Consider the following 54,337-nt stretch of genomic DNA (forward strand, 5'->3'; position numbering starts at 1 on the left):
CTTAAATGTTTCATCATATGTTCTTCTAATTTTCCCCATAAAAAAATCCCCCTTATAGTAGACAGGATATAAAGCTTTCTTTTTTCTGTCTACTATAGGGGGAGCATATCAGTTAAACAGGCTTCTTTTTATCCCCTTATAATTCCATAACTTGTCCCAACTAGTACAGTCTTCTCATGCTGATTGCGATAAACTGACTCGATTGAAACTTTTTTATAGCCTTCCATTTGCTCAACATTTGTTAAAGTTAGTTCACAAGTGATCGTATCTCCTGTGAAAACTGGTCTAATAAACTCACTTACTAATTCTCTTGCTATGTAATGTAACTCTTCTCCCACTTTCGTCCCAATGCTAGCAGTCAATAAACCATGAACCATTAATCTTCCATTTTCATCGTATTCCACATGGTGTCTACCTTTATCACCGGTAATATTTGCAAATTCAAAAACTTCTTCCTCAGTAAATCTTCTTTCATATTTAAATACATCCCCAGCTTTTACACTCATTTTTATCCCCCTAATAATAAACAGAATTTTCTTTTATTTTATCATAAAACGAGCCTCAATCCATTCTCTATTATCAAAAGTCTCAAAATTACCTCGCTATACTTTTTTACTTTCCATTCATTTATCGGTGACCATCTCTTTTTGCGACTTGATATCCATAATACGCACATGTTCCATTTCTCGATAGCTCTCTAACTTCAAATCCACAGCTTCTATAAAAATCAAAATTGTTCGCTGATGTATGCGCAAACCAATCACCGTGGGGAAGTTTTTGCAGGCAAAGAGCTACAAGCTTCTTACCTAATCCCTTCCCTCTATATTCACACTTCACAACTAAATTTACTATGTTCGCAATCATAATTCCATCAGAAATGACTCTAACCATCGCAATCATCTCTTCCTCATCCCAAATTGTGAAAGCCCATGTTGAATTTTCGAATGCTATCGTAAATTTTTCAATTTGCCAAGAAGGGATATTATCATTACTCCAACCGGCATCTTCAAATAAAGCTTTAATTGCATATGCTGGTACACTACTCGTTCCCTCACGAATAATAAGTCCATTATGATAAATGTACATGTAACCCCTCCCTTTATTTTCATATACCATTCTTCAAAAAATGCAATTTACCTTTAAAAAAGTAATTTTTTCATCCAACACGCTTAATAGAATAAACTAGAGCATCGATTCCATGAAATGACGTTGTTTTCTCGTAGCTGAGCCCAGTTTTTCTAGCAACAAATATTGAGGCGGGATGATTCGGATTAATAAGAGAAATTAATTTATTCATTCGTAATGCTTGGAAACCATAGTCACGAAATGCTGCCGCCGCTTCTTTTGCATACCCTTTTCCCCAATACTGAGGAAGTAACCAATAACCAATTTCAATTTCCTCTTTTCCATCTATTTTCTGCTTTACCAGCCCTGCATGACCAATTCTTGTTCCCGTTTCCTTTTCAATCAATACAAATAAACCGAGACCGTTTTTATAGCTAGGAATCACCCATTCCTCCAGACTTTTTTTACACTGTATATATGTTTTTAATGTCCCATTTCCAATATAACGCATTACCTTCTCGTTCCCCCATAGTGAAGCGTAGAACTGTAAATCATCCATTGTATATTTGCGAATTTGTAAACGTTCTGTATGAAACATGCTGGCACTCCTTTCCACTAATTTATTCTTCATTTCACGATCATGTTTTGTATGTATACGGTATGTTACTATTTATTATAAAGGAAACTTTAATCAGTGGGGAATTTTGTTCACCCCACTGATTATTAGCCTTTACCAATCCGACGTTTACAGGCAGTGGATCTCCCGTCTAACTTCTTTTCTTTAACTGAATTTTTAGGCGAGAGTCTTACTGCCTGGAAAATAGCGGGATAAATGAACCAATGATAAAATACAGAATATTCATTCTAAATAACTAAAAAAAGCAGTAGACAAATATTGTCCACTGCATCCATATCATAACTAGCATAAAGAAAACTACAATTGAGGGGGGTGTAGGATTTTCAAATATACTAGATACTTATCCCGTTCTAACGGGCGGTAAACTTTCCAATTGTTTCAAGTGAAAAGTTTACCGCACATAAGAACTTCCTTCGTTCATTAAGATAGTATTGCTAAATAATCATATACACGCTTAGATTTCTCTCCACCCATTCGTGCATGTTGAAGAAGAGAAATACCATGAGGGCCAGATGCACGCAATGCTTCTGGTTGAGCTACTAAAATAGCTTGTACAACTTCTAATTCACCAAGCATAGCTGCTGCAAAAATATCCATCCGAGCACCCTTTTCTAGTAAATAAAGAGCAATATCTTTACGACCTACATGTGCCGATGCGCCTAACGCACTTTCCCAATCTGATCCACCCCAATTATAAGAGGCGTGAAGTAAGCTTGGTGATTCAACCAATAGCTCTTGTACTTTCTCTAAATTCCCGTGAGCTGCCATAACAAATTCTCTTACTAATTCCGTGGTAATACGCTCTTCTGTTTGCATCGCTCTTCTCCCCTTTTAGAAATTCGTTTCGGTGTAAAAAAAGGCTTGTCACTTCCTTGAAAAATATCTACATCTATGCCAAATACATGTTGAAACATTTCATGGCATAGTACTTCTTCTGGTATACCATCATACTGAATCTTTCCTCGCTTTAATACAAGTAAACGATCGCTATATTGAGCAGCTTGGTTAATGTCATGTAAAACCATTATAATTGTCATTCCAAACTCCTCATTTAATCGTTTCACAAGTTCCATTACTTCCAACTGGTGAACGATATCTAAAAAGGTTGTTGGTTCATCCAATAATAAGACATTTGTACGTTGCGCTAACGTCATCGCAATCCAAGCACGTTGCCGTTCCCCTCCTGATAAAGAATGTAAAAGACGATATTCATACCCTTCAAGATTTGTAACAGACAATGCCCAATCAACAATTTCTTCATCTTCTTTATTTAAGCGGCTACTCCATGATTTATGTGGACCTCTTCCGAACTCAATTAGTTCTTTCACTGTTAAATCTAATTGATGATCATGCATTTGCGGTAACATTGCTAATTGCTTCGCTACATCAGCACTCTTCATCATATGAATATTTTTCCCATCTAAAATGATGTCCCCTTCGCTTTGTTTCAGTAGCCTTGCTATTAAACGAAGCAAAGTAGATTTTCCCGATCCATTCGGACCAATTAAACTAACGATTTCTCCAGCCTTAATATGTACATTCATATTTTGCATTTGAAATCTTTCAGAGTGTGCGTAAAACACTTTGTTAACGGAAATCACTTTGTTTTCCTCCTCTATGAATTAAATATAAGAAGAACGGACCACCTAAGAAGGACAGTAAAATACCAACAGGCAATTCGATTGGGTCAAACCAACTTCGAGCTATTGCATCCGCAAAAACAAGTAATACCCCGCCGCCAAGGCATGATAAAGGTAGCAAATATCTATAATCATTTCCAACTAATAAACGTAGCATATGTGGTACGACAAGACCGACAAATCCAATAAGACCAGACACACTTACTGCAATTCCAGCTAATAATGTACTTACTACGATTAAATAAAACCGACTTTTTTCCACATTATGTCCTAATAACTTTGCCATTTCATCTCCAAGCATTAACACTCGAATATGCTTAATACCAAAGAAAGCTAATATAATGGCGAATATTGCATAATAAATAATCATGTTTAAATGTGCCCAACTTACACCACCAATACCGCCCGCTAACCACGGTAACACCGATTGTACTTTGTCACTATGTAATAACATTAATGCTGACGTTGCTGCACCAATTAATGCATTGATCGACACCCCTACTAAGACGATTCTTGAAGGTGGTGCCCCTTTTTGCCATGATAAAGCATAAATAACCATCGCTGTTATGAAAGCTCCTAAAAACGCCCCTAGTGGTAAAAAAGCTAGATGCTGTGGGAATAAAATCATGATGACAATTGCTACAAGGCCTGCTCCAGATGAAACTCCGATAATACCAGGATCTGCAAGAGGGTTTCTCATAACCCCTTGTAGCAGTGTACCAGATGCAGCTAAACATGTTCCTACTATAAACCCAATAAGCACTCTCGGTATGCGAAGATCCCATACAATTCGATGAACTGTCGAACCTTCCTCTTGTATACCTGTTAAAATATCTCGTATAGAAAAGGATAAACTTCCTGCGAAAAGACCGTACAAGAGACCTAGGATTGTTAATATAACTAAAGTAACTGCTATTATCCATCTTTTTTTCGCAAAAGGATGTTCCTTTTCTCTTACTACTTCACTACTTTCCATACGTATCATTTCCTTACATCTTGTATACTTTTATACATAAAATCCATTGCTTCTGTAACTTTTGTACCAGGATTAGATCCAAATAAATCAGGTGGCAAAATAACTACGCGGTTTTGTTTTACTGCCTCTAAATTTTTCCACGCTTCATTTTTCATCATTTCGCCTTCGAATGCTTTTTTCACACTTTTTGGATCTCCGTGTGTAATTAAATAAATCACATCTGGATTCGCCTCAATAATACGTTCTACACTTAGCTGTGCATATTGCGGATATTCTTTCGTTTCTGGAAAATCAGAAGCAATATTTTTTCCGCCTGTTTTTTCTAAAATATCACCTGATAAAGATGTTGGTAATGCCGCTAAATAAGTACCTGGTGCGCCATACACTAGCAATGCTTTCACATCGCTCTTTTTCTCATATTTCTTCATTTGATCATTCATTTTTTGATTAATTTCTTTTGCTTTATCTTCTTTCTTCATTACCGTTCCATATAATTCAATATTCTTTTGAATATCTTGTACAGAATTCGCAGAAGAAATGATAACTTGCGTTCCTTGTCCTTCAACCGTTGGCACATTCTTTTGGAATCCATTGTTAGCAACAAGTACATCGGGCTTTAAACTAGCAATTTGCTCAAAATTCGGTTGATGTGCATTCCCAATTACTTGTGCTTTCTTTAACTCCTCTGGAAGAGTTAATTTCGTATCCGGGCGACCTACTATTTTTCCACCTAAAGCATGAATAATATCCATGTCCCCCATACTTAATGTTGCAAAATTTTCTGGCACTTTATCGAATGTTACCTTTCTTCCTGATAGGTCGGTAATTTCGATTTTCTCTTTTCCTTTTTCTGTTTTGGTTGCAGACGCTTTTTCGTCCCCTTTGGCACTGCAACCTATTAACAAGAAAAAAATAGATAAAATCGCTGTAAATAGCGTAATAGATTTTTTCATTCCTTCACCTCTAATTGATAATGATAATCATTAACCACTATTCTACTTTAATTGATAAGGATTATCATTGTCAACACGAAACGCATACATTTTTCTACAAAAAACAAAAAGCGTGACAAAAAGATTTTTTCTTTTCGCCGCGCTCTAGTTAACAATATTATTCACATTCATTTTCCTCTAGCTGGTCACGCATCACTTTCACTCGCTGAAAGAAAAAGAACGATAAACTTAAAAATATAACGATGCTCCCCATCATAACAAAAAATTGGATTGTCTCTTTTGCTCCATTCGGAATCAACAAGCCAACCATTAACAATGTACTTACAGCGAGAAGAATTTGTCCGAACCGAGTATAGTCTTCTATTTTTCCTTTTAATTCTTTCATTATATTCTCACTCCTCCATTTCACTGTATCATATTCTATGAAACTGAAAGACCAGTAAATACAGCCATTCTGGGAGATGTTTTCCAATAAAAAAAGAGCCGCTTTACTGCGGCTCTTTTGTAATCATTATTCACCTTTATATGCTTCCATATAAATTTCTTTCAGTTCTGAAATAAGCGGCAACTTTGGATTAGCAGTTGTACATTGATCTTCAAAAGCTCTTTCTGCTAATACTCCAACAACCTCTTCAAATTGCTCTTTATCTACTCCTTGTCCTGCAATACTCATATTAATATTTAAGCTTTTTCCAAGCTCAATAATTGCTTTGACGAGTGATTCCACCCCTTCTGCTGCCGAGCTTGCTGGAAGCCCGAGCATTCTCGCTATATGTGCATATCTTTCATCTGCCACAAAGTGCTCATATTTTGGGAACAATGCGTGTTTTCTTGGCTTAATAGCATTATAGCGGACTACATGCGGCATTAGAATGGCATTTGCGCGTCCGTGCGGAATATGGAATTCTGGTCCAATTTTATGTGCTAAGCTGTGATTAATACCGAGGAAAGCATTTGCAAATGCCATACCTGCAATTGCAGAAGCGTTATGCATTTTTTCTCTTGCTTCTTCATCATTTCCATCTTTATATGCTCTCGGTAAATATTTGAATACGAGATCAATAGCTTTTAATGCTAATCCATCTGTATAGTCATTTGCCATAACAGACACATACGCCTCAATTGCATGTGTTAAAACATCCATACCAGTATCTGCTGTTACATGTGGTGGTACTGTCATTACAAATTGCGGATCAACAATTGCTACATCTGGTGTTAATTCATAATCTGCAAGCGGATACTTTATATTATTTTTCTTATCTGTAATAACCGCAAATGGTGTCACTTCTGATCCCGTTCCTGATGTCGTTGGAATCGCAACAAACTGCGCCTTATTTCCTAATTCCGGATATTTACATGTACGTTTTCTTATATCTAAAAACTTCTGTTTAATGCCATAGAATGTCGTTTCTGGATGCTCATAGAATAACCACATTCCTTTTGCTGCATCCATAGCTGAACCACCACCAAGTGCGATAATTACATCTGGCTTAAAGCTTCTCATCATTTCCGCACCTTTAAAAACAGTTTCATCTGATGGATCTGGTTCGACCTCAAAGAAAACTTCAACTTTCACATCATTTGCATGCTTGTTTAAATAGTGCGCGACTGTATCGACATAGCCATGTTCAACCATTCCAGGGTCCGTTACAATAAATGCACGTGAAATGTTAGGTATATTTGCTAAATAAGCTGTAGCATGTTTTTCAAAATAAATTTTTGGTGGCAATTTGAACCACTGCATATTCTTTTTTCTATTTGCCAGCCTTTTTATATTTAATAAATGAGTGGCTGTTACATTTTGGGAAACTGAATTCTTTCCGTATGAACCACAACCAAGTGTAAGTGATGGAATAAATCCATTATATATATCACCTATTCCACCTTGTGATGAAGGTGCATTTACAATGAGACGGCAAGCTTTCATACGTAATCCAAATTGCTTTTGCACATCTTTATTTGTAGAATGGATAACTGCTGAATGTCCTAAACCACCGAGGTTCAACATTTCTTCGCAATATGTAAATCCTTCTTCTAATGAATTCGCCTTCACACAAGCTAATACTGGACTCAGTTTCTCACGAGATAACGGATATGCTGCTCCGATACCTTGAATTTCAGCTACAAGCATTTTTGTATGTTCAGGAACAGTAATCCCAACTAAATCGGCAATATACTGTGCTGATTTCCCTACAATATCACTATTTACTGCACATGTATTTTCATTTATAACAAGCTTTTCTAATTTTTTTCTTTCTTCTTCTGTTACAAAGTAACAATTGTTTTCAATCATTTCTGTTTTAACATCATCATAGATTTCTTTATCGACAATGATTGCTTGTTCCGATGCACAAATCATACCGTTATCAAATGTTTTCGATAAAATTAAATCATTAACAGCTCGTTTTACATGTGCTGATTTTTCTATATAACACGGTACATTACCAGGCCCAACGCCTAACGCTGGTTTTCCAGTAGAGTAAGCTGATTTCACCATACCAGCGCCTCCAGTTGCTAGAACGAGTGCTACACCATCATGGTTCATTAATTGTTTCGTCGCTTCAACAGACGGTCTTTCAATCCATTGAATACAGTGTTTTGGTGCACCAGCTTTCATCGCTGCATCATATACTGTTTTCGCCGCTGCCACAGAACATTTTTGTGCGGAAGGATGAAACGCGAAAATAATTGGATTTCTTGTTTTTATCGCAATTAACGCTTTAAACATTGTTGTCGACGTTGGATTCGTTACTGGCGTTACCCCAGCTACTACACCGACAGGTTCCGCGATTTCTATTATTTCTTCATGAGAATCTTCGTGAATAATTCCTACCGTTTTATCTTGCTTTATACTATGCCAAATATATTCAGTGGCAAAAATATTTTTAATGCATTTGTCTTCATATACACCACGGCCAGTTTCTTCAACTGCTAATTTTGCTAGCGGCATATGTTGATCAACACCTGCTAATGCCATTTCATGAACAATGTTGTCAATTTCCTCTTGTGTAAAACTTTCTAATGCTTGTAAAGCTTGTTGACCATTATTTACTAGTGTATCAATCATCTTTTTTACTTCCTGCATTTCATTTACAACTTTCTCTTTGACTACCATGTAAATTTCCTCCTATTCTACTATCACGGTCCCTATATGTCCCTATAGGTCAAAATAAGTCCCAATTAACATAAAAAAATAGAGATGCTTTCCTACATGAATTTCATTGTTTGTGAAATGTTTCACAAGTTTGTTCGTGAGTAACATTTCCTGAATTCAATATACATGAAATCATTTCGTTTGTGTATGTCTATTTTGTGAAATGTTTCACAAAATAATGTAATAAAAAAACGCACTGCTCTATATTAGCAGTGCGTTTTTTTATTATGCTAGCGCTTGTGCTAAATCTTCAATTAAATCTTCACCATCTTCAATACCGACAGAAATACGAATTAATGTATCTGTAATTCCTAATTCTTTGCGGCGATCAGCTGGGATTGATGCATGTGTCATTTGAGATGGAATAGAAATTAAACTTTCTACTGCTCCTAAACTTTCAGCCAGTGTAAAATACTGCAATTTCTCAAGTACTTTATTTAATGTCTCTTCACTATCTACATCAAATGAGATAATAGCACCAAAACCATTTGCTTGTTCTGTTGCTAATTCGTGGTTTTGATGTGATTCAAGACCTGGGTAATATACTTTATTTACTTTTGGATGATTATTTAAGAACTCAGCAATAGCGCGTGAATTCGTTTCATGTTCTTCCATACGAATTCCTAATGTTTTTAAACCACGAAGTAGTAAGAAGCTATCTTGCGGCCCAAGAATACCTCCTGTTGAGTTTTGTACAAAGTGAAGATCTTCTGCTAGTTGTGGGCTATTTACAACTACTAGACCTGCAACTACGTCACTATGACCTCCTAAATATTTCGTTGCACTATGAAGCACAATATCTGCTCCTAAAGAAATCGGCGACTGCCAATATGGCGTCATGAATGTGTTATCAATAATTGTTAATAAGTCTTTTTCTTTAGCAAGAGTAGATATTTTCTTAATATCAGTAATTTTTAGTAGTGGGTTCGTTGGTGTTTCCACATAAATTGCTTTCGTATTTGGACGAATCGCTTCTTTAACTTCCTCTAAGTTTGTTGTATCTACAAATGTATGCTCAATACCGAAACGGTTTAATACTTTTGTAATAACGCGGTATGTTCCGCCATAAACATCATCTGTTAAAATAACGTGGTCACCTTTTGAGAACAACATAATTGTCGCTGTAATAGCAGCCATTCCTGAACCAAATGCAAATCCAGCATGCCCATTTTCTAATACAGCAATCATTTCTTCTAAAGCTGCACGTGTTGGGTTACCTGTACGTGAATATTCATATCCTTGATGCTTACCAACTGCTTCTTGTTTGTACGTACTTGTTTGATAAATCGGTACGTTTACAGATCCAGTTGAAGGTTCTCCTATGCGAATACCATGAATTAACTTTGTCTTTGCTCTCATTTTTTATTCCCATCCTTTGTATATGTCTTTACTTAAATAGCGCTCACTGCTATCAGGAAAAATGGTTACAATATTTGTACCTGGTGCTGCCTTCTCTGCCTCAAGTAAGCTCGCATGAAATGCTGCTCCTGAAGAGCTCCCAACGAGAAGTCCTTCTTTTTGCGCTAATTCTTTCACTCGTAAAAATGCATTTCGATCAGAAATCGTATGAATTTCATCAAAATAAGATGTCTTCAAAAATGGCGGGATAAATTCCAGTCCAATTCCTTCGGTCTCATGTGAACCAGCCTTACCACCATTTAAAATAGATCCTTCTGGCTCTACGATAACTGTTTTAATACCTATATTTTTTTCTTTCAAATAAGATGCAGTCCCCATAAATGTACCGCCAGTTCCTGCTCCAGCAACAAATATGTTAATCTCTCCATTCAATGCGTCCCACAGTTCAGGTCCTAATGTTTTAAAATATGCACGAGGATTTGCCTCATTTGCGAACTGACTTGGAGAGTATGAATTCGGTATTTCATTTACTAACTCTTTTGCTTTAGCAATTGCACCGGTCATTCCTTGCTCAGTCGGTGTATGCACTACCGTTGCACCTAGTGCTTTCATTAATTCTTGTTTTTCAATACTAAATTTCTCTGGTACACAAACAATAACACGTAAATCATGCTCTAATGCTGCAAGTGTCAGTCCAATACCAGTATTCCCAGCAGTCGGTTCAATAATTGTTCCACCCTGGGTAACAAGCCCTTTTTCTAGCGCATCTTCGATTAATTCTCTTCCTAAACGATCCTTAACGCTTCCGCCTGGGTTATAAAATTCAAGCTTTGCAAATAAACGGACCCCTTTCGGAAGTGAAAAACGAGTAAATTCTACAATTGGTGTATGACCAATTAACTCATGAACTCCACGATATACATTCATCGTGTTCTCCCCCTTGTTTGCCAATAAAGAAAAGGCAACTGTATGTATTTTCTTTATATGAGACAGTTGCCTTTTTGTTACATTACTTTAACTCTTCTAACACTTTTACGATAAAGTTTGTAGAATGAAGAGCTGCTTGATCTAAAAACTGATCAAATGAAACATTTGATTCTTTACCAGCAATATCAGAAAGTGCGCGAATGATAACAAACGGAATTTCATATTGGTGGCATACTTGTGCAACAGCTGCTGCTTCCATTTCTACCGCATAAAGATTTTCAAATTTATCACGAATTGCTGCAACACGGTTCGGATCACTCATAAATGAATCACCTGTTGCAATCATACCTTTTACAACTTGAATATTTTCTTCAGCCTGCATACATTTCTCAGCTAATGCAACTAACGCCTCATCAGCTTTAAATCCAGGCGGCATTCCTGGTACTTGACCATATTCATAGTTAAATGCTGTTACATCTACGTCATGGTGACGAACTTCAGTGGAAATAACTACATCACCAACGTTTAGAGAATGATGGAATCCACCAGCTGAGCCAGTATTAATTACTTTTTCAGGCTTATATTTTTCTAATAAAATTGTCGTTGACATCGCTGCGTTTACTTTACCAATACCAGACTTTAACAAGATTACTTCATGCCCTGCTAATAGCCCTTTCGTAAATTCACAACCTGCAACCGTTTCTGTCTCTGCTTGTTCTAATTTGTCACGTAAAATACGTACTTCTTCTTCCATTGCTCCAATTACAGCAATTCTCAATCTAATCCCTCTTTCTATTGCTTAGTTGCCTCCATTACCCAAACGAAATGATTTAATCTCGTGAACGTTACATGGAAGCCATTGTTTTCAAAAATAGTCTGCATAACTGGAATACGTGTATAGTATTCCGTTTGCAAATCGTTTGCTAACTGGTGGAAACCTCTTTCTTTTGCTGTTTCAACAGTTTTATCATATGCATCTTGATCTGCAAATATCGTATCAGCAAACACTATTTTACCACCTTTGTTTAGCAATTGACTATACTTCGCAATTGCTACATTTTTTTCATCATCTGTTAAATGATGAAATGCATAGGTGCTTACAATGGTATCAATTGAATTTGGAACTTCAAACGAAAGAAAATCACCCTCTGTAATTGAAAATTCTTTTGGCAATTTCTCTTTTGCAATCATGCGCATTTCACGCGACGGTTCTATACCGTAAACTGTGCGGCCAGCAAGTAATAATTTATTTGTTAAATTACCTGTACCGACACCAAATTCTAATACATTACCAAATGACTTGTTAACTACATCCTCTAGAATGTCCTCATAATGGGCGAAAACTTCTTTATATTGTATATCTTCGCCTTGTACAAATGAGTCGTACGTATGAGCCCACTCATCAAATAAACCATTAAATTCTGTACCCATAAAAATTCCCCTTTTTCTTATCGGTTTTATCAGTATGATATTCCCTCTTTCTAAAAATGTCAATTGAAATGTACATGGTATTTCCTTCTTTTCTTTGTTACACTATAGTTGATTACATAGGAGAGGGGCCGTCTTCATGTCATTTACCTTTGAAATGTTAGAAGATAAAGTAGAGTTTTTTGAAGCGGGAGACTTAGCTTCTTTAGAACGAAAAATTAGTGAACAAATTGATAATAATAAAGCACTTATGCTTGAAGTTCATCACATCTCTCATCAAATGGTTATGGATCCTGAAAGCAAAAGACCGTATTATAGCGCGGTTGTTCATTTTAAATTAAAGAAATTGCGTTAACAAAAAAGAGAAGCTCCTAAGGAGCTTCTCTTTTTTAGTTTAGAGTTTGAACAAGTACTGGTTTCCAGCCCTCATTGTCTACCCAATCAATATTTACGTAATATCTTTTCCCACTTTGCTTATCTTGAACATCACCATAAGCTTTGCTCTTTCCAGTTTTGTCTCTTCCAACAAAATGGAATACTAATTGCTCTTTCGGTATCTCAACACCTGCAGCAATTGCACTTTGCATCTCATTCCAATCTGATGACCCTTGTTTAAACGTCATCGCCGGTGATGAACCTTGTTCTGTTCCTACAGCTTTCCAAGAAGGTTTTGTGTAAGCCTCTTTTGCCTTAGATACAGTTTTTTCAGCTGATACTTTCTCGTTAGCTTTCGCTTCTTCTTCAGCTTTTTTCTGTTCTTCTTCAGCCTTTAGCTTCTCTTCTTCAGCTTTTTTCTTAGCTTCTGCTTGCTCTTGTTCTTTTTCTTTTTTCTTAGCAGATTCTTTATCTTCTGATTTTCCAGCTTTCTCATTCTTTGTTGTTTGTTGAGAGACTTTCTTATCAGTAGAAGATGCTTGCTCTTTCGTACTAGGAACGAACAATTGATATGCTACAATAGCTACTAATAGTAATACAATAGCGATTGCAATATTTAAAACACCGTTTTGACGACGTTTTTGTTGTTTCTGTTGGAATCTTGATCCTCCTGCCATTCTCCAAACCTCCATGCAGTTTTTCCTAATTGCTATTGTAACATTAAATCTAGAAAGGTTGAACATTTACAATGATATTTTCATGAAATGAAGACATTTCACTATAAATTGCAAGATTACTTTTCATTCTCCAATTGATAGATTGCTCCCACCATATCTTTAAAAATAGGTGTAACTTTATTCACTTTGCTATCAGTCTCTAGATCAACAACAACTAAAGCATATCTTGGATTCTCATACGGAAAATAACCTGCAAACCAGCGATTCACCCTCGTCCCTTTCCCCGTTTGCGCTGTCCCGGATTTTCCAGCGACACTTAGTGGCAACGAACGGAATGCCGTTCCTGTTCCTTTCTCCCTTGTTACAACGCCTCTTAATAACTCTTGTAATGTTTTCACTGTTTCATACGAAAGCTGTTTTCCATTTAACGTATGGCTCTCAAATGTAAAAAAATCCGCTCCATTTTTATATACTATTTTTTCAACAGCTTTCACTTCCATCTTTTCTCCATTCCTCGCAATCGTCGCCATCATATTGGCAATTGCTAGAGGTGATATACGTACATCTTTCTGTCCAATCGCTGTTTGTTCTACCGCTTTTTTATTACTTTTATTTTCTTCATTTCCCCAAATAGTAGTGCCTTTCTCTTCTGACATTTGCTCAAAATGAGGTGTATGAAATACAGAACCTTTCCATCCAACCTTTTCATTTGCTCCTAGAGCTGCTACGTATGTTTCTAACACCGTCCTATCCTTTTGTAATAGCTCGTTACCTAACTCGGAAAATGTCCTGTTACAGCTCCTAGCAAAGCTCTCTTTAAAGTTAAGCGTACCCATCCTAACTTGCGGGTCGTTTTCACCATATAAATCTTTATTACAGTTAAATGTCCGATTAAACAAATTTACTTTTTGATCAATGACTGCAGCTGCAACTACTGTTTTAAAAACAGAGCCTGGAAAATGTGGCGTTAACATTTGATTTTCAAGTGTAGTTTTATATAAATTCTCATCCCTTACTTGTAAAGACGGCTTACTAACCATCGCTAATATTTCATTTGTCTTTACATCAAGTAATACTAATCCCCCCTTCTTTATTTCGTTTGCTTCAATCACTTCTTCTGCTTTTTGCTGCAACTCTTTATGTAAAGTAGTTTGAACCCTAACTGGATAAAACGGATTTCCTGGTGAAGTGTATTTCGCTTGCTTTCCGAAAATTGGTTCTCCTTGCCGATCTACTTGATATAATACTTTTGCCTCTCCATCAGTCAATAGAAATTCATCAAATGATTGCTGTAATCCTGAAATACCTATCGGCGTTTGTTTTGAAATTTTTTTCAATTCTCCATATCGCTTTTGAAACTCCCTTTCGTTCTCCCCTACATCACCAATTAAATGACTGATTTCTCCAGTTTGTTTTAATCGCACTTCAGCTGCTACAATACCTAATACATGTAATTCATTTACCTTCTCCATCTGCTCTCGTGTCACTCGAAATGGAGCAGTTTCTCCTTGTAGGGTAAATGCATTTTTGTTATTTTTCATTTGTCTTCTAATCTCTTGTCTCGACACACCAATGATATGCGCGATTTTCTCTAACATGTCATTTTTTATTTGTAAAAATGGAAAAATAATTAAAACAGGATATTTTTCCTCACCTATTTCTTTACCATTACGATCTATAAACTGCCCACGTCCATCGTCTACTGTAATGGATTGTGTACGTTGCGTAACACTTTTTTCAATTAAATTTATTTTGCGATCAGTAAATGATTCTGTATCTATAATTTGAATTTGGATTAAACGACAAAGCAATACAAACATAACGCTCATAAAACAAATTAAAACAATTGTAATTCTCCGTTTTATTTTCATAAAAAAACACCTCGTCTATTGTAGTTTAGACGAGGTACTATTTTATTTATACAAGCTCCAAAACAAAAATAGATATTATATAAAGCTATTATTGTTTTTTTGGCTTCTCTAAAAATTTCGTAAGAAGCGATTTAAATTCAGTTTCATTCACTCCAGTGTTTTTAGCAACTTCAATTACAGTAGTTGTTACATTAGCCGCTATTTTTAAATAATCCTTACTAAGATTATCCATTTCATTTCTTTTTTCTTTTGCATTCTCAACTGTTACAGAATCAATACAAGTAATCATCTTATCTACAATATGTAAATAATTATTTTGTGCATCTATTATTTTTTGAATATCATCTTTATTACTTACTTTCGATTGTTTTAAATATATATATGCTTGATTCACTTCATCTTTTAAAATTTTATCATTATTCTTCGCCTGTTCTTGTAACATATTCTTCATATCATCTATTGTTTTTTGATCCATCGAATCTCGCAATAAATAATCTGGATTCCCAATTGCGTAATCATACTTAATCGTTACATCTTGAAATATTTTCATGACAATTGCTAATTGATACGCTACATCAAAATCATTAAATTCCTTTTTATCTTGTGGATTTTCTAAGGCTTTTGAACTCTCAGTTGCTTTAATATCCTTTTTTTCTTCTTGCTTTACTTTTTCTCCCTTTGATGATGTAGTTTCTTCATTCGTTCCGCATGCAGCAAGTCCTAATATGGAGATACTACAAACCAATCCTGTAAAGATTTTATGTTTCATAATTAGCCCCTTTTCCCTTTTAAAACCTATGGTCTCTAATTATGATATCAAAGCTTAAAGTGTTTTTTTGACATTTTTTGTCGAATCACTCTAAGGTTTACACAATTTTTTTCATTCTACAGAAAAAAAAGATTCTCCCGATAGGAGAATCTTTTTTTTATTTTACAGAGACAATCTCTACTTGCATTTCTCCACCTGGTGTTTGGATTGTTACTTTCTCACCAATTTGCTTACCTAATAAGCTTTTTGCGATTGGAGAATCGTTAGAAATTCTTCCTTCGAATGGATCAGCTTCCGCGCTACCTACGATTGTGTACGCTTCTTCATCTCCGTTTGGTAATTCTTTAAATGTTACTGTTTTACCTAATGTAACAACAGTTGATACTTCGCCAGTATCTTTAATGATAACAGCATTACGAATCATATTTTCTAATTGTGTAATACGTCCTTCTACGAACGCTTGCTCATCTTTCGCTGCATCGTACTCAGAGTTCTCAGAAAGGTCCCCGAAGCTACGTGCGATTTTAATACGTTCTACTACTTCTTTACGTCTTACTGTTTTTAATTGCTCAAGTTCGTTCTCTAGTTTTTGCTTACCCTCTTGCGTCATAGGGTATGTTTTTTCTGTTGACATATTTTCCACTCCTTTTATATACCAATCCCCCGAAAAAAAGAGGAGTTCCATATGAAAACTCCTCCGCTTCCATTGTTAGCGGAGGTTTCTAGTACCCTTGCACTAGCGGAGTTGTCACATACAACCCCGTATTTCCAATTCTTCTTTATATAAAGAAGATATGTATGGAAAGTTGATATAAATATGCCCTCACCTATATATAGATGAGGTTGCATGTTTCATTGTATTCGATAGGAAGGGAAAAAATCCCTTCCTACCGTATATCTTTTACTATGCTATTACAAATTTACTTTTTGTTCAAGAATTGTTGCAATTTTTGTCACCATAATATCAATTGCAACGTGGTTTTGTCCACCTTCAGGGATAATAATATCCGCAAATTTCTTAGAAGGCTCAATAAATTGATTGTGCATTGGACGTACAACATTTACGTACTGATCAATAACTGAATCCATCGTACGACCGCGCTCTTTAATATCACGCTGCATGCGGCGCAGAATACGAAGGTCAGCATCCGTATCAACGAATAATTTAATGTCCATTAACTCGCAAAGACGTGGGTCTTCTAAAATAAGAATTCCTTCTAAAATAATTACATCTTTCGGCTCAACTGGAATAATTTCTTCTGAACGCGTATGCAATGTATAGTCATATACAGGCTTATCAATTTGCTCATATGCAAGCAACTGCTGCAAATGTTCAATTAACAGATCATTATCAAACGCAAGCGGATGATCATAATTTGTTTTTAAACGCTCTTCCATTGGTAAATGGCTTTGATCTTTGTAATAATAATCTTGCTCTAAGATTAAAATAGAATGACCTTTAAAATGGTCAAAAATCGCTTTCGTTACACTCGTTTTACCTGATCCCGAACCACCAGCAATTCCAATTACAACAGGCTTATTCGTCCCCATTCGACTATCACTCTTTCTTATTGAAGTATGCTTTTGCGCATCATATTATTCACATACACTCGTTGATCCACTTTGAATTTCACGATTTGCAACGGATGTCTCGCTGCATCTAATTCGTTTCCATCCTCATCCCAAATTTTCTCCACCGTTTGCGTAAAGTTTTCTATTTCTGGTCCAAAGAACTCCACTTCATGTCCTGGTTTGAAATGATTACGTTGCTCAATCGATACGATGCCCGTTTCTTCATTATAATCTAACACTAAACCAGCAAAATCATACGTTGTTTTCTTACTATGATTTCCAAACATTTGCTCTTGATGTCCTGGAACCCCTTCAAAGAATGCAGGAGCTGTATCACGATTTGCACATTTATCAAGCTCATCTAACCATTCTTGTTTAAACTCAAAGTTATCTGGATCCGCACAATAAGCATCAATTACTTTACGATATACAGTTGCTACAGTCGCTACGTAATGGATTGATTTCATACGTCCTTCTACCTTTAAGCTATCGATTCCGATTTCAATCATTTTCGGAATTGATAAAATTAAATTTAAATCTTTTGGACTCATCGCAAAGTGAGCATCTCCTTCTTGGAATAGAGGAAGCTCTTTTGCATCTTTATGTTGTGATACTGTTTGAACTAAATCATAATCCCAGCGGCAAGATTGGCAACAACCACCACGATTAGAATCACGCGCTGTCATATGGTTACTTAATGTGCATCTTCCTGAATATGCGATACACATTGCACCATGTACGAATGCTTCAATTTCAATATCCACTTTTTCTTTAATTTCTTTCATTTCTTCATAGCTTGCTTCACGAGCTAATACAAGACGATGTAAACCTTCTTCTTTCCAATACTGTGCTGCTTTCCAGTTGGATAGTGATTGCTGTGTGCTTAAATGCACCTCAACAGAAGGCGCTACGCGTTTACAAGTCTCAATGATAAGCGGATCAGCAACGATAATTCCCGTTACGCCAGCTTTTTCAATCCCTTTTAAATATTCCTCTAGCCCGTCCATATTTTCATTATGTGCAAAGATATTTGTTGTTACGTATATTTTTGCTCCATACTTCTTTGCAAACTCAACGCCTTCTGCCATTTCTTCTAGCGTAAAGTTACCTGCATTCGAACGAAGACCAAATTCTTGTCCACCTAAATATACAGCATCTGCCCCGTAATGGATAGCTACTTTTAATTTTTCTAAGTTACCCGCAGGGATTAACAGTTCAGGTTTCTTCACAATAACACGTTTGCCATCGATCACTCGTGAAATTTCTTGTACAGTCATTTCCTACACCCTCCTCGTTTAGTAAACCGTTTCTTTAAAGAAGAATCCTGTATCTAACGGACGATTTACTGGTTGCATTTCTTCTATTTCTTTATATAGATCATCTTTCACGTCATAATATGCATCACGATCTTCTACGCATAAATCAATCGCTTGACGATATTTCTTCGTTACTTCAATAATGTATTCAGAGCATTTTAGTACACCGTCGATTTTTAAGCTATCAACTTCAGCTTCGATTAGTTCCTCTAATTCATCGATGAAACAAATATCGTTCGGACTCATAATGTGAGTACCATTTTCATCTTCATAAATTGGATATTTATTGTTACGCTCTGGGTCATATAAGAACATATTCTCTTCATATTTTTTCTTTTCAATGTCAAGATTACGTCCTTGATACTCAAAGTAGTTTCCTACTAATGAACGCTTCGATTGGAACATACAAGTCATACCGTGAATTTGTACTTCTAGTTCCACTTCAGCATTTTCTTTTAAATCAACAATTTCATCTAAGCTCAGCTCACGAGCTAATACAGCACGCTTCGCTCCTCTTTGTCCCCAGTAATTACAAGTGAACCAGTTTGTTGCTGTCGTTTCTGTATTCCAGTGCAACTGCATATTTGGTGCTACTTCGCGAACAGCCATTAATACCGCTGGATCTCCGAAAACAATTGCATCTACATTTACTTCGTTTAAAAATGAAACGTAATCTGTTAATTCTTCTACTTTATCGTTGTGGAACATAGCGTTCATGGCTACGTATACTTTCACACCATTTTCATGTGCAATCTTCACAGTTTGTTTTACATCTTCACGTGAAAACTCCCCTGCTAAACGTAAACCAAACTTTTGCTCACCGATCATTACCGCATCTGCTCCTGCTTTCGCAAGAGGTTCGATATCCGCCACCGCTCTTGGCGTTACTAACAATTCAGGTTTCTTCATACCTTGGTCACCCTCTCTTTTTACTAACAGCTACTCCATCACCAATTGGGAAAATCGTTGTATCATATCCTTCATGATTCATAAGCCACTCATTGTACGTCTTAATACGACGGATTAAACCACGTGTACGTCTGTTTTCAATTTTCTCTTTTGTCGTTACAAGACCGTGGTACATAACATTATCTGAAATAATTACTCCACCAGGATTTAATAACGGTTCATATAAGTCAAAAAAGCGACGATACTGTCCTTTTGCTGCATCAATAAAAATAACGTCAAATGTCCCGTGTTCTTTTACTTGTTCACCTGTCTCTAACGCATCACCGTAAATAACTGAAATACGATCTGTTACTGGGGAACGTTCTATATATTCAAGTGCTTTTTCATATCTCTCACGATTGCGCTCAACTGTCACAATACGTGAATTTGGAATAGCTTGCATCATACGAATACTAGAATAACCGATTGCTGTTCCAAGTTCTAAAATGCTTTTCGGTCCAATTAAACGTAAAAATTGCAGCATAAATTCCATTCCAAGTCGATCCATAATCGGCACATGATTTTCTGTTGCATATTCTTCCATTTCAAGAATTAATTTATCTTTCGGATCAATAAATGATAATAGGTACTCGTTAACTGCATCCTCCATAAATGGTCCTCCTTATTTACATGGAGAAGTGCCTCTATGACGTCTTTTCACACATAGAATGCAATAAAAATACAAGCCAGCTTTATCCTTAGCTTGTACGTCCCGTTTTGATATTAAAAACGATTCTTCTGCCAGTTTTTAACCCGATATATTTTACCACAAAAAAGAGGGATGTGCGACTTTTTTCGCTATCCCTCCCCATTTCACTGTTTTTTCGTAATGTATTTTTGCTTTAATGCATTATGCTCTTCTAATGTTTTCGCATAGTACACTTCACCACTTGGTGCAGCTAAGAAATAATAATAATCTGTTTGCGCAGGTTCTAACGCAGCTTCTACTGAATGTTTACCAGAGTTTGCGATCGGCCCTACCGGCAATCCTTTTACAACATACGTATTGTACGGTGAGTTGACCTTTAAATCTTCGTATAATACACGTTGTTTATGCTTTCCAAGTGCATATAATACCGTTGGATCCGTTTGAAGCGGCATACCTTTTGCTAAACGATTATAAAAGACACTAGAGATCTTTTGACGATCTGTAAAACCAGTTGCCTCTTCTTCAATAAGTGAAGATAATGTTAAAAGCTGATGAACATCCCAATTCTTCGCTTTCATTTTCGCCTCATTTTGAACAATGATTGCATTTGTTTTCTCAAGCATTGGAATTACAATTTCTTCTAACGTTGTATCTTTCTTATAAAACGAATACGTTGCAGGATATAAATAACCTTCTAATGGATATTTAATATTACTATCAAAGATTTTATCCGTTAATAACTTCGGATACTTTTGCTGCATTTTTTGAATAAATGCTTTATCGTTTAATTGACGCGTAACATCATCTTTATTCCACTTTAGTTCTGTCGCAATCGTTTCTGCAATTTCAGTTACTTGCGCCCCTTCTTTAATCGTCACTTTATAAAGAGCTGGACGATGCACGTTGCCAGCTGACATTTGTTCGATCACATCTTCAGCATTCATTGAAGGATTTAATAAATATGTACCTGCTTGTAAACTTTTCGATTTAGCCTTTGTATAAAAACTAAAAACTGTACCGTTTTTTACAGCGCCTTTTTCTTCTAAAATTTCTCCAATTTTACTTGTAGATGATCCTTTCGGAATTTCTACTTCAATCTCTTTTTTATTCCCGCTATCAACTGGTCCTAATGCGGATGAAATATACGCATAGACTGAACCACAAACTAAAAGCAGTGCAATAATCGAAAATAAAAAGATGCGTCTACGCTTCTTTTTCACTTGATTCTCTATCAAAACATTTCCTCCTTACTTAATTGTAGACCGTATGTACACCTTTCTATACAGCACGATGTAAAAACGCAACAAATTCACTTATCTTTTTTAATTGACACTTTATTTTTCTACAATCCGTCTCATTATACTACAAAGACTTACACAGTTTCGACAAAAAATCTTTCATTTTACATATAAATACAAAAAAAGATGGACTGTATGTCGTCCATCTTTTCAGTACTTATTATTCAGCTTCTTGCTCATCAGCAATAGTGTTAAACGTTTCTTGTACCATTTCCCACTCTTCTTCTGATTCGATTGGAAGTAAAACTCCGCCCTCTTCTTCATTTTGCTCATAAGCCATTGCATCATAAATTGGGTCTCCATCTTCATCTACTTCACCGATTGGAGAGAAGATTACGTATGATTTTTTACCAAATTTGTCAGCATCAAAAGTGAAAATAATTTCACATAAATGTTCGTTACCTTTTTCGTCTACAATTGTAATTTGACGTTCTTCCATTTTGGTCACCTCTTATTTTCTATCTAAAAATCCTTGTAAGATTACGACTGCAGCCATCTTATCGATTACTTGTTTTCGCTTCTTACGACTTACATCAGCTGAAATGAGTAGACGTTCCGCTGCCATTGTTGACAAACGCTCGTCCCACATTACAACGTCTAATTGTAACAGCTCTCGTAGGTTTTCTGCAAATTGTTGGCACGCTTCGCCACGTGGGCCAATTGTACCATTCATATTTTTAGGTAAACCTACTACTATTTTGTCCACATTGTACTGCTTTACTAACTCAGAAATACGATCAAAACCAAAGTGACCTCGTTCTTCGTTAATCTTAATTGTTTCTAATCCTTGTGCTGTCCAGCCCATTTCGTCGCTAATTGCAACTCCGACTGTTTTTGTACCTACATCTAAACCTAATATCCGCATAAACTACTCCTCACGATGATGTTTCAAGTAAGACTTCACAAGCTCTTCAATTAACTCATCACGTTCAAGCTTGCGAATGATGCTACGTGCATCTTTATGGCGAGGTATGTATGCTGGGTCTCCACTTAATAAATAACCGACGATTTGGTTAATCGGATTATAGCCTTTTTCTTGAAGTGCATCATACACAGTTAAAAGTACATCATTTACATGGACACTCTGTTTTTCATCTTGAATGCTAAACTTCATTGTTTTATCAAAACCGTCCATTTCAAGCACCTCACTTATATAGTAAGTATAGGGAGAAGAACTTCTCCTCTCCCTACCATTGTACACTACTATCTCTTTATTTTGAAACAGATTTAACGTACTCTTGTACAAATGCTAAAGCTTCTTCGACTTGAGCTGGGTTTTTACCGCCTGCTTGTGCCATATCAGGACGGCCGCCACCGCCACCGCCGCAACGAGAAGCTACTTCTTTCACAAGTTTACCAGCATGGTAACCTTGGCTAATTAAGTCTTTCGTTACACCTGCTAGGATGTTTACTTTATCGTCATTAACAGACGCTAATACAACAACTGCTGACTCTAATTTATTTTTCAGATCATCCATCATCGTACGTAAGTTATTCATATCTGCAACATTTACTTTCGCTGCTAATACATTCACACCATCAACTGTCATTACAGAATCAGTTAAGTTTCCAGCTTCGATATTGCTTAATTTCGCAGCAAGAGATTCATTTTCTTTTTGCAGTTGTTTCACTTCAGCAAATAGACCATCAACTCTTGTTAAAATATCTTTCGGATTTGTTTTCATTTTTCCTGCTGCTTCTTTTAATAAACCTACTTGATCGTTCATTAATTCGTATGCAGACTTACCAGTTACTGCTTCAATACGCCGAGTTCCTGCACCGATACCAGACTCAGCAACGATTTTGAAAATACCGATAGAAGCTGTATTATCAACGTGACAACCACCACAAAGCTCTAAGCTGTAATCGCCAACTTGTACAACGCGTACAACATCTCCGTATTTTTCACCGAATAATGCCATTGCGCCCATTTCTTTCGCTTCTTCGATTGCTTTTTGAGAAATCTCAACATCAATACTTTCCCAAATTTTTTCGTTTACCATACGCTCAATTTTTTCTAATTCGTCAGCTTGTACTTGACCGAAGTGAGAGAAGTCAAAACGTAGACGTTCAGAAGTTACAAGAGAACCTGCTTGGTTAACGTGTGTTCCAAGTACGTCTTTTAATGCTTGGTGTAGTAAGTGAGTTGCTGTATGATTTTTTACAACGCTACTACGGTTTTTCGTATCGATAATAGCTTTTACAGCCGCATCTTTCGTTAATGTACCTTCTTCAACAACAACTTTATGCAAGTTTTGGCCGTTTGGTGCTTTTTGTACGTCTTTTACAAGAACTTTCACACCATCTGCAAGAAGGTAACCACGGTCTGCAATTTGTCCACCGCTCTCAGCATAGAATGGTGTTACATCAAGCATTAATTGTCCTTCTTCACCAGCTTGTAAGCTGTCTGTGTATTCGCCGTTTTTCACAAGTGCAACAACGTTACTTTCTGTTGCAACTGTACCGTAACCAACGAATTCGCTCGCTACTTTAATTTCTCCAAGGACACCACCTTGAACTTGCATAGAATCAACGTCTTGACGAGCAGCACGTGCACGCTCACGTTGTTTTTCCATTTCATTTTCAAAACCTTCATGATCAACTGTCATGCCAGCTTCTTCTGCATATTCTTCTGTTAATTCAATTGGGAAACCGTATGTGTCATACAGACGGAACGCATCTACTCCAGAAATAACAGTTGTTTTTTCTTCTTTTGCTTTTGCAATTACTTCAGCTAAAATCGCTTCACCATCATGAAGTGTTTCATGGAAACGCTCTTCTTCGTTCTTCACAACTTTCGCAATGAAATCTTTCTTTTCAAGTACTTCTGGATAGAAGTCTTTCATTACTTCTCCAACAACCGGTACTAATTCAAACATAAATGGACGATTGATGTTTAATTTCTTCGAATAACGAACAGCGCGGCGTAATAAACGACGTAATACATAACCACGGCCTTCGTTAGATGGAAGAGCACCGTCACCAACAGCGAATGTTACTGTACGGATATGGTCAGCAATTACTTTGAATGCCATATCTTTTTCTAAATCGCCATTACGATATTTTTCACCAGAAATTGTTTCTGTTGCACCAATCATCGGCATGAATAGGTCTGTATCAAAGTTCGTAGGCACATCTTGAACGATAGATGTCATACGCTCTAGCCCCATCCCTGTATCAATGTTTTTCTTAGGAAGTGGTGTATATGAACCGTCTGGATTATGGTTAAATTGAGAGAATACAAGGTTCCATACTTCTAAGTAACGCTCGTTTTCTCCGCCTGGATATAATTCTGGGTCACTAAAGTCATTACCGTAAGCTTCTCCGCGGTCATAGAAAATCTCTGTATTCGGTCCACTTGGTCCTTCACCGATATCCCAGAAGTTTTCTTCTAAGCGAATAATACGCTCTTTGGGAACGCCCATTTTCTCATTCCAAATTGTGAATGCTTCTTCATCTTCTGGATGGATTGTAACTGATAGTAATTCTTTATCGAATCCGATCCATTTGTCGCTCGTTAAGAATTCCCAAGCCCATGTAATTGCTTCTTCTTTGAAGTAATCACCAATTGAGAAGTTTCCTAACATTTCAAAGAATGTATGGTGACGAGCTGTTTTCCCTACGTTTTCAATATCGTTTGTACGAATTGATTTTTGAGCATTTGTAATACGTGGATTTTGTGGGATTACACGTCCATCAAAATATTTTTTTAATGTAGCTACACCACTATTAATCCATAAAAGAGATGGATCTTCATGTGGAACTAGTGATGCACTAGGTTCTACTGCATGTCCTTTTTCTTGGAAAAAGTCTAAAAACATTTGACGAATTTGTGCGCCTGTTAGTTGTTTCATTGTATTTTCCTCCTTAAATATAAAAAACTCCCGTCCCTATAAAAGGGACGAGAGTTAACTCGCGATACCACCCTAATTATGAATTGATTACAATAACAATCAATTCATCACCTCATGGTGCCGTAACGTGGCAAGACGGCAGTGATTAGCTGCTCTCAGGATTAGCTTTCTGTTACCCTTCATCTAAAGCTTCTTTCAGCCATATGGAAGCTTCTCTCTATAAATGGACTGTAACGTACTTGTTCCGTCATTGATTTAATGTATTATATGACTAAATATAATAGAATTCTCTTAAGTTTGTCAATGTAGATAATCATTTATATTGTATTAATTGCTTATTAATCATAGGTATTCTACTATTCATTCTTAACAGCCTTTTCATATATTATGCGTTTATTAACAAATCGGAATCTCCTTACAAGAATGATTTATAAAAATTTCTAAATATTACTTTTTTTGCTATAATTAAATTATTGTTAATAAAATAAAGGAGCGATCACAATGACAACCTTACTTAGCAAAGCTAAAAACATATTAGCGACTGACGAAACGATATTATTTTACGCAGCATGTTCATTAGACATATTTATTTATCGTTCCGTCGCAAGGCCAGGATTGCTAATTTTAACGAACAAAAGACTATTCTTTTATGGGCCAGATGTAAGTAAGAATCCAATATTTGAAGAGTACTCTTTCGCAAAAATTTCTAATCTAAAAGAACAAAAGCGTCTTTTCAACAATCAAATTATATTTATGTATGATAACGAATGGAAAAAAATAAAACATATTCAAACAAATGATGTGAGCTCCCTCGTTCAAAAAATACACGAGCAACTTTCTAAATAAATATATGATTAGCCCTCTATTTCTTACATAGAGGGCTTCTATACTTACACATCTTCTTTTTTCAAGAGCGGTCTCACATGAACAATGACAGTGCGAATAACTGCTAAAATCGGAACCGATATTAGCAATCCTACAATCCCAGCTACCTCTCCCCCAACTAGTAAGGCAAGCATAATAATAACGGGATGCATACGAAGTGACTTACCAACGATGTAAGGCGATAAAATGTTACTCTCCACAAATTGCAAAATCGCAATCGTGATCCCCGCCTTAATAAGTAAACTCGTTGATACTGTTGCTGCAATCATTAACGTCGGGATCGCTCCTAAAATAGGACCGAAGTATGGGATTATATCCGTTACCCCAATAATAATGCCAAGCAATAATGGATATTTCATACCGATAAACCAAAAAGAAAGAGCTGATACTCCCCCTAATACTAAACAAACAAATAACTGTCCTCGAATATAGCTTCCAAGTGACTTATCAATTTCTTTCGCAAGCATTTGCCCCGTACCTCGCCATTTACTTGGGACTAGTTTCCAAAAGATATGATAAAACTCACCATAATCTTTTAATATGTAAAATACAATGAACGGTATTAAGAAAATAATGAGCAATGAATCGAGTACACCACGAGCTGTACTCATCACTTTATTTAAAAGCGCTTGAATCTTCGTTTCCACACCCACAAAAAGTTGTTTCACCTTTTCATGAATGAACGAAGGGAAATTCGCTGTTTGTTCTGTAACGCCATCCATCCACGAATCGTACATCTTTGTAAACTGGGGAAATTGTTCATTAATCTCTTGTAACTGTTTAATAACGACTGGTGTTCCTTTATAAATCCCATAACCAATTCCGCCAAAGAAAAGGATATAAATGAGCAAAATGGCAAGTGTACGAGGCATCCCTTCCTTATGAATTTTTTCAATTAAAGGGTGCAATAAATACGCAATAAAACACGCGATAAGAAACGGCGTGATTGCTACTTTAAATACAAAAATAATCGGTGCCCATAGCGGCTTAATTTTTAAAAAGACGAGCAGACAAAGAAAAACAAGTAACAATAATCCTAAACGATATATCCAAATGATTTTAAGATTCTTCACATGAAAAACCTCCTCCACCTTTATTTTGAAAATAAATGGGGTAGGTTATGTGCGAAACTTTTAAAATCTTTTCATACGGACCATACTGTTTTTTAAAGACGTACATATAAATAACATAACAAGGACAACCACCCCTGAGAATACAGCATGAATTAATATAATCAGGAGGGCTAATTATGGTTTTATTTATGCTTGGATTATCAGCACTTTTTATGATTCTTGAATGGATTTGTATCGGGTTCGGTATTTGGAAGGGGTTCTTTATTCATTCCTCACGTAAAGAAAAAGCGAAGCAATTATGGCAGTATGGAATACTTGGCGTTGGCTGCTACGGTCTATCTTATCTTTTCTCAGAGATCGGACTTTTTTATTTGCATATGGGTGCATAAAAAAACTCCCTTGTCTACAAGGGAGTTTTTCAATTTATCGAAATGATTATAAGTAAGACTTAATCATCTTACGTGCTTTTTTCATATTGCGTTTTGAAAATACATCTTGTTTACGAGCATATTGATATGCTGCAGCTCCAACACCTAATGCGATTAATGAATTGCGTAGATTCAAAGTAAATCCTCCTTTTCGTTATCCGATCGTTCTTTCATTCTCATCAAATAAATCATCAAGAGAGCTTAATGAACCATCTTCCTCAACTTGATGTGTATGGATTTTCCCCTTTGAAACCGATAATTCGATATAACAATTCCAGCAATAAAATTGGTTGACACCTATTTTTCCAATGTCTTTCCCTTTGCAATTTGGACAAATGAACATATGGCTTTCATCTCCTTACAGTCTCCCAGATTCTATTCGCCATTATGTCCAAACTGCATTCATTTATACATTACTGGAGCCTTTCAACGCTATGCGTTTGAAAGTTTCACTATATAATTTCACCTTGTTACATGAAATCATACGGTGAAATGTTTTCCACGTCCATTTCCTCGCCATTAACTGTGACCATCTGTACTTCTCCTTGTGATTCTTGCAAGCGACTAGCTAAAGTTGTTTGACGCATTGCATCATCAAGGCGATTTACACCAGATTGGAAAGCTGCTTCCTCCCCGCAAATAATAAGGAACTTCTTACTTCTTGTAATACCCGTGTAAATTAAATTACGACGTAACATACGGTTGTAACTTTTCACGATTGGCATAATAACAATCGGAAATTCACTACCTTGTGATTTATGAATGGAACAACAATATGCATGCGTAATTTGATTTAAATCGGGCTTCGTATACGTTACCTCAATTCCATCAAATGAAACGATAATCATATCTTGTTGCTCAACGTTCTCTTTCGCATAAAACACCGAAACAATTTCCCCAATATCACCATTAAACACTTGGCTCTCCGGCTGATTCACGAGTTGCAGTACTTTATCGCCTCTTCGGTACACAACATCACCGTAAGCAATTTCTTTACTCTTTTCCCTCTTCGGATTAAATACTTGTTGCAGCGCTTCGTTTAATACATTAATACCAGCAGGCCCGCGGTACATCGGTGCTAATACTTGAACATCCCTTGCACTAAAGCCTTTTGTTTTAGCATTTTCGCAAACTTTTTTCACAACCTCAACAATTTGAGCCCCTGTACAGCTGATAAACGAACGATCTTTTTTGTTTTGCGCTAAATCTGGTGGTAGAGTTCCATTTTTTATCGCATGGGCAAGTTGAATGACTGATGAGCCTTCCGCTTGACGATAAATTTCAGTAAGCTTCACTGTCGGAACTGCGCCTGCATTTAATAAATCTTTTAATACTTGTCCAGGTCCTACAGATGGCAACTGATCTTCATCACCTACAACGATAACTTGAATATTCGTCGGCAACGACTTAAATAGCTGATTTGCAAGCCAAATATCAACCATTGAAAATTCATCGATAATAAGGAGCTTACCTTGGACAGGATCCGTTTCATTACGCTGGAAAGATCCTTCTGGCGTCCAACCAAGTAAACGGTGAATTGTGCAAGCTGGAAGTCCTGTCGATTCACTCATCCGCTTCGCTGCTCTTCCTGTTGGAGCTGTTAATAGTATTGGAAATGGATTATCATCACTGTATTCATTCGGATTTAACGATAATCCGTGAAGTGACGCATACATTTCAACAATCCCTTTAATAACTGTTGTTTTCCCTGTTCCTGGTCCACCTGTCAATAACATCATCGGTTTATGAAGTGCCGTTTGAATTGCTTCTTGCTGAAACGGTGCATATTGTACGTTCAGTTGTTCTTCAATTTCACCTAACGTTTTTAACACTTCCGCTTCTGGAAATGAAGGTGTTTCTTCTTGATTCATAAGCCTGCGAATAGACTTTACAACACCTTTTTCAGAGTAGAATAACGTCGCTAAATACACTCGTTCTTCTTCTATGATGACTTTCCCTTCACTTTGCATCGTTTCAATACAACCTATAATATCTTCCTCAGTCACTCTTCCTTCTTGATTGTTTAAAAGTGACATCGTTTCTCTTACAAGTTGATCTTTCCTCATATAAACATGACCAAGTTGTAATGAGACATTCTCTAATGTGTAAAAACATCCCGCTCGTACACGGTCGTCATGATTACCCGATATCCCTAACGCACGCCCTATATCATCCGCTCTTCCAAAACCAATCCCGTCCACTTCTTCAATAAGTTGATACGGATTATTACGAATCACTTCTAATGTCATCTCTTTATATTGCTGGTAAATCTTAATAGAAAGTTTCGTTCCAAAACCGTAGCCATTTAAAAAGCTCATTACTTTCTCTAATCCTTGATGTTCAACAATTGTCTCATATATTTCCTGAGCCTTTTGTTTATTAACAACACCATTTAATGCCTCAGGGTCATCCATAATTTTAGAAATAGCATGTTCTCCGAGATGGTCCACAATTTTTTCAGCTGTACGCTTTCCTATCCCTTTAAATAAATCACTCGCTAAATATTGCACCATACCTGCTTTTGTTTGCGGCAATTCTTTTTTAAATGTTTCAACCATATATTGTTTTCCATACTTTGGATGGTCCTTAAAATGACCAGTCAATGTAAACACTTCATCTTCATGCATGCGGGGAAAATGACCGTTTATCATTACTTTCTTTTCGTCATACGTTTCATTCGTTTCAATGACTTTCATACTGACAACGGAATAGAGGTTTTCTTCGTTGTGGAAAATGGTATGAAGAACTTGCGCTTTTATAAACTTTTTCTCTTCCTCAAACAAATCCATTGCATGTTGATTTCCCATCTTTCCTCTCCTTTCCGATATTTTCACTTTAATGAGCAGTACATCCCCCACCTTTTTAGATGAGGGATAACTACCCAAACTATATTTTTATCTTATTCAGCTTCTTGCTCTAATAAACGAACGCCATTACCCGCTAAAAAGTGATCTGGCTGAATTTCAGTTGCTTTCTTAAATAAAGCGAGAGCCTTCTCATTATTTTCCTCAAATACGTACGCAACACCTAAATTGTAATACGCATCTGCATGCTCTTCATCCATTTCTAATACCTTTTCAAAATAAGGTTTCGCCTCTTGAACATGTTCTAATCGCGCGAAGCAAAGTCCGCACTGGAATACAGCTTCTACATCGTTTTCATCTAATTCTGTTGCTCTTTGTAAGAATGGTAGTGCAAGACGATCATTTCCAAGCTGTACATGTGTGATACCTAACATAAATGTTACATCAGCTGATTGTAATCCAGCTTGCATTGCTTGTTCAAATACAGCTTTCGCCTCAGTAAATTGCTCTTGGCCATAATATACATTTCCTAAACCATAATAGGCAGCTGCAGATTTATCATCTAACTCTAGTGCGCGTTTATAAAATAAAATCGCTCGCTCGCTATCACCTAATACGTCTAATAAATTTGCAAAATTAATGTATCCAAGCGCATCTTTCGGATTTTCTTCGATTGCTTCTGTAAAATTTTTAGCTGCTTCTTCCCAGTTTCCTTCTTGCATATATTGAATACCTGTTTCAAGTTTGTTTGACATGTCCTTCACCTCTACAACAAATTATAACAAAGAATGTATTTTCCAAGCGAACGAAAATTCGCTTTATGTAAAAGAAACCTCTAACCGCTAATCGGCAGAGGCTTCTCGTTTATCCTAAATAATCCAATTTCTTACCACTACGGTATACTTCATCAATTGTAGCACCGCCTAAGCACTCATCTCCATCATAGAAAACGACTGCTTGTCCTGGTGTAATTGCACGAATTGGCTCATCACAAAGAATACGAACTGTATTTTCATCAACGATTTGAACCGTTACTTTATTGTCTTCTTGACGATAACGGAATTTCGCCGTGCACTTAAATTCTGTTTCTTTTTCTTTGTTACTTACCCATCCTACATTCGTAGCAATAACTTCATCACCATATAGAAGTTCGTTATGGAATCCTTGATCAACATATAAAATGTTTTCTTTTAGATTTTTCCCAACAGCAAACCATGGATCACCATTACCACCAATTCCAAGGCCATGACGTTGTCCAATTGTATAATACATTAAACCGTCATGCTTCCCTTTCACTTCACCAGATAATGTTTGCATTACACCTGGTTGTGCCGGTAAGTAGTTACTTAAGAAATCTTTAAAGTTACGCTCACCAATGAAGCAAATACCTGTACTATCTTTTTTCGCCGCTGTCGCTAAGCCAGCTTCTTTCGCCATTTCACGAATTTGCGGTTTCTTTAATTCACCTAACGGGAACATTGTTTTTGATAATTGCTCTTGGCTTAATTGATTTAAGAAATATGTTTGATCTTTATTGTCATCAACGCCGCGAAGCATTTTATATTCGCCGTCCATATAAGCAACGCGTGCATAATGGCCTGTTGCCACATAATCCGCACCAAGCGCAATTGCATGCTCTAAAAATGCTTTAAATTTAATTTCTTTATTACACATTACATCTGGGTTTGGTGTACGACCAGCTCGATACTCATCTAAGAAGTACGTAAATACTTTATCCCAGTATTGTTTTTCAAAGTTTACTGCATAATACGGAATACCAATTTGGTTACACACTTCAATTACATCATTGTAATCTTCTGTTGCTGTGCAGACACCATTCTCATCTGTATCATCCCAGTTTTTCATAAAAATTCCGATTACATCATAACCTTGCTCTTTTAATAAAAGTGCTGCTACAGATGAATCGACGCCACCGGACATTCCGATGACAACGCGTGTTTCGTGAGGTAGTTTGTTCATCATGTCACCTCCCATGCTAATTTTGTGTTAATCGCTTCACGATTTTCACTGTTTCGTACGCCGCTTTTTCAATTTGCTCTTTCGTATTTCCAAGTCCAAAACTAAAGCGTACGGATGAACGTATTTGATCGGAGTCTTTTCCAAACATCGCTACTAATACATGTGATGGATCAATCGAACCAGCTGTACAAGCAGAACCGCTTGATACTGCAATGCCAGCAAGGTCTAAGTTCACAAGAAATGGTTCAATGTTCATTCCTGTAAAACTTACATTAAGTACATGCGGTAAGCGATGTTCTAAGTTTCCGTTTACCTCGAAAGTAATGCCTTCATTTTTGAAGACAGATACCATTATATCTTTAAACTCTTCATATTGGGCATTTTTTTGCTCACGAGTTTTTTCAGCTATAAGAATTGCATGCTGAAGCCCAGCAATACTAGGCACATTTTCCGTACCAGCACGGCGTTTTCTTTCTTGCTCTCCGCCTATTAATAACGGTTCAAATTTCACATTTGCACCAGCGTATAAGAACCCTACACCTTTTGGCCCATTAATTTTATGTGCTGAAATTGATAATAAATCAATTCCAAACTCTTTCACATTAATTTCTACTAAACCGTAAGCTTGTACCGCATCTGTATGGAAATAAGCTTGATGATCTTTTAGCAGCTTTCCTATTTCCACAATTGGTTGCATTGTCCCTACTTCATTATTCCCAAACATAACAGATACAAGAATCGTCTCTTCTGTTAATGCCTTTTGTATGTCAGAAACTTGAATGCGCCCTGTTTCATCGACAGGTAAATATGTCACTTCAAACCCTTCACGCTCTAACAATTCGCACGTATGCAAAATCGCATGATGTTCAATTTGCGTCGTTATTATGTGGTTACCTTTATGACGGTTCGCACGTGCTACACCTATAAGCGCTAAATTATCAGCTTCTGTACCACCGCTCGTAAATATAATTTCATTCGGATTCGCATGAATGCTGCGTGCACACACTCGTCTCGCCTCATCTACTGCATGGCGCGTTTGACGTCCATAAAAGTGAATACTAGACGGGTTCCCGAATATTTCTGTCATATATGGAATCATCTTTTCGACCACTTCTGGGTGAGTCGGAGATGTCGCAGCATGATCTAAGTAAATGCGTTCCATTAAATCTCCTTCTTTCCAAATCGTTTCACAAGGAATTAAATGTAAAACATATAGCCCCCGTGATTTTCTTCCTCATAACGTACTAAATCTTCTAACGTTGTACTATCTAACACTTCTTGTACCGCATCACGAACACGCATCCATAACTGGCGTTGTGCTGGTTCTTCTTCTTCTATCATTTCTACAACACTAATCGGCCCCTCTAATACACGGATTACATCCCCAGCTGTAATGTTAGCCGGTTGATCTGATAGTACATATCCGCCATATGCTCCGCGTGTACTCTTTACTAGACGCGCGTTACGAAGTGGTGAAATTAATTGCTCTAAGTAATGTTCCGATAAGTCATGTGCCTGCGCAATTGATTTTAATGAAATCGGACCTTCACCAAACTTTTTTGCAAGATCGATCATAATTGTTAAGCCGTAGCGGCCTTTCGTTGAAATCTTCATCTATTTTGCACCTCTTTTCAAATTTTCACTTCTATTGGTTATATCTTATTTATAAAAGAACACAATTTAAAATCCTATGAAATTATAGCATAATATAGTATTATAAGAAATTTCAACTTGTGTATCAAAATGATAACATAAAATCACATTGAAAAACTCGGAAATTATTACAATTGAAAGAAAAATGAAAATATTCGTATTCATTTTTCCCATAAAACAGCATCCTATTTCAAATTCCGTAGAAAAAAATGATACGATAGAACGAGATTATATATTAAGGGAGACGGTCCAAATGAAACAACCACTCGCACATCGAATGCGCCCTACAAATATTCAAGAAATTATTGGGCAACAACATTTAGTTGGTGAAGGAAAGATTTTATGGCGAATGGTCCAAGCCAATCATTTTCAATCTATGATTTTATACGGTCCTCCAGGTACAGGAAAAACATCCATTGCCAGTGCAATTGCAGGAAGTACCGGTACCCCGTTTCGTCTATTGAACGCTGTTACTCACAATAAAAAAGATATGGAAGTTGTCGTACAAGAAGCGAAGATGCATCGACACCTCGTTTTAATTTTAGATGAAGTTCACCGTCTAGATAAAGCAAAGCAAGACTTTCTATTACCTCACTTAGAAAGCGGACTTCTTACTTTAATTGGTGCTACGACAAGTAATCCATTCCATGCAATAAACTCCGCTATTCGAAGCAGGTGTCAAATTTTCGAATTACACGCACTAACAGAAAAAGATATTTTAATTGGGTTAAAAAGAGCTTTAGAAGATAAAGAAAAAGGCCTTGGAGAATATGCAGTAACGGTAACAGATGAAGCACTACATCACTTTGCAAACGCCTCTGGTGGTGATATGCGTTCCGCTTATAACGCACTTGAACTTGCTGTATTATCTAGCTTTACTACAGACGATCAAGCGGCTGAAATCACACTCGAGATTGCAGAAGAATGCTTACAAAAGAAGAGCTTCGTCCACGACAAAGGCGGCGATGCTCATTATGATGTATTATCAGCATTTCAAAAATCAGTGCGCGGAAGTGATGTAAATGCAGCACTCCATTATTTAGCACGCCTTATTGAAGCAGGTGATTTACAAAGCATTGGCAGACGCCTTCTTATTATGGCTTATGAAGATATTGGACTTGCTAGCCCACAAGCTGGACCACGTACACTAGCTGCAATTGAATCAGCTGAACGAGTTGGATTCCCAGAAGCACGCATCCCACTTGCAAATGCCGTTATCGAGCTATGCTTATCACCAAAATCAAATTCAGCTTATAAAGCACTTGATGCTGCATTACACGATTTACGCAACGGTCAAACAGGTGACATTCCAAGCCATTTAAAAGATAGTCATTACAAAGGCGCAGAATCACTTGGAAGAGGCATTGGATATTTATATCCGCACGACCATCCAAACGGCTGGGTAAGGCAACAATACTTACCTGATAAAATAAAAAGCAAGCAATATTATAAACCGAAAACGACAGGAAAATTTGAGCAAGCACTTTCTACTGTTTATGAAAGATTACAAACTTCGAATAAAACGAAAAATAAAGGGTAACATAAACGAAAACGTCACCATTATGGAGGCTTCGCTTATGAAAACACGTCAAGATGCATGGACAAAAGAAGATGATCTCCTTTTAGCAGAAACTGTTTTGCGACATATTCGCAGCGGAAGTACACAAATAAAAGCGTTTGATGAAGTTGGCGACGCTTTAAACCGCACTTCCGCAGCTTGTGGCTTTAGATGGAATGCTGAAGTAAGACCGAATTACGAAGATGCGGTGCAGCTTGCAAAAAAACAACGTAAAGAATTAAAACGTTCTGAAGCTAATATAGAAAAAGATCGGTTCACGAAAACGAAACAACTCGTAATTGACGCCGATTTTTCAGAAGATATTACGTCAAGTAAACAAGATCTTACAATGCAAAATGTCATTTCATTTTTACAAAATTTAGAACATAACAATCCTTCACTTGCAAAGTTGCAAACTGAAAATGATGTATTACACGCTCAACTCACCTCTCTGCAAAAAACGAATCATGAACTTGAAACGAAATTAGCAGTACTCACAAAAAAACAACAAGCAATCGAAGAAGATTACGCGATGCTTGTTCGAATTATGGATCGTGCTCGAAAACTTGTTTCAGTCGAAGAGCAAGAAGAGCAAATTGCCCCAATTTTCAAAACCGGTCAAAATGGGAATTTAGATATTATTTATTCTGCAGAGAATTAAAAACAGGGATGTCACTTTTTTAACCGAGTGACATCCCTGTTTGTTTTCGGTGAACCATATATAGATATCGGTAAATGAAATTATATTAACGGTTTTTCGAATATATCTATCACAACTTGCAATATATCAACGATTTTTCAAATTTATCTATCACAACTTGCAATATATCAACGATTTTTCAAATTTATCTATCACAACTTGCAATATATCAACGATTCAATAAAGGATATCGATTTAACGACAAAGATTGACAATAACATTCCTCCTTGTCATACAAGGAAACTCCTACAACAGATTAGATATTTTTTACTAAAATGTTATTATAAACATATACCTTTAAAGGGAGATGGTTGCTATTTCATTAATAATCTTCAAAATAACTCTTGGCCTTCTCGTCCTAACTTTAGCTCTTTTCACCATTAACAGTCTAAAAAAGACATCCGCCTATAAATCAGATAAATATGATTATTGCTTACTAACCTTACTTACATTTGAACTAGTAGTGATGCAAATATTCATATTTCTTTAATACATATAAAAAAGCATATATCCAAAATGGATATATGCTTTTCTTTTATTCTTGCCCTACACGTTTCACTTCTACGTTTTTAATGCGTTCACGTACAACGTGACTTGCCATAATTAAGCCTGCCACAGATGGTACGAATGCATTTGATGAAGGCGGTAGTTTCGCCTTACGAATTTTTGCATTCTCGTCTGGTACAATTTCTTTACGTACTTCTTCACGAATTACGATTGGGTTTTCGTCAGAGAAGACAACTTTTACACCTTTTTTAATACCCTCTTTACGAAGCTTCGTACGAATGACTTTCGCAATTGGATCTGTATGTGTTTTAGAGATGTCCGCAATACGGAAACGAGTTGGGTCCATTTTATTTGCTGCACCCATACTTGAGATAATTTTAATTTTACGACGTAAACATTGTTTAATTAAATGAATTTTGAACGTAATCGTATCAGATGCATCCACTACGAAGTCTAAACCGTACTTAAAGAACTCTTCATATGTTTCATCTGTATAAAACATTTCTAGTCCAATTACTTCACACTCTGGGTTAATGTCCGCGATACGCTCTTTCATTAATTCTACTTTTGAACGTCCTACAGTAGATACTAAAGCGTGAATTTGACGGTTTACGTTTGTAATATCTACAACGTCTTTATCAACTAATACGAGACGTCCTACGCCAGAACGTGCTAACGCTTCAGCTGCAAAAGAACCTACGCCGCCAATTCCTAAAATACCGACTGTACTATTTTTTAATATTTCAAGTCCTTCTTTACCAAAGGCTAATTCATTACGTGAAAATTGATGTAACATTCAGCTCTACACTCCTATTACAAAAATGGTCTACCATGTATTCTAGCGTTTTTCCGACTATTTGTATAGAAAAAGTTATAGAATTCCTAAAAATACATATTTCGAGAATGAAAACATAGACCAGAATTTTATTTCTTCCTAAATACACGTTTAAAAAGGAGGATTTAGATAACCGAGCAGATTGAGGCGCTGAAGCCAGGAGGAGCGCAGTGTAGAAATACTACTCGAGCACCGGACTGGCGAGGCAACGATGAGATGCGACAGTTATCTAAACCGGACTTTTTAAACAACCTCTCAAAAAAAATCTAGACGGTTATAGTATAACCATCTAGACCCTATTCTTACTTCTCTTCTTTCAAGCTTAATTTTAAGTTCAGTTCTTCAAGCTGCGCTTCTGCAACTGGGCTTGGAGCTTCTGTTAATAAGCAGCTTGCGCTTGCTGTTTTCGGGAATGCAATTGTATCACGAAGGTTCGTACGGCCTGCAAGTAACATAACAAGACGATCTAAACCTAATGCGATTCCGCCGTGTGGTGGTGTACCGTATTCGAATGCTTCTAATAAGAATCCGAATTGCTCTTGCGCTTCTTCTTGTGAGAATCCAAGTGCTTTGAACATTTTTTCTTGTACGTCACGCTCGTAAATACGAAGTGATCCACCACCAAGCTCATAACCGTTTAATACAAGGTCATATGCTTGTGCACGTGCTTTTTCTGGTGCTGTTTCTAGTAACTCAACGTCTTCACGGAATGGCATTGTGAATGGGTGGTGAGCTGCGAAGTAACGATCTGCATCTTCATCGTACTCAAGTAGTGGCCAATCAGTTACCCATAGGAAGTTAAATTTACTTTCATCAATTAACTCAAGCTCTTTACCTAGACGTAAACGAAGTGCGCCTAAGCTATCTGCAACAACGCTCTTCTTATCTGCTACGAATAGTAATAAGTCGCCAGCAGTAGCTTCTAATGTGCTCATTAACACATTTGCATCTTCTTCACCGAAGAATTTCGCAATCGGTCCTTTTAGTCCGTCTTCTTCAACTTTAAGCCAAGCTAGACCTTTTGCACCGTATACTTTCACGAATTCAGTTAATGCATCGATGTCTTTACGAGAATATTTACTTGCAGCACCTTTTGCATTAATTGCTTTTACTTGTCCGCCGCTTTCTACAGCACTTGTAAATACTTTAAAGCCACAACCTGCAGCAAACTCAGATAAGTCTGTTAGTTCCATTTCAAAGCGTGTATCTGGCTTATCAGAACCGTAGCGAGCCATTGCATCAGCATATTTCATACGAGGGAATGGTGCACTCACTTCTACACCTTTTGCATCCTTCATAACTTTCGTCATCATACGCTCCATCATATCTAAAATTTCATCTTGTGTTAAGAATGAAGCTTCGATATCGATTTGCGTGAATTCTGGTTGACGATCCGCACGTAAATCTTCATCACGGAAACAACGTGCTACTTGATAGTAACGCTCAAATCCGCCGACCATAAGAAGCTGTTTAAATAACTGTGGTGACTGTGGTAATGCATAGAATTCACCATCATGTACACGACTTGGCACTAAATAGTCACGAGCTCCTTCTGGCGTGCTTTTCGTTAAAATTGGTGTTTCTACTTCTAAGAACTCTTCTGTATCTAAGAAGTTACGAATTGTTTTTGTTACGTCGTGACGCATTTTGAATGTGTTGAACATTACAGGACGACGTAAGTCTAAATAACGATATTTTAAACGCACATCTTCTGATGCATCTGTATCATCAGCAATGATAATTGGCGTTGTTTTCGCTGCATTTAGTACATTTACTTTTGTTGCTTGTACTTCAATACGACCAGTTGCCATATTGTCATTAATTGCGCCTTCACCACGTTCAACAACTGTACCTTCTACGTGTAATACGTATTCGCTACGAATTGTTTCTGCTACTTCTAACGCTTCTTTTGATGTTTCTGGGTTAAATACAACTTGTACGATACCTGTACGGTCACGTAAATCGATAAAGATTAATCCACCTAAGTCACGGCGTTTTTGTACCCAACCTTTTAATTGAACTGTTTGTCCAACAGCTTCTACTGTTACTTTTCCACATGCATGTGTTCTTTCAGCCACTGTAAGTTCCCCCTATATTAATTTCTCTGCTACGTATGAAGCAAATACATCTAACGCTACTTCTTCTTGTTCACCTGTTGCCATATCTTTTAAGTTAATGATGCCTTTATCTAGCTCATCTTCTCCTAATACAGCTACAAATTTCGCCTTTAGACGATCTGCTGATTTAAATTGTGCTTTCATTTTGCGATCTAAATAATCTTTTTCAACTGACAATCCAGCTTTACGAAGATCGAACGCAACTTTTGCAGCATGGTCTTTCGCTTTTTCGCCAAGCGCTACAACGTAACAATCAATGCTATGTTCAAGTGGTAATTCAATGTTTTCAGCTTTTAGCGCCATAATTAAACGTTCAATACTCATTGCAAAACCGATACCTGGCATTTCTGGTCCACCGATTTCTTGTACAAGTCCGTTATAACGGCCACCACCGCTTAATGTAGTGATCGCACCGAAACCTTCTGCCTCACTCATAATTTCAAAAACAGTGTGTTGATAGTAGTCTAAACCACGCACTAAGTTCGGATCTTTTTCAAATGGAACATCCATCATCGTTAATAGTTCTTGAACTTTGTCATAGTATACTGCTGAATCTTCGTTTAAGTATTCTGTAATAGATGGTGCTGTTCCCATTAATTCATGGTTACGGTCCTTCTTACAGTCTAAAATTCGAAGTGGGTTCTTTTCTAAGCGAGATTGACAGTCAGAACAGAATTCGCCGATACGTGGCTCAAAGTGTGCGATTAATGCATCACGGTGTGCTTGACGGCTCGCTGCGTCACCTAAACTGTTTAATACAACTTTAATATTTTTTAAGCCCATGCCGCGGTAAAATTCAACAGCAAGTGCAATTACTTCTGCATCAATTGCAGGGTCATTACTGCCGATTGCTTCGATACCGAATTGTACGAATTGACGATAGCGACCTGCTTGTGGTCTTTCATAACGGAACATTTGACCGATATAGTATAATTTCGTTGGTTGTGTCGCATCACCAAACATTTTATTTTCAACGTAAGAACGTACAACAGGTGCAGTACCTTCTGGACGTAATGTTAAGCTACGCTCTCCACGATCTTGGAATGAGTACATTTCTTTTTGTACGATATCTGTCGTATCACCAACACCGCGTAAAAATAGCTCAGTGTGTTCAAAGATTGGTGTACGAATTTCTTTATAATTGTAACGACGGCAAATTTCGCGTGCTTGCCCTTCGATATACTGCCATAACTCAACAGTGCCTGGAAGAATATCTTGCGTTCCGCGTGGGATTTGAATAGACATATTCAGTTCCTCCTCAAATTGTTTTAATCTTAATAAAAATAAAAAAACTCCCGCCTCTACTGTTTAAACAGTAGGGACGAGAGTATTATACCCGTGGTGCCACCCTAATTGAAGCACGTATGCTTCCACTTTTTTAATAACGCTTAAATATGCGTTCATCCCTACTAAGCATATATGCCGTTCAAGTTGAAACCTCTAGAGTGTCATTCAATCAGTCATCATGCAGAAATGTTTTCAGCCTAAGACATTCCTTCTCTTTCCATGTGTGTCTCATTTACTCTTCTCTATCAACGGTTATATTCATATGTAAATATAAAATTACTATACGTTTGTTAAGTAGGATTGTCAAGTGCTCTAAGAACGTTCAATCTGCTTCTTTAAACGCTTTACATCTTGAAGAGAAATCCCAAACTCCGAAGCAAGCTCCATTGAAGTATTGTTTTGCTCTTTTGAAATAAAATCATGAAAATTCACGTTAAACAGTTGATTTGCACCATTTGTAACAGAATGCCCTTTTTCATTCATACGCATACGTATATCCCTCACATTCAATATGGATGTTTTACTTTTTATTGTTCCATATTGATGAGAGAGTTATACATAACCGAAACTGCTATTGATTCCAAATAAATGAACAAAACATACAACAATGTATAAAAAAGAGAGGATTATATAACCCTCTCTTTTTTATGAACACTATTTACTTTCTACAATTAAGGTCACCGGACCATCATTGATTAAAGAAACGTCCATCATTGCTCCAAACTTCCCTGTTTCCACATGTAATCCTTGTTTACGAACTTCTTCATTAAAGAAATCGTATAAACGCTCTGCATAATCAGGTTTCGCAGCATCCATAAAGTTTGGACGTCTGCCCTTGCGGCAATCTCCGTATAATGTGAATTGCGAAATAGATAGAACTTGTCCTTCTACATCAAGTACAGAATGATTCATCTTTCCGCTCTCATCTTCAAAAATACGTAAGTTTGCAATTTTTTCCGCAATGTAAGTTGCATCTTTTTCTGTATCTTCGTGCGTAATGCCAACTAGTAATGTTAAACCGAACGGAATTTGTCCTACGATCTCACCGTCTACTGTGACAGACGCTTTCTTTGATCGTTGTAAAACAACTCTCATCTTTCTACACTCCCTATTAATGCATCATGCGTCGTACTGCATAAATTTCTGGAACGCGTTTAATGCGTTCTACTACTTTTTTCAAGTGTTGTAAGTTACGAATCGAGATTGACATATTAATTGTTGCCATCTTATTACGGTCACTTCTACCAGAAACAGCTGAAATGTATGTTTTCGTCTCTGTAACAGCTTGCAGTACTTCATTTAATAAACCGCGGCGATCGTAACCTGAAATTTCAATATCAACGTTATACTCAATTTCTTTTTCAGGGCTACCTTCCCACTCTACCTCTAATAATCGTTCTACAGCTTCTTCTGTATGAACATTTACACAATCACGGCGGTGAATTGATACACCTCGGCCTTTCGTAATATACCCAACGATATCATCGCCCGGAACTGGGTTACAGCATTTCGATAAACGGATTAATAAATTATCAGCACCGCTTACCTTTACACCAGAATCCCATTTTCGAATTTTCATCGGTTTACGGACTTCTTTAACTTCAACAATTTCTTCTTCTTCGCGTTGTTTGCGGAACTTGTCCGTTAGTCGCGTAACAATTTGCGAAGCTGTAATTCCGCTATATCCAACTGCTGCAAACATATCTTCTTCATTTGCAAAGTTAAATTTCTCAGCGACGCGTTTTAAGTTATCCGGCGCCAATACTTCTTTCATCTCATACTCTAGACCACGTACTTCCTTTTCAACAAGTTCACGGCCTTTTTCAATATTTTCGTCTCTACGTTGTTTCTTAAAGAATTGACGAATTTTATTTTTCGCATGAGATGTTTGAGCAAGTTTTACCCAATCCTGGCTTGGGCCATATGAATGTTTCGACGTTAAAATTTCAATGATGTCGCCTGTTTTTAATTTATAATCCAGCGTCACCATTTTCCCATTTACTTTTGCACCAATTGTTTTATTCCCAATTTCCGAATGGACACGATACGCGAAATCAATTGGAACAGATCCAAGTGGTAATTCCATTACATCGCCTTTCGGTGTAAAGACGAATACCATGTCAGAGAATAAATCAATTTTTAATGACTCCATAAATTCTTCTGCATTAGAAGCTTCATTTTGCCATTCTAATATTTGACGGAACCATGTGAGTTTCTTCTCTAATGTACCTGTTGTTTCTGCTGTTTTTCCTTCTTTGTATGCCCAGTGTGCCGCGATCCCAAATTCTGCAATTTCATGCATTTCTTTCGTACGAATTTGCACTTCAAGTGGATCACCTTTCGGTCCAATTACAGTCGTATGAAGAGATTGATATAGATTTGCTTTTGGCATTGCAATATAATCTTTAAAACGACCTGGCATCGGCTTCCAGCACGTATGAATAATTCCAAGCACCGCATAACAATCTTTAATACTATTTACAACGACACGTACAGCTAATAAATCGTAAATTTCATTGAACTGCTTATTTTGCAGTGCCATTTTACGATAAATACTGTAAATATGTTTCGGTCTTCCAGAAATCTCAGGTTGAATTGCAACTTCTTTTAATTTCTCACGAATACCAGTCATTACTTCGTCTAAATATTCTTCACGTTCTGCACGTTTACGCTTCATTAAATTTACAATACGATAATATTGTTGTGGATTTAAATAGCGAAGTGACGTATCCTCTAGCTCCCATTTAATAGTACTAATTCCGAGTCTATGTGCCAAAGGTGCAAAGATTTCTAACGTTTCATTCGCTATGCGACGCTGCTTCTCTTGAGGCAAATGTTTCAATGTACGCATATTATGAAGACGATCAGCTAGTTTAATTAAAATAACTCGAATATCTTGAGCCATTGCAATAAACATTTTGCGATGGTTTTCTGCTTGTTGTTGTTCGTGAGATTTATATTTGATCTTCCCAAGCTTTGTAACGCCATCAACAAGCATAGCAATTTCTTTGTTAAATTCCCGTTCAATATCTTCTAACGTAATCTCTGTATCTTCCACTACATCATGTAAGAAACCTGCTGATACCGTAGCTGGATCCATGTGTAAATCAACTAAAATACCTGCAACTTGAATCGGATGAATAATATACGGTTCACCCGATTTTCTATATTGTTCGCTATGCGCATCACGTGCATATTCATAGGCACGTGCCACTAGCTCAATATCTTCATCCGCTAAATATTGACTTGCTTTCTCGAGTACCTGTTCAGCTGTTAGTACCTGCTCATTTGCCATCGAATCACCTTTTATTGAAAATTGACTTTATCTTTATTTAATAGAATAAATTATATTCTATCATTATAACCCAATGATTGTGAATTGTGAAAAGGAAAAGATTTTACTGACATTTCACCATAATTTTTTGTTCAATTATACAAAAGTACCCGCTCCTCTCCAAGAGATTCACGGGTACTTTTTATCACCGTAGTTTTACCTATATAGTGATTAGTATTTTTCTAATACTAATACATCGTAACCATCTAACATTTTACGACCATCTAAGTAAGTAAGTTCTACTAAGAATGCAATTCCTGCTACAACTCCGCCTAGCTCTTCAACTAACTTAATTGTCGCTTCGATTGTTCCACCTGTAGCTAATAGATCATCTGTAATTAATACGCGCTGACCTGGCTTAATTGCATCTTTATGGATTGTTAAAACATCTTTACCATATTCTTTACCGTAGTCAACAGTAATTACTTCACGTGGTAATTTTCCTAATTTACGAACTGGTGCAAATCCTACTTCTAACGCATAAGAAACTGGGCAACCGATAATGAAACCACGAGCTTCTGGTCCTACTACAACATCGATATCTCTTTCTTTTGCGTATTCAACGATTGCATCTGTTGCTGCTTTGTATGCTTTACCGTCATTCATTAAAGGTGTAATGTCTTTAAACACAATACCTTCTTTCGGATAATCCGGTACAATTGCGATATGTTGCTTGAAATCCATATTTCTGAATCCTCCTCAGATCTAAAAGGTTTGTAAATACAAATCCTTTACCCTAACTGTTCTACTTCTTTATGATTACGAATCGTTTCAAACCATGTATATAGTTGCTGATATGTGCTATAAACCAATTCTTTTTCTAATTGTAAGTGGTTCATTTTCTCACGATATGTGTTCGATTCAATTAAATCACGCTTTTGTTTTTTGTCTGCCATAAAAATGACGCCATCTTTTATTGTAACAAATTCTAACTCAAAAAACACCTGTGTCATGAAATTTACTGTATCTTTTGACCAACCTTTATGACGACATAGTTGTTCTCCATATTGTCTTAAAGAAAATGGTGTTTTTTGGCTTAAGAAAGAATAGTACCATTTAAAGTGTTCTCTCGTCGGAACTGTACTAAATAAGTGGTTATTCTCTTGATAAAATAGCGTATAAATTCGCGCTGGGAATCCTACCTTAAATAGCTCACGTAATTCATCTGTTCCTTTTGGTAAATCAAGTAACACGATATATTGATCATCTAAATGCGTTACTTCTGAAGCATGCATGAGCTTTTCTTTATAGCTCTCTAAAGAAAATTTATTCAATACCTCTTCAGAAAAATACACCATTGTTATTTTTTCTTTCGGAAGTTCTGCTAAATTTGCTTCTGCATTACGCATACTACGCCAATCAAATAATTGCCACGCCTCTACAGCAATATCTTGTACCATTAGTTGTGGCTTCTTAAAGTTATTCCATTCATTAATAGACGCTTCTCCTATTACAGATACTTTTGCAACTGGAGAGATTTCTTTCGCATATGCACCAAAACCAAATCCAATTGTATCCAGTGTTGCTTGTCCATCACGAAGAGCCATTTTTAAATGAGAGCCATCTGATCCGATTGCGCGAATACTTTCTAACTCTGCATCTTTTACTGCAATACATGGTTTCGGATTTCCAACACCAAACGGGGCTAGTTTTTGCATATCTTCAATTGCCGCTAGCGTTACATCCTCTACTTTACAAAAAACATCAACTGCTGTAATTGGAATAAAATCTTCTTCTGTTAAAATTGCATCTGCTTGTTCATTTAAGCGGCGACGTAATTCATCTACATCATTCATATGTAGCGTCATTCCCGCTGCCATCGGATGCCCTCCGAAGTGTGGTAATAACTCTCTACAATCTGATAAATTTGCAAACAAATCAAATCCTGCAATACTACGTGCTGAGCCTTTTGCTGTTTCTTTTATAGGATCAATGCTTAATACAATCGTCGGACGATAAAAACGTTCAACTAATTTCGAAGCAACAATTCCAATTACCCCTGGGTTCCAGCCTTCTTTTGCAAGTACTAATACTTTATTTTCTTCTGGTGGGAAGTTATTTTCCACTTCAGCGATAGCTTCTTCTGTAATTTGCTTTACAATATCTTTTCGCAGTTTGTTCAGCTCATCAATTTCTTCAGCTAGCTCTTTCGCTTCCTCTGGATCATCTGATAATAAAAGGTGTACAGCCGGCGCAGCATCTTCTAAACGCCCGACCGCATTAATACGAGGTGCAATTGAGAAGCCAATACTCTCTTCGGTAATTTCACTTTGCGAAACGTTAGCAACTTTAAACAATGCCTTCAAACCAATATTTCTCGTCATACGCATATGTTTTAAACCGCGTTTCACTAGCAACCTATTTTCACTATGAAGTGATACTAAATCGGCTACTGTACCAATTACTGCGATCTCTAATAAATGTTCTGGTACACGGCCTAATAGTGCATGCGCAACTTTAAACGCAACACCTACACCAGCTAAATAGTGAAACGGATATACACCGCCATCTAATTTCGGATGTATAATCGCAAGTGCTTCTGGCAATTCTGGCGGTGGCTCATGGTGATCTGTAATAATTAGATCTATTCCAAGCTCTTTCGCTACATTCGCTTCATGTACCGCTGCAATACCAGTATCGACAGTAATAATTAGCGAGAACCCTGCGCTATGCGCCCAACGAAATGCTTCTTCGTTCGGTCCATACCCTTCTGTAAAACGATTTGGAATGTAAAATTCTACTTCTGCACCTAATTCTTGAAGAGCAAGATATAAAACTGTCGTACTACTTACTCCGTCCGCATCGTAATCACCAAATATTAATATTTGCTCGCCATTTTGAATCGCCTTATTTACACGTTCTACCGTTCTATCCATTCCTTCTAATAAAAATGGATCATGAAATTCTTGATTTTCTGTATTTAAAAAATCTAAAATCTTATCTTCTGTATCGAGTCCTCTACCGAGGAATAACGAAACGACAAGTGGCGATAACTGTAATTTACTTGCTAATTCACTCACTCGCTCGTCATTATATTCTTTTTCTTTCCAACGCGTCTTCGGTTGTAACACGAAATCACCCCTTAACCTGTTCATTATACAAGACAGATTAAGGGGTGACAATATAATGCAAACTACGATGCAATATCTATATACTAAAATGTTAATGATGTTTAATTTGGAAAATACGGATTTATATGTACGAATACATTTTGTACATTATCTTGTTTCATAAGTATTTCTTTCACATGTTTTCCAATACGGTGTCCTTCTTCTACAGTAATGTATGGATCTACAGACACTTTAATATCGACAATAACATAATGACCATGCTCCCGTGCATATAAAGAACCAATTTTTTTCACACCATCTACTTGAAGAACTGCTTCTCTAAGCGGAATAACATCCTCCTCATGAAGAACATGGTCAAGCGTTGCATGAATTGCTTCCGCTCCAATGCTCCACGCCATTTTTACAACAAGGAGTGAAACAACTAATCCTGCAATTGGATCAGCGTATACAAGCCAGTCTATACCAAGCTTACCACCGATTATAGCTGCACAAATACCGATTAAAGCTGCAATTGAAGAAAATACATCCGAACGGTGCTCATATGCATTTGCAATAATTGCATCACTGTTTACTCTTTTCCCTAATCGGAATTTATATTGAAACATTCCTTCTTTCACGACGATTGAAAGAACAACAGCAAATATCGTAATTCCTTTCGGCGGTTCTAGTTCTTGCGAAAAAGCTTTTATAGACGAAATCGCGATTTCAAGTCCCACGATAAATAATAATACCGCTACAATAATCGCTGAAATCGATTCCGCTTTACCATGACCATACGGATGATCCTCATCAGGTGGCTGCTTTGCCGCTCGCAATCCAAAAAGTACAGCTAGCGAACCAATTACATCTGATGCAGAATGCACGGCATCCGCTAACAGTGCTTTACTGTTCCCAATATAACCAATTACCGCCTTTACAATCGCTAATATAATATTACCAACGATCCCGACAATAGCACCAAACTCGGCCTGTTTAAAACGTTCATCTTTTTCCATAATTAAAATCCCTTCTTTTCTTAACCTATCTTTTTATTTTAACAAAAACAGCGATAACACCACCACTTTCTTCCATCTTCTTCCCATCAAAAAGTTGCTATCTTATTGTATCCACAAACGAAAAAAGAGATGCCTCATAAAGAGACATCATCTTTTCTATACTTGCGGTTCAGATTCTACTTTCTCAACCTTCTTCTTGTTTTTCCCCTTTTTCAAACGACGGTTTTCAAGCATTAACCAAATTTGAGAGGCAACGAAAACAGAAGAGTACGTACCTACAACTAGTCCAACAAGTAACGCAAACGAGAAGTTACGTAGTGACTCACTACCGAAGATAAGCAGTGCAATTACTGGGAATAACACTGTTAATACGGTGTTAATCGAACGACCAAGCGTTTGGCGAATACTTGCATTTACGATTTCTTCTAGATCTTTTATATCGCGCACTCGTTTTTTCTGTTTGTATAATTCACGGTTTCTATCAAATGTAACAATCGAGTCATTAATAGAATAACCGATGATTGTTAGTACTGCGGCAATAAACGTTAAGTCTACCTCTAGTTGGAAAATACTAAACATAACAATCATAACGAATGCGTCATGTAATAATGCAAGTACTGCAGATAACGCATACGTAAAGCGGAAACGAATACTTACGTATAAAATGATAACCGCAGAAGCAATTAATACTGCGATAAATGCATTTCGTGCAATTTCTTTACCGATTGTCGGTGAAACTGTACTTACGTTTGGATCTGTACCATATTTATCGTGGAAGAATGTTTTTGTTTTCGCAATTTCATCTTTTGATAAAACACCTAATGTACGAACTGCGAAACCTTTATTGTCATCTCCAGTCGGTACAATATTTTCTTCCTTCACATCAATGTTCAATTCTTTAAAATCTTTATGAACATCAGACACAGTAACGGCTTGTTTTGATTGCAAGTCGATACGTGTACCACTCGCAAAGTCAATACCAAGGTTCAATTTGAAAATTGGTAAGATAATTGCTCCTGCAATTACAACTACAATCGAGAAAATAAGGAATTTATGACCGATATTTACGAAATTAATACGATCAAATCTCGTTGGCGGATGTACTACACCTTTTGTTAATGGAATAATATCCTTTTGTTTCACACCAAAATATCCTGGTTTTTTATCAAAGTAACGGCTCTTTACAAGTAGACCTAGTAAGAAACGAGTACCGAATACGTTCGTAATGAAACCGACTAAAATACTTACGATTAAACTTGTTGCGAATCCTTTTACAGAGCTATTACCATAAACGAATAACACACCAGCTGCTGCAAGAGTCGTAACGTTTGCATCTAAAATTGTTGCTAATGAACGATGGTTACCAGCACGGAATGCCGACATCATTGACTTACCAATTTTCAGCTCTTCTTTCAGTCTCTCGTACGTAATAATATTCGCATCAACTGCGATACCTACTCCGAGCACTAACGCTGCAATACCTGGCAACGTAAGAACTGCATGCATCCAGTTAAAGACAAGTAATGTAACGAAAATATATAAACCTAACATAATAACCGCTACAAGTCCTGGTAAACGGTAGAATACAAGCATAAATAAGAAGATAAGAGCGATACCAATCGCACTAGCGAAAATCGTTTGCTCTAACGCTTGTTGACCAAATTTCGCTCCAACAGATGTTGAATACATTTCTTTTAAATCAACAGGAAGTGCACCTGCATTTAATAAAGATGAAAGTTGTTTCGCACTTTCAACTGTGAAGTTTCCACCTACAATAGATACCTCAGCTTGGTTAAATACTTGGCTTACTGTTGCCGCTGATAAGAACTTCGGATTCGGTTTTGCAGATTCTGCTTTATACGAATCTTTTCCTTCTTCAAAGTCCAGCCAAATTACCATTAAATTCGTTGGTGGTGGCATTTTTGAAATCTTTTCAGTTACTGCACGGAATTTTTCAGCGCTTTTCAGTGTAAGACCTACGCTCGCACGGCCTTGCTCATCAAATGTTTGCTTCGCTCCGCCGCCTTTTAAATCCGTTCCATCCATAAGAAGGTTATCATCCACATCACGGAATGTTAATTTCGCTTGTGTTGATAACATTTCACGTGCTTTTTGCTGATCTTGTACACCAGCAAGCTGTACACGAATTCGATCTTGCCCTTCGATTTGAATGTTCGGCTCACTTACACCGAGAACATTGACACGATTTTCAAGAGCACCTACTGTACTTACAAGTACGTCTCGATCGATTTTATCACCTTTTTTGGCTGGTTTTACTTCATACAGAATTTCAAAACCACCGCGAAGGTCTAGTCCTAGACTAATTCCTTTTGCTATGTCTTTTCCTGCCGCACCAATTACTCCACCGATTAATAAGACGATGAGGAAAAAGGCGGCAATTCTCGTACCACGCTTTGCCATATGTACCCTCTTTCTGCTACTAACACTTTCAATAAATCTTTTACGATTCACTGCTATACGTGTGCATACGCCTAGTTAGTAGACTTCCTTTCTATAATTTTTGCTAGCTCATCACTAGCTGTATAGGTAAGCTTTTACACTCCCTACACTTTCATCATTTATTTTCCTCTTCACTACCTCCTTTATATATAATCTTAGACACAATTATTTCCTCTTTATCAATACATATCATTATACTGCAAAAGGAAGAACAAACCAATTGCAGTCGGTTATTTATTTTCATACTCATCAAATGACCAAAGTGGCGCTTGGTAAGCTTCAACAGTTAAATATGTCATATATTCATTAGTACTTACTGTTAATACGTCATTAACTAATTCATACAATCTAACATCGCTGTCTATCTTCTTCCACTTTTTCACTTTAAGAAACTTCCAAATGTCATCATCTGTCACTCGGTCGTAACCGAACATTTGAAACTCTTCTACTTTACTTTCTAAAACGACTTGTAACTGTCCGCGGTATGATTCTACCAAAGCCTCTCTATCTAACATCTATAACATCTCCTTCTTATTTCAGCACGAAAAAGTCGCTTTAATCCCGCTCTAATGGACAGCAATAACTACTTTCAAGAGCACTATCACACTTCACTCTCTTAAATGCTTGTCATTCTTGTCTCGTACGTGCATATAAATTATTGTAAATCATTCCATTGATTTTGAGAAGGTAGGAGAAGAACATGACGAGACAAAGCTTTTTAAAAGGCGCATTTATTTTAATGATAGCCGGCTTTATTACAAAAATACTTGGCTTTATCAACCGCATAGTAATGGCACGTATTTTAGGAGAAGAAGGCGTTGGTCTTTATATGATGGCCGTTCCTACATTCATTTTAGCAATTACATTGACACAAATTGGTCTTCCTGTCGCCATCGCAAAATTTGTAGCAGAAGCGGAAGCTGTGAACGATAAACAAAGAGTTAAAAAAATATTAACCGTATCACTAGCTGTTACATCCGTTATTAGTATCATTTTAACAATCGGAATTATGTTCCTCACACCTATTTTAGCAAAAACATTATTAACCGACGAAAGAACGTACTATCCATTAATGGCCATTTTGCCTGTTGTTCCCGTTATTGCTGTTTCTTCTGTTTTGCGTGGTTACTTTCAAGGGAAACAAAACATGAAACCTAGCGCTTATGCGCAAGTTCTAGAACAAGTCGTCCGCATTACCATTATCGCTATATGCATTCAATTATTTTTACCTTACGGCATAGAATATGCTGCAGCCGGCGCTATGTTATCAGCTGTTCTCGGTGAAGTTGCATCCTTATTATTTTTACTCACGTTATTTCAGCGAGAAAAACATTTATCAATACGCTCTGGATTTTTTACTACTGTAAAGGAAAGCAAAGGGACATTTTATTCTCTGATGGATATTGCCCTTCCAACTACAGGAAGTCGTTTAATCGGCTCCGTTTCATATTTTTTTGAACCTATTGTCGTTATGCAAAGCTTAGCAATCGCTGGTGTCGCTGCTTCTGTTGCAACCCAGCAATACGGTATATTAAACGGTTATGCATTCCCGCTCCTATCACTACCCGCCTTTATTACATACGCTCTCTCTACAGCGCTCGTTCCTTCTATTAGTGAAGCAATGGCAAAAAGACAACATAAATTAGTAGAGCACCGTTTACAACAAGCACTTCGAATTTCATTAATTACCGGCGGATGGTCTGTCGTTATATTATACGTATTCGCTTCTCCTGTTTTAACTCTTATGTATGGATCAGACAGCGCAACAGCATTCATTCAACTTCTTGCGCCTTGCTTTTTATTTCATTATTTCCAAAGTCCACTTACCTCTGTTTTGCAAGCTTTAAACTTAGCAAGAGCCGCCATGATGAATACATTTATTGGTGCCATCGTGAAATTAATCGTTATTTTTGTACTAGCATCAAGGCCAGAGTTTCAAATGATGGGGGTTGCACTTGCTATTGCTGCAAATATTGTAACAGTAACATTTCTTCACTACGCTACTGTTTTAAAAAAGATTACATTTACCATTTACGCAAAAGACTATATTTTCGGCGGACTTGCCATCGGTATCGCAGGCGCCTTCGGTTTTTATCTTCATAAATATATTATTTTCTCTCATTCCCTTGGCATACAAACATTATGGGAAATCACTTTAACAACAATTGTTTATATCGTACTTCTCTTCACTTTCAAACTCATTCGAAAAGAAGAGTTAAGTCGTCTCCCTATCATTCGTAAGCTTTCATTTTTGAAATAAGGTGAAACGTTAATCAGTGGGGTAATCTCCACTGATTATTAGTTATACTAATCATTCTTACTCTTCCAAAGGATAAGTCTCTAATTTTCTTTTACATCAACAAAAAATTGTCCATTTTGAAAACTACAGTATAAAATTTGTGTTATATCGTTATAACCTAAGTTTTTTAATTTCTCAATAAGCCATTCATCTGTATGCTCAATCATTTGTAAATGACTAGATTGAATTTCTCCATCAATAATAAGAGGAAGCGTAAACTGCAATGTATCTTGTTTATTTTTTTGTTTTTGAAAGACAGATAACTTCCCAGACGGTTCCAAAATAGCATATTCTACATCCCGAATATCTCCAACTCCTTGTTCCCTTAATTGCATCATTAAATCATCAATATTATATCGTTGGTTTCTCATCTTTTTTTCATCAATCTTTCCCGCATTAATAATAATTGCTGGTTCACCTTCTATTAAATGCCGAAATCGTTGAAACTTTAATGAAATGACTGACAAAATGATTTGTATGCACATAAGAAAAGTCATCGGAACTAATTGATGCCAAAGTGATTTATCGGTATTTTCAATTGCTACTACAGCCATTTCTCCAAGCATAATAAATACGACTAAATCTAATACACTTAGCTCTCCTATCTCACGTTTACCCATAAGACGAAAAATAATTAAGATGATGATATACAAAAGCATTGTCCGTCCAATTACCGATATCCATTCCATTTCTACATCTCCTTTTTTACGTATAGACTCCCCTATAAAAAAGAAACTAGTCTAACTTGAGCAAAAGGAAAATATGCTTGTATTAAAAAGACCTGCGGTAGTATGTCAACTGAAAAATAATATCTTTTGAAGTTATCAAAGGACAAATTGCTTAAAAAAGACATCACGAAACTAGACCAGTATTTTATGTAAAA

52 protein-coding genes and 2 other annotated features are annotated in these 54,337 nt (G+C 36.8%); of the genes, 6 read left to right on the top strand and 46 right to left on the bottom strand.

Going from position 1 to position 54,337, the window contains the following annotated elements; genetic code table 11:
* Positions 1-128 precede the first annotated feature (128 nt).
* From MR168_RS11670 to MR168_RS11730, 13 genes are all read right to left on the bottom strand, one after another.
* Positions 129-506, bottom strand: coding sequence for a hotdog family protein (locus MR168_RS11670; RefSeq protein WP_000111564.1), 378 nt, complete (start codon positions 504-506; stop codon positions 129-131).
* Positions 507-627: 121 nt separating this feature from the next.
* Positions 628-1,086, bottom strand: coding sequence for a GNAT family N-acetyltransferase (locus MR168_RS11675; RefSeq protein WP_000276126.1), 459 nt, complete (start codon positions 1,084-1,086; stop codon positions 628-630).
* Between the two features lie 70 nt (positions 1,087-1,156).
* Positions 1,157-1,696, bottom strand: coding sequence for a GNAT family N-acetyltransferase (locus MR168_RS11680; RefSeq protein ID WP_139848815.1), 540 nt, complete (start codon positions 1,694-1,696; stop codon positions 1,157-1,159).
* 426 nt (positions 1,697-2,122) lie between these two features.
* Positions 2,123-2,518 (bottom strand): ankyrin repeat domain-containing protein, encoded by a 396-nt coding sequence (locus MR168_RS11685; protein ID WP_001192770.1) that lies wholly within the window; start codon positions 2,516-2,518, stop codon positions 2,123-2,125.
* Positions 2,485-3,303 (bottom strand): ABC transporter ATP-binding protein, encoded by an 819-nt coding sequence (locus tag MR168_RS11690; protein ID WP_006926759.1) that lies wholly within the window; start codon positions 3,301-3,303, stop codon positions 2,485-2,487. Before MR168_RS11690 ends, MR168_RS11685 begins: the two co-directional genes overlap by 34 nt.
* Entirely contained in the window at positions 3,290-4,318 is a 1,029-nt protein-coding gene (locus tag MR168_RS11695) for a FecCD family ABC transporter permease (RefSeq protein WP_002041831.1), read from the bottom strand. Before MR168_RS11695 ends, MR168_RS11690 begins: the two co-directional genes overlap by 14 nt.
* A 5-nt stretch (positions 4,319-4,323) precedes the next feature.
* Positions 4,324-5,271, bottom strand: coding sequence for an ABC transporter substrate-binding protein (locus tag MR168_RS11700; protein ID WP_000748452.1), 948 nt, complete (start codon positions 5,269-5,271; stop codon positions 4,324-4,326).
* A gap of 157 nt (positions 5,272-5,428) precedes the next feature.
* Complete coding sequence (locus MR168_RS11705) at positions 5,429-5,656, bottom strand: YrhC family protein (RefSeq protein WP_000661263.1); 228 nt, start codon at positions 5,654-5,656, stop codon at positions 5,429-5,431.
* Positions 5,657-5,782: 126 nt separating this feature from the next.
* Positions 5,783-8,386 carry a bifunctional acetaldehyde-CoA/alcohol dehydrogenase gene (adhE, locus tag MR168_RS11710; protein WP_000260507.1) on the bottom strand — a complete coding sequence of 868 codons (2,604 nt, stop codon included), beginning with the start codon at positions 8,384-8,386 and terminating at the stop codon, positions 5,783-5,785.
* A 264-nt stretch (positions 8,387-8,650) separates the two neighbouring features.
* Positions 8,651-9,784 (bottom strand): bifunctional cystathionine gamma-lyase/homocysteine desulfhydrase, encoded by a 1,134-nt coding sequence (locus tag MR168_RS11715; RefSeq protein ID WP_001201917.1) that lies wholly within the window; start codon positions 9,782-9,784, stop codon positions 8,651-8,653.
* Between the two features lie 3 nt (positions 9,785-9,787).
* Complete coding sequence (locus MR168_RS11720; protein ID WP_242291264.1) at positions 9,788-10,711, bottom strand: O-acetylserine dependent cystathionine beta-synthase; 924 nt, start codon at positions 10,709-10,711, stop codon at positions 9,788-9,790.
* 82 nt (positions 10,712-10,793) lie between these two features.
* A complete protein-coding gene (gene mtnN / locus MR168_RS11725; protein ID WP_001217024.1) occupies positions 10,794-11,489 on the bottom strand; it encodes a 5'-methylthioadenosine/S-adenosylhomocysteine nucleosidase in 696 nt (231 codons plus the stop codon).
* Positions 11,490-11,503: 14 nt separating this feature from the next.
* Entirely contained in the window at positions 11,504-12,142 is a 639-nt protein-coding gene (locus MR168_RS11730) for a class I SAM-dependent DNA methyltransferase (protein WP_000536320.1), read from the bottom strand.
* Positions 12,143-12,278: 136 nt separating this feature from the next.
* Between MR168_RS11730 and MR168_RS11735 the strand changes: the two genes are divergently transcribed.
* The gene (locus MR168_RS11735) at positions 12,279-12,494 is read left to right on the top strand and encodes a YrzA family protein (RefSeq protein ID WP_000010984.1); all 216 of its coding nucleotides are present in this window, start codon (positions 12,279-12,281) and stop codon (positions 12,492-12,494) included.
* A 34-nt stretch (positions 12,495-12,528) separates the two neighbouring features.
* On the opposite strand, the gene MR168_RS11740 is transcribed toward MR168_RS11735, so the two are convergent.
* From MR168_RS11740 to alaS, 13 genes are all read right to left on the bottom strand, one after another.
* Positions 12,529-13,191: a YrrS family protein gene (locus tag MR168_RS11740; RefSeq protein WP_000897098.1), complete on the bottom strand. Its 663-nt coding sequence runs from the start codon at positions 13,189-13,191 to the stop codon at positions 12,529-12,531.
* 116 nt (positions 13,192-13,307) lie between these two features.
* Entirely contained in the window at positions 13,308-15,062 is a 1,755-nt protein-coding gene (locus MR168_RS11745; protein ID WP_000695153.1) for a peptidoglycan D,D-transpeptidase FtsI family protein, read from the bottom strand.
* 88 nt (positions 15,063-15,150) lie between these two features.
* Complete coding sequence (locus MR168_RS11750) at positions 15,151-15,831, bottom strand: hypothetical protein (protein ID WP_086411439.1); 681 nt, start codon at positions 15,829-15,831, stop codon at positions 15,151-15,153.
* 157 nt (positions 15,832-15,988) lie between these two features.
* Positions 15,989-16,465, bottom strand: a complete 477-nt coding sequence (greA, locus tag MR168_RS11755; protein WP_000102591.1) for a transcription elongation factor GreA — start codon at positions 16,463-16,465, stop codon at positions 15,989-15,991.
* 278 nt (positions 16,466-16,743) lie between these two features.
* Entirely contained in the window at positions 16,744-17,382 is a 639-nt protein-coding gene (udk, locus tag MR168_RS11760) for a uridine kinase (protein ID WP_000537078.1), read from the bottom strand.
* 17 nt (positions 17,383-17,399) lie between these two features.
* Complete coding sequence (locus tag MR168_RS11765) at positions 17,400-18,680, bottom strand: peptidase U32 family protein (protein WP_086411438.1); 1,281 nt, start codon at positions 18,678-18,680, stop codon at positions 17,400-17,402.
* An 18-nt stretch (positions 18,681-18,698) separates the two neighbouring features.
* Positions 18,699-19,628 carry a peptidase U32 family protein gene (locus tag MR168_RS11770; protein WP_242291265.1) on the bottom strand — a complete coding sequence of 310 codons (930 nt, stop codon included), beginning with the start codon at positions 19,626-19,628 and terminating at the stop codon, positions 18,699-18,701.
* 7 nt (positions 19,629-19,635) lie between these two features.
* Positions 19,636-20,277 (bottom strand): O-methyltransferase, encoded by a 642-nt coding sequence (locus MR168_RS11775; RefSeq protein ID WP_000389102.1) that lies wholly within the window; start codon positions 20,275-20,277, stop codon positions 19,636-19,638.
* Positions 20,278-20,480: 203 nt separating this feature from the next.
* Complete coding sequence (gene mltG, locus MR168_RS11780; protein ID WP_000572131.1) at positions 20,481-21,551, bottom strand: endolytic transglycosylase MltG; 1,071 nt, start codon at positions 21,549-21,551, stop codon at positions 20,481-20,483.
* Positions 21,552-21,774: 223 nt separating this feature from the next.
* The gene (locus tag MR168_RS11785; RefSeq protein ID WP_000392730.1) at positions 21,775-22,053 is read right to left on the bottom strand and encodes a DUF1292 domain-containing protein; all 279 of its coding nucleotides are present in this window, start codon (positions 22,051-22,053) and stop codon (positions 21,775-21,777) included.
* A gap of 12 nt (positions 22,054-22,065) precedes the next feature.
* Positions 22,066-22,479, bottom strand: a complete 414-nt coding sequence (ruvX, locus tag MR168_RS11790; protein WP_001221192.1) for a Holliday junction resolvase RuvX — start codon at positions 22,477-22,479, stop codon at positions 22,066-22,068.
* 3 nt (positions 22,480-22,482) lie between these two features.
* On the bottom strand, positions 22,483-22,749 hold the full coding sequence (locus MR168_RS11795) for an IreB family regulatory phosphoprotein (RefSeq protein WP_000348590.1): 267 nt from the start codon (positions 22,747-22,749) through the stop codon (positions 22,483-22,485).
* A gap of 76 nt (positions 22,750-22,825) precedes the next feature.
* Positions 22,826-25,468: an alanine--tRNA ligase gene (gene alaS, locus MR168_RS11800; RefSeq protein WP_000811831.1), complete on the bottom strand. Its 2,643-nt coding sequence runs from the start codon at positions 25,466-25,468 to the stop codon at positions 22,826-22,828.
* 40 nt (positions 25,469-25,508) lie between these two features.
* Positions 25,509-25,728: a binding site (T-box leader), on the bottom strand.
* A gap of 241 nt (positions 25,729-25,969) precedes the next feature.
* On the opposite strand from alaS, the gene MR168_RS11805 reads away from it, so the two are divergent.
* Entirely contained in the window at positions 25,970-26,314 is a 345-nt protein-coding gene (locus MR168_RS11805) for a PH domain-containing protein (RefSeq protein ID WP_000209578.1), read from the top strand.
* 44 nt (positions 26,315-26,358) lie between these two features.
* Here MR168_RS11805 and MR168_RS11810 read toward each other — a convergent pair whose 3' ends face one another.
* A complete protein-coding gene (locus tag MR168_RS11810; protein WP_000793128.1) occupies positions 26,359-27,426 on the bottom strand; it encodes an AI-2E family transporter in 1,068 nt (355 codons plus the stop codon).
* 176 nt (positions 27,427-27,602) lie between these two features.
* Between MR168_RS11810 and MR168_RS11815 the strand changes: the two genes are divergently transcribed.
* Entirely contained in the window at positions 27,603-27,815 is a 213-nt protein-coding gene (locus MR168_RS11815; RefSeq protein WP_000242535.1) for a hypothetical protein, read from the top strand.
* A gap of 46 nt (positions 27,816-27,861) precedes the next feature.
* Here the strand turns inward: MR168_RS11815 and MR168_RS11820 are convergent, their stop codons facing one another.
* The 7 genes from MR168_RS11820 to cymR form a co-directional block, all read right to left on the bottom strand.
* Entirely contained in the window at positions 27,862-27,990 is a 129-nt protein-coding gene (locus MR168_RS11820) for a YrzQ family protein (RefSeq protein ID WP_001053553.1), read from the bottom strand.
* An 18-nt stretch (positions 27,991-28,008) separates the two neighbouring features.
* The gene (locus MR168_RS11825) at positions 28,009-28,197 is read right to left on the bottom strand and encodes a hypothetical protein (protein ID WP_000469281.1); all 189 of its coding nucleotides are present in this window, start codon (positions 28,195-28,197) and stop codon (positions 28,009-28,011) included.
* Positions 28,198-28,324: 127 nt separating this feature from the next.
* Positions 28,325-30,661 (bottom strand): SF1B family DNA helicase RecD2, encoded by a 2,337-nt coding sequence (gene recD2 / locus MR168_RS11830; RefSeq protein ID WP_000528082.1) that lies wholly within the window; start codon positions 30,659-30,661, stop codon positions 28,325-28,327.
* Between the two features lie 92 nt (positions 30,662-30,753).
* On the bottom strand, positions 30,754-31,413 hold the full coding sequence (locus tag MR168_RS11835) for a tetratricopeptide repeat protein (protein WP_000066409.1): 660 nt from the start codon (positions 31,411-31,413) through the stop codon (positions 30,754-30,756).
* A 109-nt stretch (positions 31,414-31,522) separates the two neighbouring features.
* Positions 31,523-32,638 carry a tRNA 2-thiouridine(34) synthase MnmA gene (mnmA, locus tag MR168_RS11840; RefSeq protein ID WP_001038010.1) on the bottom strand — a complete coding sequence of 372 codons (1,116 nt, stop codon included), beginning with the start codon at positions 32,636-32,638 and terminating at the stop codon, positions 31,523-31,525.
* Positions 32,639-32,654: 16 nt separating this feature from the next.
* Complete coding sequence (locus MR168_RS11845; RefSeq protein WP_000439882.1) at positions 32,655-33,800, bottom strand: cysteine desulfurase family protein; 1,146 nt, start codon at positions 33,798-33,800, stop codon at positions 32,655-32,657.
* Positions 33,801-33,835: 35 nt separating this feature from the next.
* Positions 33,836-34,252 (bottom strand): cysteine metabolism transcriptional regulator CymR, encoded by a 417-nt coding sequence (cymR, locus tag MR168_RS11850; RefSeq protein WP_000704116.1) that lies wholly within the window; start codon positions 34,250-34,252, stop codon positions 33,836-33,838.
* A gap of 292 nt (positions 34,253-34,544) precedes the next feature.
* Between cymR and MR168_RS11855 the strand changes: the two genes are divergently transcribed.
* Both MR168_RS11855 and MR168_RS11860 read left to right on the top strand, forming a co-directional pair.
* The gene (locus MR168_RS11855) at positions 34,545-35,831 is read left to right on the top strand and encodes a replication-associated recombination protein A (protein WP_086411437.1); all 1,287 of its coding nucleotides are present in this window, start codon (positions 34,545-34,547) and stop codon (positions 35,829-35,831) included.
* Between the two features lie 37 nt (positions 35,832-35,868).
* A complete protein-coding gene (locus MR168_RS11860; protein WP_242291266.1) occupies positions 35,869-36,510 on the top strand; it encodes an RsfA family transcriptional regulator in 642 nt (213 codons plus the stop codon).
* A 574-nt stretch (positions 36,511-37,084) separates the two neighbouring features.
* Here MR168_RS11860 and MR168_RS11865 read toward each other — a convergent pair.
* From MR168_RS11865 to MR168_RS11915, 11 genes are all read right to left on the bottom strand, one after another.
* Positions 37,085-37,852, bottom strand: coding sequence for a tRNA threonylcarbamoyladenosine dehydratase (locus MR168_RS11865; protein ID WP_000903179.1), 768 nt, complete (start codon positions 37,850-37,852; stop codon positions 37,085-37,087).
* Between the two features lie 341 nt (positions 37,853-38,193).
* Positions 38,194-39,969, bottom strand: a complete 1,776-nt coding sequence (aspS, locus tag MR168_RS11870) for an aspartate--tRNA ligase (protein WP_000840898.1) — start codon at positions 39,967-39,969, stop codon at positions 38,194-38,196.
* A 12-nt stretch (positions 39,970-39,981) separates the two neighbouring features.
* On the bottom strand, positions 39,982-41,253 hold the full coding sequence (gene hisS, locus MR168_RS11875) for a histidine--tRNA ligase (RefSeq protein ID WP_000027084.1): 1,272 nt from the start codon (positions 41,251-41,253) through the stop codon (positions 39,982-39,984).
* A gap of 69 nt (positions 41,254-41,322) precedes the next feature.
* Positions 41,323-41,553 (bottom strand) — a binding site (T-box leader).
* A 54-nt stretch (positions 41,554-41,607) separates the two neighbouring features.
* Complete coding sequence (locus MR168_RS11880) at positions 41,608-41,784, bottom strand: hypothetical protein (protein WP_001242605.1); 177 nt, start codon at positions 41,782-41,784, stop codon at positions 41,608-41,610.
* A gap of 165 nt (positions 41,785-41,949) precedes the next feature.
* Positions 41,950-42,390, bottom strand: a complete 441-nt coding sequence (locus MR168_RS11885; protein WP_001266965.1) for a D-tyrosyl-tRNA(Tyr) deacylase — start codon at positions 42,388-42,390, stop codon at positions 41,950-41,952.
* A 16-nt stretch (positions 42,391-42,406) separates the two neighbouring features.
* Positions 42,407-44,590 (bottom strand): GTP diphosphokinase, encoded by a 2,184-nt coding sequence (gene relA, locus MR168_RS11890; RefSeq protein ID WP_001262795.1) that lies wholly within the window; start codon positions 44,588-44,590, stop codon positions 42,407-42,409.
* A 210-nt stretch (positions 44,591-44,800) separates the two neighbouring features.
* Entirely contained in the window at positions 44,801-45,313 is a 513-nt protein-coding gene (locus MR168_RS11895) for an adenine phosphoribosyltransferase (RefSeq protein ID WP_000346215.1), read from the bottom strand.
* A 47-nt stretch (positions 45,314-45,360) separates the two neighbouring features.
* The gene (gene recJ / locus MR168_RS11900; RefSeq protein WP_086411435.1) at positions 45,361-47,700 is read right to left on the bottom strand and encodes a single-stranded-DNA-specific exonuclease RecJ; all 2,340 of its coding nucleotides are present in this window, start codon (positions 47,698-47,700) and stop codon (positions 45,361-45,363) included.
* 101 nt (positions 47,701-47,801) lie between these two features.
* The gene (locus tag MR168_RS11905) at positions 47,802-48,695 is read right to left on the bottom strand and encodes a cation diffusion facilitator family transporter (protein ID WP_086411434.1); all 894 of its coding nucleotides are present in this window, start codon (positions 48,693-48,695) and stop codon (positions 47,802-47,804) included.
* 156 nt (positions 48,696-48,851) lie between these two features.
* Positions 48,852-51,116: a protein translocase subunit SecDF gene (gene secDF / locus MR168_RS11910; protein WP_086389511.1), complete on the bottom strand. Its 2,265-nt coding sequence runs from the start codon at positions 51,114-51,116 to the stop codon at positions 48,852-48,854.
* Between the two features lie 269 nt (positions 51,117-51,385).
* Positions 51,386-51,670 (bottom strand): post-transcriptional regulator, encoded by a 285-nt coding sequence (locus MR168_RS11915; RefSeq protein ID WP_000886979.1) that lies wholly within the window; start codon positions 51,668-51,670, stop codon positions 51,386-51,388.
* A gap of 185 nt (positions 51,671-51,855) precedes the next feature.
* Between MR168_RS11915 and spoVB the strand changes: the two genes are divergently transcribed.
* On the top strand, positions 51,856-53,415 hold the full coding sequence (gene spoVB, locus MR168_RS11920) for a stage V sporulation protein B (protein WP_000198301.1): 1,560 nt from the start codon (positions 51,856-51,858) through the stop codon (positions 53,413-53,415).
* Between the two features lie 80 nt (positions 53,416-53,495).
* Here spoVB and MR168_RS11925 read toward each other — a convergent pair whose 3' ends face one another.
* On the bottom strand, positions 53,496-54,143 hold the full coding sequence (locus tag MR168_RS11925) for a DUF421 domain-containing protein (protein WP_000454838.1): 648 nt from the start codon (positions 54,141-54,143) through the stop codon (positions 53,496-53,498).
* Positions 54,144-54,337: the final 194 nt, after the last annotated feature.

This window comes from Bacillus cereus group sp. BfR-BA-01356 (genome assembly GCF_022663635.1).
Classification (GTDB): Bacteria; Bacillota; Bacilli; order Bacillales; family Bacillaceae_G; genus Bacillus_A; species Bacillus_A cereus.

Coding starts and splice junctions, on each gene's coding strand:
- MR168_RS11925 (WP_000454838.1), bottom strand. CDS start 54,143: ATGGAATGGATATCGGTAATTGGACGGACAATGCTTTTGTATATCATC.
- MR168_RS11715 (WP_001201917.1), bottom strand. CDS start 9,784: ATGAGAGCAAAGACAAAGTTAATTCATGGTATTCGCATAGGAGAACCT.
- MR168_RS11825 (WP_000469281.1), bottom strand. CDS start 28,197: ATGTTCATTTGTCCAAATTGCAAAGGGAAAGACATTGGAAAAATAGGT.
- ruvX (WP_001221192.1), bottom strand. CDS start 22,479: ATGCGGATATTAGGTTTAGATGTAGGTACAAAAACAGTCGGAGTTGCA.
- MR168_RS11720 (WP_242291264.1), bottom strand. CDS start 10,711: ATGAATGTATATCGTGGAGTTCATGAGTTAATTGGTCATACACCAATT.
- MR168_RS11765 (WP_086411438.1), bottom strand. CDS start 18,680: ATGACTGTACAAGAAATTTCACGAGTGATCGATGGCAAACGTGTTATT.
- secDF (WP_086389511.1), bottom strand. CDS start 51,116: ATGGCAAAGCGTGGTACGAGAATTGCCGCCTTTTTCCTCATCGTCTTA.
- MR168_RS11745 (WP_000695153.1), bottom strand. CDS start 15,062: ATGAAAATAAAACGGAGAATTACAATTGTTTTAATTTGTTTTATGAGC.
- MR168_RS11855 (WP_086411437.1), top strand. CDS start 34,545: ATGAAACAACCACTCGCACATCGAATGCGCCCTACAAATATTCAAGAA.
- recD2 (WP_000528082.1), bottom strand. CDS start 30,661: ATGGGAAATCAACATGCAATGGATTTGTTTGAGGAAGAGAAAAAGTTT.
- greA (WP_000102591.1), bottom strand. CDS start 16,465: ATGTCAACAGAAAAAACATACCCTATGACGCAAGAGGGTAAGCAAAAA.
- spoVB (WP_000198301.1), top strand. CDS start 51,856: ATGACGAGACAAAGCTTTTTAAAAGGCGCATTTATTTTAATGATAGCC.
- MR168_RS11895 (WP_000346215.1), bottom strand. CDS start 45,313: ATGGATTTCAAGCAACATATCGCAATTGTACCGGATTATCCGAAAGAA.
- MR168_RS11865 (WP_000903179.1), bottom strand. CDS start 37,852: ATGTTACATCAATTTTCACGTAATGAATTAGCCTTTGGTAAAGAAGGA.
- MR168_RS11695 (WP_002041831.1), bottom strand. CDS start 4,318: ATGGAAAGTAGTGAAGTAGTAAGAGAAAAGGAACATCCTTTTGCGAAA.
- MR168_RS11885 (WP_001266965.1), bottom strand. CDS start 42,390: ATGAGAGTTGTTTTACAACGATCAAAGAAAGCGTCTGTCACAGTAGAC.
- MR168_RS11685 (WP_001192770.1), bottom strand. CDS start 2,518: ATGCAAACAGAAGAGCGTATTACCACGGAATTAGTAAGAGAATTTGTT.
- mnmA (WP_001038010.1), bottom strand. CDS start 32,638: ATGAACAAACTACCTCACGAAACACGCGTTGTCATCGGAATGTCCGGT.
- MR168_RS11815 (WP_000242535.1), top strand. CDS start 27,603: ATGGTTTTATTTATGCTTGGATTATCAGCACTTTTTATGATTCTTGAA.
- MR168_RS11735 (WP_000010984.1), top strand. CDS start 12,279: ATGTCATTTACCTTTGAAATGTTAGAAGATAAAGTAGAGTTTTTTGAA.
- MR168_RS11915 (WP_000886979.1), bottom strand. CDS start 51,670: ATGTTAGATAGAGAGGCTTTGGTAGAATCATACCGCGGACAGTTACAA.
- udk (WP_000537078.1), bottom strand. CDS start 17,382: ATGGGGACGAATAAGCCTGTTGTAATTGGAATTGCTGGTGGTTCGGGA.
- MR168_RS11805 (WP_000209578.1), top strand. CDS start 25,970: ATGACAACCTTACTTAGCAAAGCTAAAAACATATTAGCGACTGACGAA.
- MR168_RS11835 (WP_000066409.1), bottom strand. CDS start 31,413: ATGTCAAACAAACTTGAAACAGGTATTCAATATATGCAAGAAGGAAAC.
- MR168_RS11700 (WP_000748452.1), bottom strand. CDS start 5,271: ATGAAAAAATCTATTACGCTATTTACAGCGATTTTATCTATTTTTTTC.
- MR168_RS11880 (WP_001242605.1), bottom strand. CDS start 41,784: ATGCGTATGAATGAAAAAGGGCATTCTGTTACAAATGGTGCAAATCAA.
- MR168_RS11775 (WP_000389102.1), bottom strand. CDS start 20,277: ATGGAGGATGCAGTTAACGAGTACCTATTATCATTTATTGATCCGAAA.
- MR168_RS11675 (WP_000276126.1), bottom strand. CDS start 1,086: ATGTACATTTATCATAATGGACTTATTATTCGTGAGGGAACGAGTAGT.
- MR168_RS11905 (WP_086411434.1), bottom strand. CDS start 48,695: ATGGAAAAAGATGAACGTTTTAAACAGGCCGAGTTTGGTGCTATTGTC.
- relA (WP_001262795.1), bottom strand. CDS start 44,590: ATGGCAAATGAGCAGGTACTAACAGCTGAACAGGTACTCGAGAAAGCA.
- MR168_RS11750 (WP_086411439.1), bottom strand. CDS start 15,831: ATGAAACATAAAATCTTTACAGGATTGGTTTGTAGTATCTCCATATTA.
- MR168_RS11705 (WP_000661263.1), bottom strand. CDS start 5,656: ATGAAAGAATTAAAAGGAAAAATAGAAGACTATACTCGGTTCGGACAA.
- MR168_RS11740 (WP_000897098.1), bottom strand. CDS start 13,191: ATGGCAGGAGGATCAAGATTCCAACAGAAACAACAAAAACGTCGTCAA.
- adhE (WP_000260507.1), bottom strand. CDS start 8,386: ATGGTAGTCAAAGAGAAAGTTGTAAATGAAATGCAGGAAGTAAAAAAG.
- MR168_RS11680 (WP_139848815.1), bottom strand. CDS start 1,696: ATGAAGAATAAATTAGTGGAAAGGAGTGCCAGCATGTTTCATACAGAA.
- hisS (WP_000027084.1), bottom strand. CDS start 41,253: ATGTCTATTCAAATCCCACGCGGAACGCAAGATATTCTTCCAGGCACT.
- MR168_RS11795 (WP_000348590.1), bottom strand. CDS start 22,749: ATGGACGGTTTTGATAAAACAATGAAGTTTAGCATTCAAGATGAAAAA.
- MR168_RS11770 (WP_242291265.1), bottom strand. CDS start 19,628: ATGAAGAAACCTGAATTGTTAGTAACGCCAAGAGCGGTGGCGGATATC.
- MR168_RS11860 (WP_242291266.1), top strand. CDS start 35,869: ATGAAAACACGTCAAGATGCATGGACAAAAGAAGATGATCTCCTTTTA.
- MR168_RS11845 (WP_000439882.1), bottom strand. CDS start 33,800: ATGGAACGCATTTACTTAGATCATGCTGCGACATCTCCGACTCACCCA.
- cymR (WP_000704116.1), bottom strand. CDS start 34,252: ATGAAGATTTCAACGAAAGGCCGCTACGGCTTAACAATTATGATCGAT.
- MR168_RS11730 (WP_000536320.1), bottom strand. CDS start 12,142: ATGGGTACAGAATTTAATGGTTTATTTGATGAGTGGGCTCATACGTAC.
- alaS (WP_000811831.1), bottom strand. CDS start 25,468: ATGAAACAACTAACAGGCGCACAAATTCGTCAAATGTTTTTAGACTTT.
- MR168_RS11785 (WP_000392730.1), bottom strand. CDS start 22,053: ATGGAAGAACGTCAAATTACAATTGTAGACGAAAAAGGTAACGAACAT.
- MR168_RS11670 (WP_000111564.1), bottom strand. CDS start 506: ATGAGTGTAAAAGCTGGGGATGTATTTAAATATGAAAGAAGATTTACT.